General features: G+C 48.8%; 47 protein-coding genes and 1 pseudogene (1 of these 48 running past the window's edge). 26 read left to right on the forward strand and 22 right to left on the reverse strand.

What is annotated here, in order from left to right; translation table 11 throughout:
* Positions 1-231: 231 nt before the first annotated feature.
* The 3 genes from BLP80_RS04175 to BLP80_RS04185 all read right to left on the reverse strand — a co-directional run bounded on the left by BLP80_RS04175 (position 232) and on the right by BLP80_RS04185 (position 4,353).
* On the reverse strand, positions 232-2,502 hold the full coding sequence (locus tag BLP80_RS04175) for a polysaccharide biosynthesis tyrosine autokinase (RefSeq protein ID WP_090540454.1): 2,271 nt from the start codon (positions 2,500-2,502) through the stop codon (positions 232-234).
* Between the two features lie 57 nt (positions 2,503-2,559).
* Positions 2,560-3,774: a polysaccharide export protein gene (locus tag BLP80_RS04180; RefSeq protein ID WP_090540455.1), complete on the reverse strand. Its 1,215-nt coding sequence runs from the start codon at positions 3,772-3,774 to the stop codon at positions 2,560-2,562.
* 138 nt (positions 3,775-3,912) lie between these two features.
* Complete coding sequence (locus BLP80_RS04185; protein ID WP_090540456.1) at positions 3,913-4,353, reverse strand: low molecular weight protein-tyrosine-phosphatase; 441 nt, start codon at positions 4,351-4,353, stop codon at positions 3,913-3,915.
* Positions 4,354-5,348: 995 nt separating this feature from the next.
* Here BLP80_RS04185 and BLP80_RS16115 point away from each other — a divergent pair.
* Positions 5,349-6,248, forward strand: coding sequence for a PEP-CTERM sorting domain-containing protein (locus tag BLP80_RS16115; RefSeq protein WP_090540461.1), 900 nt, complete (start codon positions 5,349-5,351; stop codon positions 6,246-6,248).
* A gap of 503 nt (positions 6,249-6,751) precedes the next feature.
* Here the strand turns inward: BLP80_RS16115 and galE are convergent.
* The 3 genes from galE to BLP80_RS04210 form a co-directional block, all read right to left on the reverse strand.
* A complete protein-coding gene (gene galE / locus BLP80_RS04200) occupies positions 6,752-7,738 on the reverse strand; it encodes a UDP-glucose 4-epimerase GalE (RefSeq protein ID WP_090540612.1) in 987 nt (328 codons plus the stop codon).
* Between the two features lie 330 nt (positions 7,739-8,068).
* Positions 8,069-8,956: a UTP--glucose-1-phosphate uridylyltransferase GalU gene (gene galU / locus BLP80_RS04205; protein WP_090540614.1), complete on the reverse strand. Its 888-nt coding sequence runs from the start codon at positions 8,954-8,956 to the stop codon at positions 8,069-8,071.
* 296 nt (positions 8,957-9,252) lie between these two features.
* Positions 9,253-11,742: an Ig-like domain-containing protein gene (locus BLP80_RS04210; RefSeq protein ID WP_090540463.1), complete on the reverse strand. Its 2,490-nt coding sequence runs from the start codon at positions 11,740-11,742 to the stop codon at positions 9,253-9,255.
* Positions 11,743-12,880: 1,138 nt separating this feature from the next.
* Between BLP80_RS04210 and BLP80_RS04215 the strand changes: the two genes are divergently transcribed.
* A complete protein-coding gene (locus tag BLP80_RS04215) occupies positions 12,881-13,105 on the forward strand; it encodes a hypothetical protein (RefSeq protein ID WP_090540465.1) in 225 nt (74 codons plus the stop codon).
* Positions 13,106-13,358: 253 nt separating this feature from the next.
* Here the strand turns inward: BLP80_RS04215 and BLP80_RS04220 are convergent, their stop codons facing one another.
* Positions 13,359-14,525 carry a glycosyltransferase family 4 protein gene (locus tag BLP80_RS04220; protein WP_090540467.1) on the reverse strand — a complete coding sequence of 389 codons (1,167 nt, stop codon included), beginning with the start codon at positions 14,523-14,525 and terminating at the stop codon, positions 13,359-13,361.
* 507 nt (positions 14,526-15,032) lie between these two features.
* Here BLP80_RS04220 and BLP80_RS15875 point away from each other — a divergent pair.
* From BLP80_RS15875 to BLP80_RS04245, 4 genes are all read left to right on the forward strand, one after another.
* Positions 15,033-15,611 (forward strand): Druantia anti-phage system protein DruA, encoded by a 579-nt coding sequence (locus BLP80_RS15875; protein ID WP_218120377.1) that lies wholly within the window; start codon positions 15,033-15,035, stop codon positions 15,609-15,611.
* 39 nt (positions 15,612-15,650) lie between these two features.
* Positions 15,651-16,067 (forward strand): transposase family protein, encoded by a 417-nt coding sequence (locus tag BLP80_RS15880; RefSeq protein ID WP_256324953.1) that lies wholly within the window; start codon positions 15,651-15,653, stop codon positions 16,065-16,067.
* The gene (locus BLP80_RS15885) at positions 16,031-16,714 is read left to right on the forward strand and encodes an ISAs1 family transposase (RefSeq protein WP_143002224.1); all 684 of its coding nucleotides are present in this window, start codon (positions 16,031-16,033) and stop codon (positions 16,712-16,714) included. Before BLP80_RS15880 ends, BLP80_RS15885 begins: the two co-directional genes overlap by 37 nt.
* A gap of 149 nt (positions 16,715-16,863) precedes the next feature.
* Positions 16,864-17,172: a transposase gene (locus BLP80_RS04245; RefSeq protein ID WP_090540475.1), complete on the forward strand. Its 309-nt coding sequence runs from the start codon at positions 16,864-16,866 to the stop codon at positions 17,170-17,172.
* Positions 17,173-17,814: 642 nt separating this feature from the next.
* Here BLP80_RS04245 and BLP80_RS04250 read toward each other — a convergent pair.
* The 9 genes from BLP80_RS04250 to BLP80_RS04290 form a co-directional block, all read right to left on the reverse strand.
* Positions 17,815-18,537 carry an AAA family ATPase gene (locus BLP80_RS04250; RefSeq protein ID WP_143002225.1) on the reverse strand — a complete coding sequence of 241 codons (723 nt, stop codon included), beginning with the start codon at positions 18,535-18,537 and terminating at the stop codon, positions 17,815-17,817.
* Entirely contained in the window at positions 18,534-19,952 is a 1,419-nt protein-coding gene (locus BLP80_RS04255) for a hypothetical protein (protein WP_090540478.1), read from the reverse strand. Before BLP80_RS04255 ends, BLP80_RS04250 begins: the two co-directional genes overlap by 4 nt.
* A 280-nt stretch (positions 19,953-20,232) precedes the next feature.
* The gene (locus BLP80_RS04260; protein ID WP_090540480.1) at positions 20,233-21,387 is read right to left on the reverse strand and encodes a glycosyltransferase; all 1,155 of its coding nucleotides are present in this window, start codon (positions 21,385-21,387) and stop codon (positions 20,233-20,235) included.
* Positions 21,388-21,503: 116 nt separating this feature from the next.
* Positions 21,504-22,802: an O-antigen ligase family protein gene (locus BLP80_RS04265; protein WP_090540482.1), complete on the reverse strand. Its 1,299-nt coding sequence runs from the start codon at positions 22,800-22,802 to the stop codon at positions 21,504-21,506.
* Entirely contained in the window at positions 22,802-23,389 is a 588-nt protein-coding gene (locus BLP80_RS04270; RefSeq protein ID WP_090540484.1) for a hypothetical protein, read from the reverse strand. Before BLP80_RS04270 ends, BLP80_RS04265 begins: the two co-directional genes overlap by 1 nt.
* Positions 23,376-24,926 carry a nucleoside/nucleotide kinase family protein gene (locus tag BLP80_RS04275; protein ID WP_090540486.1) on the reverse strand — a complete coding sequence of 517 codons (1,551 nt, stop codon included), beginning with the start codon at positions 24,924-24,926 and terminating at the stop codon, positions 23,376-23,378. Before BLP80_RS04275 ends, BLP80_RS04270 begins: the two co-directional genes overlap by 14 nt.
* Positions 24,923-26,413 carry a lipopolysaccharide biosynthesis protein gene (locus tag BLP80_RS04280; RefSeq protein ID WP_090540488.1) on the reverse strand — a complete coding sequence of 497 codons (1,491 nt, stop codon included), beginning with the start codon at positions 26,411-26,413 and terminating at the stop codon, positions 24,923-24,925. The genes BLP80_RS04275 and BLP80_RS04280 overlap by 4 nt, the downstream gene beginning before the upstream one ends.
* A gap of 128 nt (positions 26,414-26,541) precedes the next feature.
* Entirely contained in the window at positions 26,542-27,546 is a 1,005-nt protein-coding gene (locus BLP80_RS04285; protein ID WP_090540490.1) for an NAD-dependent epimerase, read from the reverse strand.
* A gap of 4 nt (positions 27,547-27,550) precedes the next feature.
* On the reverse strand, positions 27,551-28,879 hold the full coding sequence (locus BLP80_RS04290) for a UDP-glucose dehydrogenase family protein (protein ID WP_090540492.1): 1,329 nt from the start codon (positions 28,877-28,879) through the stop codon (positions 27,551-27,553).
* A gap of 719 nt (positions 28,880-29,598) precedes the next feature.
* Between BLP80_RS04290 and BLP80_RS04295 the strand changes: the two genes are divergently transcribed.
* The gene (locus BLP80_RS04295; RefSeq protein WP_218120378.1) at positions 29,599-29,784 is read left to right on the forward strand and encodes a hypothetical protein; all 186 of its coding nucleotides are present in this window, start codon (positions 29,599-29,601) and stop codon (positions 29,782-29,784) included.
* A gap of 269 nt (positions 29,785-30,053) precedes the next feature.
* Here the strand turns inward: BLP80_RS04295 and BLP80_RS16120 are convergent, their stop codons facing one another.
* Positions 30,054-30,305, reverse strand: coding sequence for a hypothetical protein (locus BLP80_RS16120; protein ID WP_256324947.1), 252 nt, complete (start codon positions 30,303-30,305; stop codon positions 30,054-30,056).
* Positions 30,306-30,587: 282 nt separating this feature from the next.
* Between BLP80_RS16120 and BLP80_RS04305 the strand changes: the two genes are divergently transcribed.
* The 17 genes from BLP80_RS04305 (at position 30,588) to BLP80_RS04385 (ending at position 51,275) form a co-directional block, all read left to right on the forward strand.
* Positions 30,588-31,775, forward strand: coding sequence for an efflux RND transporter periplasmic adaptor subunit (locus tag BLP80_RS04305; protein WP_090540494.1), 1,188 nt, complete (start codon positions 30,588-30,590; stop codon positions 31,773-31,775).
* 10 nt (positions 31,776-31,785) lie between these two features.
* Positions 31,786-34,977 (forward strand): efflux RND transporter permease subunit, encoded by a 3,192-nt coding sequence (locus tag BLP80_RS04310; protein WP_090540496.1) that lies wholly within the window; start codon positions 31,786-31,788, stop codon positions 34,975-34,977.
* A gap of 1 nt (position 34,978) precedes the next feature.
* Positions 34,979-36,445 (forward strand): efflux transporter outer membrane subunit, encoded by a 1,467-nt coding sequence (locus tag BLP80_RS04315; RefSeq protein ID WP_090540498.1) that lies wholly within the window; start codon positions 34,979-34,981, stop codon positions 36,443-36,445.
* A gap of 45 nt (positions 36,446-36,490) precedes the next feature.
* The gene (gene pgm / locus BLP80_RS04320) at positions 36,491-38,137 is read left to right on the forward strand and encodes a phosphoglucomutase (alpha-D-glucose-1,6-bisphosphate-dependent) (protein WP_090540502.1); all 1,647 of its coding nucleotides are present in this window, start codon (positions 36,491-36,493) and stop codon (positions 38,135-38,137) included.
* A gap of 52 nt (positions 38,138-38,189) precedes the next feature.
* Positions 38,190-39,842, forward strand: a complete 1,653-nt coding sequence (gene pgi, locus BLP80_RS04325) for a glucose-6-phosphate isomerase (RefSeq protein WP_090540504.1) — start codon at positions 38,190-38,192, stop codon at positions 39,840-39,842.
* A 47-nt stretch (positions 39,843-39,889) separates the two neighbouring features.
* Positions 39,890-40,072, forward strand: coding sequence for a hypothetical protein (locus BLP80_RS15095; protein WP_143002226.1), 183 nt, complete (start codon positions 39,890-39,892; stop codon positions 40,070-40,072).
* 60 nt (positions 40,073-40,132) lie between these two features.
* Complete coding sequence (locus BLP80_RS04330) at positions 40,133-41,737, forward strand: peroxidase family protein (RefSeq protein ID WP_090540506.1); 1,605 nt, start codon at positions 40,133-40,135, stop codon at positions 41,735-41,737.
* Between the two features lie 113 nt (positions 41,738-41,850).
* Entirely contained in the window at positions 41,851-43,515 is a 1,665-nt protein-coding gene (locus BLP80_RS04335; protein WP_090540507.1) for a lipoxygenase family protein, read from the forward strand.
* 373 nt (positions 43,516-43,888) lie between these two features.
* Complete coding sequence (locus tag BLP80_RS04345) at positions 43,889-44,911, forward strand: hypothetical protein (protein ID WP_218120379.1); 1,023 nt, start codon at positions 43,889-43,891, stop codon at positions 44,909-44,911.
* Between the two features lie 108 nt (positions 44,912-45,019).
* The gene (locus BLP80_RS04350; protein WP_090540511.1) at positions 45,020-45,310 is read left to right on the forward strand and encodes a hypothetical protein; all 291 of its coding nucleotides are present in this window, start codon (positions 45,020-45,022) and stop codon (positions 45,308-45,310) included.
* Between the two features lie 87 nt (positions 45,311-45,397).
* Positions 45,398-46,183 (forward strand): hypothetical protein, encoded by a 786-nt coding sequence (locus tag BLP80_RS04355; protein WP_090540513.1) that lies wholly within the window; start codon positions 45,398-45,400, stop codon positions 46,181-46,183.
* A gap of 73 nt (positions 46,184-46,256) precedes the next feature.
* Positions 46,257-47,021 carry a bestrophin-like domain gene (locus BLP80_RS04360; protein ID WP_218120380.1) on the forward strand — a complete coding sequence of 255 codons (765 nt, stop codon included), beginning with the start codon at positions 46,257-46,259 and terminating at the stop codon, positions 47,019-47,021.
* Positions 47,022-47,454: 433 nt separating this feature from the next.
* Entirely contained in the window at positions 47,455-47,760 is a 306-nt protein-coding gene (locus tag BLP80_RS04365; protein WP_176754265.1) for a DUF2934 domain-containing protein, read from the forward strand.
* 31 nt (positions 47,761-47,791) lie between these two features.
* On the forward strand, positions 47,792-48,352 hold the full coding sequence (locus BLP80_RS04370; RefSeq protein WP_090540519.1) for a lipid-binding SYLF domain-containing protein: 561 nt from the start codon (positions 47,792-47,794) through the stop codon (positions 48,350-48,352).
* Positions 48,353-48,386: 34 nt separating this feature from the next.
* Positions 48,387-49,241 (forward strand): DUF2092 domain-containing protein, encoded by an 855-nt coding sequence (locus tag BLP80_RS04375; protein WP_176754266.1) that lies wholly within the window; start codon positions 48,387-48,389, stop codon positions 49,239-49,241.
* Entirely contained in the window at positions 49,238-50,113 is an 876-nt protein-coding gene (locus tag BLP80_RS04380) for a hypothetical protein (protein WP_090540520.1), read from the forward strand. The genes BLP80_RS04375 and BLP80_RS04380 overlap by 4 nt, the downstream gene beginning before the upstream one ends.
* A 229-nt stretch (positions 50,114-50,342) precedes the next feature.
* A complete protein-coding gene (locus tag BLP80_RS04385) occupies positions 50,343-51,275 on the forward strand; it encodes a transporter (protein WP_090540522.1) in 933 nt (310 codons plus the stop codon).
* Between the two features lie 84 nt (positions 51,276-51,359).
* On the opposite strand, the pseudogene BLP80_RS04390 reads toward BLP80_RS04385, so the two are convergent.
* From BLP80_RS04390 to BLP80_RS16125, 5 genes and pseudogenes are all read right to left on the reverse strand, one after another.
* Positions 51,360-51,518: pseudogene (locus BLP80_RS04390) on the reverse strand (DDE-type integrase/transposase/recombinase); the annotation flags it as partial.
* Positions 51,519-51,705: 187 nt separating this feature from the next.
* Complete coding sequence (locus BLP80_RS04395) at positions 51,706-52,470, reverse strand: fatty acid desaturase family protein (protein ID WP_371128807.1); 765 nt, start codon at positions 52,468-52,470, stop codon at positions 51,706-51,708.
* 794 nt (positions 52,471-53,264) lie between these two features.
* A complete protein-coding gene (locus tag BLP80_RS04400) occupies positions 53,265-53,531 on the reverse strand; it encodes a hypothetical protein (RefSeq protein WP_090540621.1) in 267 nt (88 codons plus the stop codon).
* Positions 53,532-53,786: 255 nt separating this feature from the next.
* On the reverse strand, positions 53,787-53,960 hold the full coding sequence (locus tag BLP80_RS15585) for a hypothetical protein (protein WP_176754267.1): 174 nt from the start codon (positions 53,958-53,960) through the stop codon (positions 53,787-53,789).
* Between the two features lie 3 nt (positions 53,961-53,963).
* Positions 53,964-54,098, reverse strand: a complete 135-nt coding sequence (locus BLP80_RS16125; protein ID WP_256203509.1) for a hypothetical protein — start codon at positions 54,096-54,098, stop codon at positions 53,964-53,966.
* Positions 54,099-54,480: 382 nt separating this feature from the next.
* On the opposite strand from BLP80_RS16125, the gene BLP80_RS04405 reads away from it, so the two are divergent.
* The gene (locus BLP80_RS04405) at positions 54,481-55,545 is read left to right on the forward strand and encodes a sulfotransferase family protein (protein ID WP_090540526.1); all 1,065 of its coding nucleotides are present in this window, start codon (positions 54,481-54,483) and stop codon (positions 55,543-55,545) included.
* A 74-nt stretch (positions 55,546-55,619) separates the two neighbouring features.
* Positions 55,620-57,671, forward strand: the 5' portion of a protein-coding gene (locus tag BLP80_RS04410) for an MGH1-like glycoside hydrolase domain-containing protein (protein WP_090540528.1). Its footprint extends 720 nt past the window's final position; the window shows 2,052 of its 2,772 coding nt (coding positions 1-2,052); the start codon lies at positions 55,620-55,622; its stop codon lies beyond the right edge, outside the window.

Raw genomic sequence — 57,671 nt, forward strand, 5'->3', positions numbered from 1 at the left:
CTATCACCAAATGTACTTATGATCTCGTGTGGAGTGGTTCCACTCATGGATTAGCCGGTCATAACGTAAATGGCATGCACGTCATTCTGCCATGAGGGAGGTATTTTCCAGCCGTAATGATCAACAAGCTGGCTGATACCTCAAAGAGTTAGAAAGAGTCAAAAACTCCCGGCTTTGTCTCACTTTGATTCGGTATTCGACTGAATCGAATACCGAATCATCTCCGACATTTCATTTGCCACTTTTGTAGTTATATTGATAAACATATTTACCATAGCCATACCTGGATTGAGAAGACAGTTGCGGTAGATCATTAAACACAATGCCTTTCAAATTGACGCCCGCTTGAACAAGCCTTTTTGCACTTTGTTCCAGTTCCCGCATAGGATGCACACCCGCTTTAACAACCATGAGTGTCGCGCTGGCTAGACGACCAATAATAGCCGCATCGGTCACCGCCAAGATGGGCGGTGAGTCAATAATGACGAGATCGTACTGCTTGCTGATATTCTCCAATAAAATAGCAAAATTTTCATGCAGCAATAATTCTGACGGATTGGGAGGATACGAACCGGTAGAAATAAAATCGAAATTAGCGGACGTTATGCCATGAATGGCATCCTCTATTTTTATTGCATTCAGAATAAGCTCCGAGAGCCCATGCGCCTTCTCAATGCCTAGATATTTATTGATATTACCTCTGCGCATATCACCATCAATAAGTAATATTTTTTTGCCGGCACTGGCCATTACAGCAGCCAGATTAGATGAAACAAACGTTTTTCCAATAGCCGGGCTCGGTCCCGTTACCATAATGACATTATTTCGCGCCTCTAAAAAAGCAAAATGTAAAGTAGTGCGTAGACTGCGCATACTTTCTATGGCGAGATCTTCCTTATCTTCCACCGCCAGCAACATAGCAGGTAGGCTATGACCTGAACGAGCGATCTTTTTAATTTTGTTAACCAGTACTTGTTGTTTTCTGCTATGTGGAATAGTCGCATAAACAGGGATATTCAATTGTTTCTCGATTAAATGAGGGTCTTCGATACCGTGGCTTAATAATCTGCGAATAAATACTGCCACTACACCCAGGATGAGTCCTAAAATGAGTGCAATACTAATAATGAGGATTTTCATGGGTCTAATGGGCTCGTCAGGCAACATAGCATAATCGACGATTCTTACGTTCCCGACTGTCCCTGCCTTTGCTACCCGTAGCGTTTGCGCATTATTGAGCAAGGTCGTATAAAGCTCGGTGCTCACTTGCATATCACTGGACAACCTCAAGATAACTTGCTGGGTTTCCGGTAATACTCCGATTTTCTTATCTTGAGAATTAATCTGTCCCTGCAATCGAGCAATTTGCTTGTCATGAGAGATGATAATAGGATGGGATTCAGTGTATTTTTGTCGCAGCTCGTCGCGTTTTTGCTGTAATAAAGTAAGCTGTGTTTTCAGCTCGACGGCTCCTTTCAATACATTTTGCGTTTCAAGATTTAAATCAACAGAACCCTGCCGGATCCTATAATCATTCAAAGCATCTGTGGCGGCTTCCATTTGTTCTTTGAGGATAGGTAGCTGCTTTTCCAGAAATTCCAGGGTTTTCTGGGATTCAGCAGATTTATGATTAACATTCTGCTGTACATAAATATTGGCGATCTCATTCAATATGCGCACAGCTTTATCCTGGCTGGGTGCTTCGACTGTTAATTCAAGTATCCCCGTACCTTTACCTTTCTCCATAATGGAAATATTACTTTTTAAGCGATTGATCGCTAGGCCCGTGGACTCACGTATCACAGTAAAGTGTGTATCCGGTCGAGCAAACAATAACGGTACAAAGATCTCTATGGATCGCCCATTGTTCCCCAGTTGTTTACTGGCGATTTTGCCCACCTCACCTTCGAGAAGTGTCTCGTCATTATAAATAAGCTTGAACCGACCCAATTCTCCCGCTTGTAATATGAATTCCTTGTCATTCAAATCAGAAGGTACATTAAACGTGTCGACTTGAATCATTTCCCCGCCCCAGGCATAGTGAGACTGTCCCAATAAAGGACTGGACAGCGAATTATCCTGGTTACTTTCCTGAAATCGTCTGGCAATAGCTCCACCAAAGACAGGAAAATATTTGGGCTTGGCAATGATATCCAGATGAAGATTATGAACGGCTTCTCCCAATATCAATCGCGATTTGATCAGTTCAATTTCAGCCAAAACCGATAATTTGGTATCTACTAGACCTGTCAATGCTTCCAGACCGGCCATGGAGCCTGTGTTTTCTTTTACCTGCAATAAGCCATCAGCTTTATAAACTGGCGCATCAAGAAAAGCTTTGGCGATACCTAGCGATAACGTAATGAAAGTGATGGTGATGATTAACCATTTATTGTCCACTAAAATGCTTATTAATTCACTCAAATTGATTTCATTTTCATCCTCTTGATTCAGTGAATAGTCGATTTGAGTTTTAGGGTAGTCAACAGGTAAATTGGACATTGTATTATGCATAAATAGTGATTAATCAAGTTTCCAGATGTTTATATTCGGGTCCATTTATCTAGCTGGCCGTTCGAGTAATGGTTGCACCCTTAACACACCATCCAATGAATTTAGCAGGTTAATGGTCGGTTGGATTTGCGCAATAATTTGATTCCAGCGGATACCCATAGCGCGATCGATATAAATCACGTCACGTGGTTGCAACGGGAAACGCTCCGCCAAGAGTAGCGCATCAGGTGATTTTGCATCCAGATGAAAGATTTCTGATTTGCCTAACCCACTTCTAAACACAAAAATTCTGGCAGGATCGGAGGTATCTTGATCAAAGCCGCCTGTGTCACTGATCGCTTCAACCAATGTCATTCGTGCTTTATTCATAACAAGGCTACGTGCTCGACCGGCAGGGCCACCGGCACCGAATAGTTTTACTTCTCCGAGTATAAATACTTTGTTAAACAAATTATCTGGCACATTCAGTACATCGCCATGTTTCAACAGTACATTTTGGGTGATATCACCTCCTTCATAAAGACTGAGCAAATTAATACTGTAAGTTTTGCTTTCTCTGGTTAAGGTAATATTGCGCAGATCTGCGCCAGGTTTTACACCCTCTGCATTGTTGATGGCTTCTAACACAGTCAGTGGAATATCTCTGACTAACTGAATCCCTGGTTTAGCTACCTCACCCACGACATAAACCCGCTGACTACGATAAGAGGCCACACGAACATCCAGTTGCACGTTTTCAATATACTTCGATAGTTTTTGCGTTATATCGCCCCTGATCTCTTCGACGGTTCTACCTTCCGCCTGAACGACTCCTACATAGGGATAGAAGATTGTTCCATCTTCTCCGACGACATTACCCGCTGTTTCTGCGGAGCGGAATTGACCCGCCGGGATGGTTAATTCTGGATGGTCCCAAACAGTGATATTGAGAATATCCCTCGGCCCGACACGATATTGAGTGTAAAGTTCTTTGGTTGGGACACCTTTTATGGTTGTTGAGCCAATGCGATAATCAAAATAATGATTGGCGACGTTGTCAGGGCCCAGGCTGCGATTATTAAAATCCTTCTCTAACTCAACGATCAACTGAGCATTGATGGTTTGAATGTTGAGTTTTTTTAAAATGGTTTCTTCATTTTCCGTCACTGGCAATTCCACACTTGATTGCTTTCTAAAATGGCTCATATGTTGACCCGGTATGATGCTACAGGCAGCAAGTTGGGATAGCGCAATAAGAATTAAGAAAGTTTTAGCACGCATAGAATTCAAATGTAAATAAAATATAGATTGTAAATATCTTACGATAACTTATTGAAGTGTAATGTTTAAATCAACAAAATTTTTACCGGTTTGATAAATTAATAGAGCACTCATCCATAAATTTTTATGTTGTTCGCCTTATAATTTGCTTATCCACTGGAATACACCACGTTCAATTAATGTAAGTGATTGCTCAAAAACCAATAATTCCTTCTGGTAAGGATCGGCAATATCAAATCTTCCCCATTCTCCGAGACGAAAAACTTTTCCTTTGGAGCTGGGTTCCTTTTCTTCAATAATCTTTTTTTGGAACGATTCCATCACCAGAATGAGATCCGCTTTGCGGATCATCTCATTATTCAATTGACAGGCACGGTGACCTGAAATGTCTATACCTTTTTTTATCATCAGTTGGCAAGCTTTGGGATCTGCGCTATGACCTACCAGTGCATGTAGTCCAGCAGAACATACAAAACAATCAGCTTTGCCTAATTCGGCAATTGCCTGCTTTAATAATCCTTCGGCCATTGGACTTCTGCATATGTTGCCGATGCAAACAATTAATATATTCTTAAACAAGGAGTGATTCTTTTATCTCAAAAAAAGACGTACTTTTATAGTTTTTATCCAGAAAAATTATGACCGTTTGTAGTAACTTGGTGAATACCGTAAGCTATTCCGCGCCGTTACGCCTTACCTTGTACCCCTAAAACCAGCCACTCTATCCGACTGAAAAATCTAGCTTGAGTGCAGGCATTCGCTAAGCTCAGATCAAGCGGTGAAGCGATATATCAATAATTATTTCAATGAAGCTGCTGACTTTACTTTTGATTAGGATTAGGGGTTGCCTCGCAAATAACGCATCATTATATCGCTCTTCTCCGTTGTGCAACGACTTCGATTTTCATTGTACCTTCAAAGTTTAGATAGCTAGCCAACTTGCACATCAAATTCACTATTTTAATTTCTCTCAATCTCAGTACGTGTTTTCTTAACCTATTTATATCTTTTTTTAAGATAGGGATAATCCACGAGAAAGGATAGATATACCCTGCTTTTTTGCTGATCCCTCTCTTAAATTGACGAGGTTGATGATCTTTTAACCCGAATATTTCATAAATTGGCACGTGCCCTCACTTGTCTTTTGATTAATAAGAAAGATTTTGCTCAGTCGGGTGTATGAATCACTACACCCTCTTTCTCAAAACTTCCCTATTAATCAAAATCCTGCGTGATCATCACGCGAATTTATGAAATATTCGGGTTAAAGAAAAGGCTGGCTGCCAGGCGCTCATTTGTCACTAGCGCATCAGGGATGTGTAAGGGTTGTCGGTTTTTTTTACACGCCGATACTTTATTACCCAGTTAAGGCTGGCGATAATTATGCAATTATTTGATTATTATAATTATAATTAAATATGATTTGCATGTTTAGCATAGATTTTGCTTATTAATTAGAGAAGGTGTTTGAACGAACAATTTGTATTACGGGAAAGATGGCTCAAAACCGTAAGTATGACCATACATTCAACACCCATCCATTTCCCATTTAACGATATAGGAGTTACGTTGAAATGAATTTAGAATCAAAGGGTATATTTCAATCAACCGACATGAGGGCATCAAAAATGCTTGCCCATGGAGCACACTTGGCGCCTGTAAAAAAGATGAAACATAAAATCCTGTATGGTCTGGCAAGCATGATGATGATGATAGGAGCAACGATGAGCGCCCAAGCGTTTGTTTTCTCGGCGCAAGGCTATCTCAATGGCGCCCCCTTTGAATCGACCTCTCTGGGAGGCGCGTCAGGATTTAATCAAAAACTTGGCTTGGGTACCGGAGACAGTGTTTCCTTTAGTGGTCCTGCTTCAACCCCAGCCTTGGTGGCAAGCGGTTTCATAGCTTATGATCTCAATGGAGTACCAGGTATTCAGATGGGTGATGTGACGGGATTTCTGAATCAAACCGTATTTACGGGCAGTGCGCTCCGCACCCTCGATAGCGGAAGCATTCCTGCAATGATTACGAACACATCCACTGGTCTTGCGGGTAGTTTTCATGTCGATTATAACGGTGTCTTTGCAAGTGCCCCAGGCCCACTTGGCGTGATTCTCAACCCATTGCTCAATTCAGGCAACCCTGTTTCCGGCCGTCTTGATATCGGTTTCACCGTTAATGGTGGCGTATTGGATGCGACCTGGACAGACTCAAATTTGAGTGGTTGGGGCGGATTCGAAGCCCTTTTTGCGGTATTTGATAACCCATTACTGGGTGGTAACAATGATGGCAACATCAATGGCTTGCTTTATCTGGCCGACAGTGGCACGGTCATTCCAAACGCCGCGCCCCAGCTCGGAAGCGGTAATTTTCAAATTACCGCCACCCCCACCGCTGTTCCCGAGCCCGCATCCTTGGCATTGCTTGGCATTGGTTTGGCAGGTCTGAGCCTGATGCGTCGTCGCAAGTGTGCATAGGCTGAAAGTAGCATAGCCAATACGATAGCTAATACGGCTGGATCATCTTTGTGGGTAACTCAATAAAAATTTTCAGTAAATCTGCAGGTTACCCATCCAATTTTCTTTCCTGGGCTATTTCCAGTAGCTGCACAAAATTAGTAATCAATTTTGTGATATTGAGGTATGCAGTACAATAAGGATGGTCAACTGCAAGGCTGTGAAAAAAGAATATTTTTTAGCGAAACTTCGTTTTCACAGCCTCTGAAGAGCTAACCCGAATATTTCATAAATTGGCACGTGTCCTCACTAGTCTTTTGATTAATAAGAAAGATTTTGCTCAGTCGGGTGTATGAATCACTACACCCCTCCTTCTCGAAACTTCTCTATTAATCAAAATTCTGCGTGATCATCACGCGAATTTATGAAATATTCGGGCTAAGCTGTCAAAGCAGCAAGCACTACTTCTACCCGTCTTGACCCCTTCTTAGACGGGTGGGGTACGCGTAGGCGTAACAAAGCGATCATGAATCATGTTTGCTGCCATGGAGAATCCAGCGCCAGGCATGCTCAATAATTTTCTCTATTTCCGGATACTTTGACTGCCAACCTAGTTGGATTCTGGCAAGACCGCTATCAGCAACCAAGCGCGCCGGATCTCCTTCACGCCGCGCGCCATATTGGACAGGAATCTCCCGTCCCGTCACTTCCCTTGCTGCATCTATCACTTCACGAACTGAGAAACCCTCGCCATTGCCCAAGTTATATACACCGCGTGGCGCGCCATCCCATAATTTTTCTATGGCAAGCAAATGCGCCTGGCAAAGATCCTCGACATGAATATAATCGCGAATACAGGTGCCATCGGGAGTATCGTAATCTTGACCGAAAACGGTGATATAGGGGCGCATCCCTGCAGCGGCTTGCAAAACCAGCGGAATTAAATGCGTTTCCGGGTCATGCCGTTCACCCAGTTGCCCTTCTGCATCTGCGCCCGCCGCGTTAAAATAACGCAGGCAAATGGATTTGAGACCATAAGCGCGATCAAAATCAGCCAGTATTTCTTCTACCATCAATTTGCTTCGACCATAAGGATTGATGGGGTTCTTCGGGTGAATTTCATTAATGGGTGTGTATAGTGGTTCACCAAAAATGGCCGCTGTTGAGGAAAAGAGAAAAGTCAAAACCTTATGATTAACCATCGTCTCCAGCAGATTGAGCGTATTTGTGACATTATTCCGATAATAGCTGCCGGGATTGAGCATTGACTCACCAACCTGGATGAAGGAAGCAAAGTGCATGACGCCATCAAAATGATGCTCGGCAAAGAGCCCGTTTAGTAAGGCCGTATCCGCCAGACTGCCTAAAATAAAATCGCCGCCCAGAACTGCATCGCGGTGTCCGGAAGATAGATCATCCAGTATGACAACATGATGCTGTTTTTGGAGTAACATCTTTACCATATGGGAGCCGATATAGCCGGCGCCACCTACTACGAGTATTTTCTTCATTGGCATGTACCCTCGATTGTATATTCAAACCTAAAACTGCTTTTCGGCTAAAGCTAGCCCGAATATTTCATAAATTGGCACGTGCCCTCACTTGTCTTTTGATTAATAAGAAAGATTTTGCTCAGTCGGGTGTATGAGTCACTACACCCCTCTTTCTCAAAACTTCCCTATTAATCAAAATCCTGCGTGATCATCACGCGAATTTATGAAATATTCGGGCTAGGTTAGCTCTGAGCTCTGAGGGCGAGCGACACAAACCCAAATCCCCCAGCCACTCGAAGATGCCTCAACCTACACGGCTTCAATCCGATCAAATCTGCTGTCTGAGAATCAATGATCAGAAGGCTCATGATAGCCACGCGCATTTAAATAATCGACAAAATCCTTACCGACTTCTGGATGTTTGCATCCCAGTGCAATGGTGGCCATTAGGTAGCCGAGCTTGGTCCCACAATCATAGCGAGTACCAGTAAATTCATAGGCCAGCACCTGCTCTTCCTGCAGGAGCGAAGCAATGGCATCAGTAAGTTGAATTTCTCCACCCGCACCTGATTTTGTCTGTTCTAAATGCTCGAAAATCTTTGAAGTAAGAATATAGCGGCCAACCACGCCCAGTGTTGATGGCGCATTCTCGGGCCGAGGTTTCTCGACTATACGTGTAACCGAGTGTAATTTTTTTTCTTTTGCTTCACATTTCACAATGCCGTAATGAATGGTTTCTTCCGGTTTTATATTTTGCACGCCAAGTATTGAGCAACCCTGCTGTTCATAAAGCCGGGTCATCTGCTGCATCACCGGATTAATGCCTTCGATCAGATCATCTGCTAACAACACAGCAAACGGTTGATCGCCCACAACAGGGCGTGCGCATAATACCGCATGCCCCAACCCTAATGCCTCTGGTTGCCGAATATAAATACAGGAAATATTTTTTGGCACGATACTGCGCAATACTTCAAGCGTCTCGCTCTTGCCGCGCGCCTCCAGCTCTGCTTCCATTTCATAGGCTTTATCGAAATGATCTTCTATAGCACGCTTATTTCGCCCTGTAATAAAAATCATCTCCTGGATACCGGCTGCGATAGCTTCTTCTACTGCATACTGAATTAAAGGCTTATCCACAATAGAGATCATCTCCTTGGGACTAGCTTTTGTGGCGGGTAAGAAACGGGTTCCCAATCCTGCGACAGGGAAAACAGCTTTGGTTATTTTTTGCATATTTTGCATAGATAGATTACCCTGAGATGTAGTCCTAAATGATGTGGGGGTACGTCAACTTATACTTACTTGCGTGGCTGATGGTTAAGAATTCTATCACGCCTCATAGCGTTTCTAAACCACCCGGAAACGGTGAGAATGAGACGGGATAGTGCAGTTTGGTATAGAGATTTTTGTTCGCAAAGAACGCGCGAAAAGACACTCATGTCGCTCGTGCTACCCTGGGACATGGCGGAACGAGCGCGATGAGCTTTAGAAAAACCGAGCTATTGCCCGATGACGATAGCCCTTCTGTATTATGGTGCCAAGTGGATTCCGTTGACCTTTGCATCGGGTGAAAGTCCGTTGCCGATACTATCCCATATGAACTCATAGGTGCAGGAAGTATTGATACCCGTCGAACCTAGCGTGCACTTGAGAATATCGCCGATATCCACAGTGATGCCTGCGACAGAGAATGGATCTTTAGCGGTAAAATAAATGTGACCATTACCGTTAATCCAAACGCCATTGACATCGACGCCGCTTAAGCCGACTCTCGATCCATCAAAATACAACTCCCACGAGCCGCTCGTTTGCTCACCCAAGGAGATGGCGTTGAAAGCGATCAGATCCTGGTCCTTGCCGGAAACACCGGAAACATTGAAGTTGCCGCTCGTACTGATGACCAGCCGTCCATCTGGAAGAACGCCGATAGCATCGATATTCTCATCCTTCGTATCGAGCCCTACAGACGCGCCTTTCAAGTACAACTCAAAGCTGCCTGCCGTATCCTTGCCCAAGGAAGTTGGGATAAATCGTACGATATCCGTATTAGCGACTTCACCTACATCTGGCAAGGAAGCGCTCGCGTACAGACTGAATAAGATGCTCCCATCTGGCATGATGTGGAAGGCGTCGATTTCTTTGTCATTAACCCCCACGTTAGAGCCCTTGAAGTAGATGGACCAGCATTTCGACACGGTGTTATAAGCAAGAATATCTTCGTCCCCGTAGGAAACGTAGAGGTCATTACACTGCGAGCCATTGGTTAGATCACCGCTATTGGAAGTGGTAACAAAAATCGTGCCAGAAGATGGTAGGGGCGGCTGCTGAATTTGGTCATCTACGACGACCAAAACCAGACTTGATTCCTTCTCATTCCCTGCTTTATCCCGAGCCACAGCCGAAAGGGAATAAGTTCCTGGTGTCGCTGAGCTGGCCTCCCAAGGCACTGAGAATGGCGCTGTAACATCCTCTGCTCCGAGGACATTTCCATCTAGCTTGAACTGAACCCCTGCGATACCACTTTCCATATCTGTTGCAGTCGCTGAGACCGTCACCCTGCTAGAAACCGTGGATCCGTCTTTCGGGTTGCTCACTGAAACGGTCGGCGGCGTTGTATCCTTATCCGGGGAGGTCTCTGGGGTTGGTGGCGCGAGTGGTGTGGTTGAATTACTCGGCGCAAGCGAATTCAAATACTCTTCGATGTTGGTGTAGCCATCACCGTTTCTGTCTTGATTTGCGTCTGCCGGATTATTCGGATTCAAGCCTTGCTGCTTCTCCCACTCATCCGGCATCCCATCGCCATCCGTATCGACCGGCGGGGTTCCGGAGGCTATCACCAACAAGCCACCCACATCCGACGGATCGTTAATAATCCGCCCGGTTCCATTGCGTACGTCATTAATGATGCGTTGATCATGGGCATCCCGCATTGGCAAAGTGGCTCCCACATTGCCTAACACCAAGCTTAACGCTTCGGATGCGGAAACCGTGGTGATCGGCGGTGCCGTAAACCGGCTATCCACGAGCATAAAACGGCTGCTTTCTTCCACGATCAATTCTTCTGGCAGGTCGTTGGTTGACCGATGAAAGCCGATGTTGCCCCGTACAAAGATCTTCGGTTTGAGATGCAGGCTGCTAGAGCTTTCATAGAAAACTATTTCATAGCCTTTTTTTCCATCTGCGCTCCAACTGCTCGGTCCACGCTTATAGTAGTTGTTGATTGCATTGACGTGCGGCTCGCCAAATACATCCTTGACCATGGTCCAGAATTTACCGCCGTTATAAAAGACATTGTTGACCATGTCGAATATCCCCGTCGTATTGATGTTGGGGCTGCGGTCCATATGATGCGCCAGTAGGTTGTGGTGCATCGAGATATTGCCCGAATTTTCGCCGCGGAAATGCAGGCCCTTACTATGCTCACCTTCCGGATGCGTGGAGTTGCTAAGCCCCTCAGCGATGATGCTCCACTGGATCGTGAAATCACGTACGCCATCCGTCTGGAACACCTCATCCGTTCCCCAAGAAAAAGAGCAGTGGTCGATGACGGTGTTATAAGATCCTGGATACATGGTCACCGCATCCACCCCTCCGCTGCCCCCCGAGGGTGGTAAATTGCGAAGTCTGAGATAACGCATCACCACATTATGAGTCCGGATCGCCATTAATCCCTTTTCTTCCATCGTCGGGTGTCTGGTAATGGTGATTCCGCCCCCCGGCGCTGTCTGCCCGGCCACTGTCAAATAGGGTTCGGTCAACTCTAAGCGCGACTTTAGCTCAATAGTCCCGGCCACCCGAAACACCACGATGCGGGGCCCTGAAGCAGCCAGCGCCGAACGCAAGCTTCCAGACCCGCTATCGTTCAGATTCGTTACGGCGATGACTCTACCATCTCGTCCTCCCGGTGTTGCCGAGCCGAATCCTTCTGCTCCTGGGAATGCCGGTAAGCCAAATGCTTGTTGCGCAAATATGGTTAAAATTAAAATCGAATAAGTTAAATATTTCAAAAAACTAAACATAAATATACATACCTCTCTGTATATGAAAATAAACAACCCAAAGACCATCATCCGCTATCGATAAGCAAGGGTTTGTCAGACCAAAGGCAACCATTTGCTTCCCTGGCTCCAGGAGGTTATCCAAGAAAAGAATTTTTAAATTTCAAAGCACAATATGTTGTATTCAGAAATCATGAACTAACAATATATTGCGATGAATTCTAAGCTTGCATTTTTAGATAATCTCTGTGACGCTAAAATCAGCTTAGCATCCAAGCAGATTCTGTGATTTGTAAAACAGCAGCATAAGTGCCATTCAAATCAAGCGAATAAATGGGTTATGAAGGTCATATTGACAGGTGTTGATACATGATATGACATGACGAGCTGTAGAATGCAATACGCCCTTATCAACGACCTTCATTCTAATTTTGTGTATTTGAAATTCAGCACTAAAGCAATATGCTGCGCACCTTATAGATCAAGTCCGCAAATAAATAGAACCCACCAGTGTTTTGTAGATTGGGTGTACATAGAAAAGATGATGGAAAAAGGCCCGGTAGAGCAGAATGCATCAATGTCCATTTCTAGGACGCCTCGTCAAATAGGCCGCTTGGAACTATTTGGAAACCTGATCTAATAAGCTGCGCTTGTGAGCTAGCACAGAACCATCAAGGTCGCAATTATTCTCAAGCGAGATATCTTGTTAAAGGAAAGATATTTAAGTACATTCTTTTTTTTGCTCCTTACAAAATTCAGCGGAATTGCTGTATAAATAGATAAGCAATAATCATGCCAATAATATTTATGTTTATAAACAAATTGTTATCTGCTTTATGTTCTATAAAGCAGATATTCATGAAATATTTTGTTGCAATTGAGCAACAAAAATGTTTCTTAAGAAAGTGCAACTGGCTGATGTATAAAAATAATTAAACGTTTCCAATTAACGACAATTAACCCGAATATTGCATAAATTCGCGTTAAAGGTTTATACAAGTGGGGCTATCGAAGAATGGAGAGATGAGCCGTTTGATGGGCGGGTGATAGTGTGCCACGAGCGCGAGCATAAGGTGTTTGTGTAAACAACGCTTGTGGTGCGTGCTGCGCAAAGGATGAGGGTAGACCCCTCGGAGCCGTTTTACAGGAGGACTGATGGATGGAAAGACAATTTCCGGAGCAACCATTCTGCCGCTACGAAGCAACCATCAAGGGTGCATATATCGAGGCAAATTGGGTATATGCGGATAGACGCTCGGCAAGTAACACCAATTGGCAGTTTCTGAAAAAGCACAAAATCAAGCGTGCGATCATGCACCGGACGTATAAGAACAAACCGCTCTCGGCACGGCAGAATTCAGAATGGGGTGCGCCAGCTACTTGAGGAGGGTAAAAGCCAATGCTCAAGTCATGATGGAAGGCCTCTGTATCAGTCTGAAGAGAGCTGCCAACAAAATTTTCGTAGATGCGTCATCAAGGGAAGCGGTCCGTATGAATAAGGCATAAGGTGGGAAAATCCCCTAAAAAGGAGTAAATCTTCATTTTTCTGCCAGAAAAAACGGTAAAACTGTCATCTGGAAATTCCCTCCCTACCACAGCAAAATTTTCAAGGTTGTGCAGAGGTTTTATATGCTGACTTACCTTGCCCTAATATTTGTAAGTTGATAAACCGGGTCGCTATACAACAACTCATCATAAACTGCCAAAGTCCGCTCAATCACAATGCGCTCATCGAACTCCCGCAGAGCCTTGGTTTTTGCCGCTTGCCCCATTTTTACTGCTAATTCAGGGTCATCATGGAAGCGGGCGATGGCTGCCGCGAGTGCTTCAGCATTGCGTAGCGGCACCAGAAGACCATCCACCTCATTCGCAACCACCTCCCGGCAACCCGGTGCATCCGTGGTCACCAGTGCCAAACCACAGGCTGCCGCTTCGATCAAAGACCTAGGTACCCCTTCACCATAAGCGGTCGGCAAGGCCATGGCATGAATCGAGGCAAGCAAGGTAGGCATATCATCCACATGGCCCAGCCATTCGATAAGCCCTTCTTCCGCCCATGCCCTGACCGTAGCTTCTGGAACGGAATTCGGATTGCCTGGATCAGGACTTCCGGCAAGCAAAAAGCGAACAGATCGGCCACTCGCCTTCAATATCCGCGATGCCGCTACATATTCCGCCAGGCCTTTGTCCCACAGCAAGCGTGCCGCCAACAACACCCGCAACGGCTCGCCTGGCGCACGCACAGCGCATTGCGAAAATCGCGAGCAATCAACGCCAGAACCCCGGACCAAGCTTATATGTGACGGATGGACAATCCCTGCTTCTTTGAACATGGCAACGTCGTCCGGATTCTGTAAGATTAAACGCGCGCTCTTGCCTCCCATGGCAAAACGCATCGCTGATCGTACTAAAGGGCGAAGCAGCTTGGCACGACGATCACGGCTCGTAAACACATATCCCAAGCCGGCGACAGCACTCACCACAGCGCGATCGCCAGAAAACCGCGCGGCTAATGCACCATAAACCGCACTCTTGATGGTAAAGCCATGCACCAGATCAACATCTTCAGTGCGGATCAACTTGCGTAGCCAGTTGATAACCGCAACCTCGCACAGCAGATTCAGGCTGCGTCGTTCCATGGGTGCGGCAATCCAGCGAAAGCCCAGGGTTTCCAGCTTTGCCCCGTAAGGGCCATGAGGAGAAACCAATATGACTTCATGGCCGGCATTGCGTACTGCCGACGCCAATGCTCGCCGAAAGTTATAGAGATACCAGTCGGTGTTAGCAAAAAACATAATTTTCATAGGTTGCCTCCTGTATGAGGTGGATGAGATAACGGCCATTGGTTAAGAATCGCGCTGACCGTAAATACTGTTTGATTTAAAAATCCCGGCAAATCATCCATCTGAATACCTGGCATTCCATAGAAGTCATACGCGAGGAAACCACCTCTCACTAAAGTGAATGCAGAAGCATCACTCCTAAAGGAAATACTATCTCCGGTATCCAGACAGAATTTTTGATTCAATCCTAAAGTGCCACCCAGATTGGTAAGCTTGCACAATTGCGGTCATGCATCGAAACATTTGTGTCATGGTTTGTAATAAAAACGTCATTTATTAATAAACAAGCAAGAAGTGTGCCTTTTTAATTAAATATTGAAAATCAATTAGTTATTCTTAATAGAGAAAATAAAAATGAACATGTGTAAATTTTTTCGACAAATATATTAACGTGAGCTCGGCGTCAGGATAAATTTGTTCATTAATTAATCACAATCAAATTCAGGAAGTTATTTAAGTGTTCGTCCAGTGAACAAATTAGAGGAGCCTCGCTACCGGGAGTTGATGCAGCAATATCACTATCTTGGCAATCTAGCCAAGATCGGTCACATACTCTGGTATGTTGCCAATCATGGCGAGGAATGGGTGGCATTAGTGGGTTTTTCTGCCTCTGCCTGGAAGTGTGGGGTGCGTGACCGCTGGATCGGATGGGACTTTCGTCACCAATATGATTGTTTGAACTTAATCGCCAACAACAGCCGTTTTCTGATCTTGCCTGAGTGGTGCTACCCCAATCTGGGTTCCAAAGTGTTGTCCTTGTGCCGTCAACGAATAGCTGGTGATTGGCAAGCGTATTTTGGTCAACCGCTGCGCTTGCTGGAAACTTTCGTTGATCCGTCACGTTTTCACGGCATGGTCTATCGCGCAGCAAATTGGACTTACCTTGGACTGAGCCGGGGATATCGTCGTACTCGTGATGGCTACAGCAGTGAGGCCACTTCACCCAAGCGGGTCTTTATCTTACTGTGCAGCGTAACGCACGAGCACAACTTTCCCGTTCTACCCTCAGCCCTATCTATCGTACTGGAGCTCCCAAGATCATGCTAACTGCTCAACAAATGCGCACACTCCCTGATTTTTTATGACATCCCCGACCCGCGTCGAGCCGAGGGCAAACGCCATCAGCTATCCGTGGTGCTGGGTATTGCTACGGGAGCAACCTTGTGCGACATGCGTGGCTACAAAGCCATCGCGGCGTGGGCAAAAGACTTGAAATCCAGAGCCCGCGAATGCTTCGGATGTCGACGCGAGAATAAAAAATATGTTGTTCCCAGTGAGTCCATCATCCGGGATGTGTTGGTTCGGGTTGATCCGGTTAAGCTCAATCTCGCCCTGCAGCAGTGGAACGCGACCTTTGCTACAGAAGACCAAAGCCTTGCAATTGATGGGAAGACGATGCGCAACGCCGTAGACGAAGCGGGGCGGCAAACGCACATCATGAGCGTCGTAGGCCACGAGACGACTTTGTGTATCACCCGAAAAAAGTCGGCACGCTACCCGTAGAGGGCGGCGATGAGACCAAGCAAACCAATGAGATCGGCACGTTCATTCCGTTGCTGGAAAATGTTGACATCCAAGGCAAGGACATTACCGTCGATGCGCTTCTCACGCAGCGTAAACTCGCATCCTTTGTGGTAGATCGAAAGGCGCATTACCACTTCACGGTCAAAGATAATCAAGCCACGCTCAAGAACGACATCACGTTACTTTTCGAGAATCGGAAGAAACCAGATTTCGTCGAGATCACACCGCCTGACCACGGCAGGATTGAAACCCGCGGCATCTGGTGCAGCACAGCGCTGAATGAATACCTCGATTTCCCGCATGTCGGGCAAGTGTTCTTCATCGAGCGGGAAACCCTTTACAAAAAAACTGGAAAAGTTACTCACGAAGTCGTTTTGGGAGTAACCAGCCGTACGCCAGAACAAGCAAGCCCGGAGCGTATTCTCAAAGTGAATCGCGGGCACTGGACAATCGAAAATCGCTGTCACTATGTGATCGATTGGAATTTTGATGAGGATCGCTGTCGCATCCGAACAGGTCACGGCCCCGAGAATGTCACTCGCCTGCGACGTTTCGCGTGCGGTGCCATTCAGTTCATCTCCAAGGGAATCCAGCATCTCTCAGAAAATGCAGCAGTTGAACCGTAATACCCGTTTGGTCTTCGACTATCTTCGTATGACTTCTAACTCAACTCGCACTCGGTCGCTTTGATTTCAAGGCGAGAACAAATTTACCATGACCGAAAGGCCGTGCATATTGATTTTACAGACTCATATTCCAGAGGCGACGCTGATGTTTGATTATCATCAAGTTGTTCAATGAGAAACTGACAAAATTACGTCGCGAACTGCATCGGAAGGCAAAAGATGAGCTGGGTAAACCCGTTTTGAAAGGTATTCGTTGGTTATTGCTCAAGAATCCTGAAAATATGGATGACACGCGCAATGAACGTCAACGTTTGGATGAAGCATTAAAACTCAATGAACCCTTGGCGGTGGTCTATTACACGAAAGAAGAATTACGCGCTATTTGGCATCAACCGAATAAAAACTCAGCTCAAAAAGCGCTTGACGAGTGGGTAAAAAAACGGCCGCATCCGATGTGAACATGCTCAAACAATTCTCTAGAACCATTGCTGCTCATCGCTCTGGTATCCTTGCTTATTTCGACTTTGATGGCTAATCAACTGGATCGTTGGAAGACATCATTAACAAGATTAGAACGTTACACAAAATGGCTTATGGCTTTAGCCCGAATATTTCATAAATTGGCACGTGCCCTCACTTGCCTTTTGATTAATAAGAAAGATTTTGCTCAGTCGGGTGTATGAATCACTATACTCCTCTTTCTAAAAACTTCCCTATTAATCAAAATCCTGCGTGATCATCACGCGAATTTATGAGATATTCGGGTTAGTGATGTCGAGTTCTTTAAGCTAAAAATTATGGCGCTGCATGAAACCCATTATGCTCTGGTCGGTTAATTCCAAAGTACGCATTTTCCAGATGAGCCGATGCTGCTACAATCGACATGAAAACCAGCCGCAAGCCTTTACAATAATTTCTACTCTCAATTTATGGATGTTATTGCTCTAGAGCGGATTGCACAATTTTGCGGACACATGACTGTGTTGTAACTCATTGTAATAGAATGATTACTCCGCTTCGTTGTGCCTTGCCCTGCACCCACAAAACCGTACGCTCCGCCCCCGCCCAACTGAGGAATACGGGTTAAAGGAATACATTCACTATTGAGGGAGAGCCAATTTCAAGTCGTCGATTGAATTGCTGTCGCTATTATCAAAATGGGTGATAATTAGGGTAGATTCTTGTTCAGCCAGTAATGCAAAAATGGCAAAGGATTGTTCGGTTGCAGCTTTGGCACGCATAAATTCATTCATATCACGATCCAGTGGGCTGCTGCCGTTCTCTCTCGAGCCTATCCTTTTTTTGATTAAAGAATCATCTGCACTGACATAGATAATGGATAAAGGAGCGATATAAAGATCTTTGAGTAGACGCAGCATTAACCTTGCAACAACATGATTATTTGGCTTGTTTCGTCCATAATATTTAGTAGACCATAGCGCCTGTGAGAGTCCTTGATCCAGCAGCACCATATCGGAATCGCGTGATTCAATACGAATCAGTGCATTGACAAATAGCCAGTTGATCAGAAGCTTGCTATAAAGCTTGATATTGGGCGGTCGATGTAACCGTGTCAATTTCCATATTGTTGCGATTGTGCGGCGATTTTCCCATAGCGTTGCGACGATTAGCCAAATTTTAGTTGTAATGCGTTTAGCGGAAGGCATTTTGCTAATTGCTATAATGCCGTCCCCAACTTGCAGCCCATCAGCTTCGAGCATCTTGCCAAGCTTGGTGGATAGGTATGACTTTCCAACCCCAGGCATACCAAAACACTCAATCACTATACGGGAAATAGCGTTTAGTTGTTCTTTCTCACTCAATGGCTTACTACCTCTTTCCACATCAATGCTAACAATTCTTTAAGCTTAACAGAGAATTCACCGCCATTATCAAAAGTCACAATTTTGCATGCAAGCGGTGAATGTTGTTCATTTTGATTGAAACGAGCCATGATCTCTTCATTCGTTTCTTTTCCTTCTTTTATTCTCAATCGATTACGTTCCAGTGCGATCTCAAGTGGAAGCCGCAAGAAAAAGCAGACATCCGCCATGGGCATGCGAGAATAGGCCCAGTGCTCAATAGAAGCGAAGAATCGTTGCAGTTTTCCACTGTTTGGGCCGGTCACAATTCTAGGGCCATCCATTTTATTTAGCTCGTTTGTTGGCCAACGATCGACAAGAACCAAATAGCCACGCCTCGCATCGCTGATAGCCTTGCGAGCCATACGAAGGCGCAACAGAGCTAATACTGTCACCGAGATAGCTTTTCTCAGTGAAGTAATGGTATGCTTTTGTGGTCTAGAATTATGCGCGCTTATCTGTTGATTGCGATTAAAGCCTTTACGCGCCGCTTCCAGCATTCTGCCTTGTGGCCGGCCAAGGGAATATCGCTTTACAGTTAAAAAACCCGAAAAAAATTTGTGCGCTTCCTTGAGCATGGTTGATTTTCCAGCACCGTCCACACCTGAAATCGCAATGACCAAACCGCCGGTAGGCATTATTTTCTTTCTCCGGAACAAGTACCGGTTAAATATTCGCTGAAGTAGGCTACCCAGACGTTTTGCAGGGAGGCCCCATGCTGACATCCTCAGGAGCGGCATGACCGAAAGACGGAACCGTAACGCCGTGAAAAAGTCTGGTATAGCGATTCCTGTAGAAGTTAATCCAGATCCCCCTATATAAGCATTGAGCCTGATGGGTCCATAATCATGAATTGAATTGAGGTGAATATTGCAGCTTAGCCATTCGTCGCGGTAGGACATAATCTCTTTGCGATACAGCAATCTGCTCGTGATAGACCCTCCTTTGAGCAAGTGGCGAAGAGCAAACAAGTAAGCCTGTGTTTGCGAGTTTAATACCCAGACACCGTTCCTCTCTGAGCGCGTACGATTATCAATCAATAGCCGCTCAAGCGGAAGCTGATACTCTTTCAGCCAACTTTCCCCGGTTATCACCTTGAAATACACATGGATATGAAACCATTTCAGGGTGTCATCGTAGCTATATAAGTGAGTTATCCAGGGATATCTTGCAACTGGATTTTCAACGCAAAGCCAATCTTCTTGAATAGCCAGATTCAGGAATGTTGATCGGTACTCATGGGGGATGTATAGATCGATATCACTTTCGCCACTTATAGAATACTGAAGCTCATGATTATTTTTCCAGCTAACATAAGGAATGCGCTCTACATCTAGAGTGTTAAGAAATTCAATCAGTTTTCCTTGCTTAAGCACGTTAAACCTCGGTTTGATTAGCGAAAATAGACTTCTCGATATTTTCGAGAGATTATGAGTAAATACTAGGAACGGCAATCATGCTATCCCCACTTCCACTAGCGTATCGGTCCAAAAACATGAAGGAGGGTGAGTGTAATAAGTGAGGGCACGTGTCAATTTATGAAATGTTCGGGTTAATTCTTTGCTGCGTCATAATTTAGGTAATTAGATGGATATACCTGTTAAGTTAACTGCCCTGCGTTTCTCCAGTGGAAATATGCTGTTAGTATCTCAAGGCTCAAGCCATTGGATCCTGGTACGTATTTCGATAAGTTTGTACATATTTCTCAACTGTGGCGTTTAGATCGAATTCTTTGCGTGCTAATTTCTTAATTCGGTCACGCATTTCGCGCTGTACGCTATCCGAATGGTTCAGGAAACTCTCAATACCTCGAACCCAAGCAGCTAGATCAGTCAAGGGAAAAAGAGGAATATGAAGCACATCAGCAATTTCTTGGCGCTGAATGATATCTGACATAATGGGCCAGCATCCTAATGCAACCGCCTCAAGATCTGCAACACTTAACCCCTCCCATTTAGATGCAGCAATGTAAAAGGTATTTTCAGCTAGTGACTTGAATACCTCATCTCGCGGCCTTCTTCCGCGAAGTTCTATACGGTCAGCTATTCTTAATCGATCAATTTCCCTTTCGATCTCTTCCCGTTCCGGGCCATCACCAAACCAAATCAGGCGATCAATGACTTGTGTTTCTTTCAACAAACGAAGGATGAAAAAGCAATTTTTTTGAGGTACCATGCGAGCAACGACGACCGCGGTCACGGTTGTAGCGTGTTTGCAACCATTAATATTTTCAGATAGGGGAATTGGGTCCAGATCGTATAGCGACAACTTATATGGCCTTATTCCATTAGGGATAGATCCCATTCGACCATTTCTTACTAGATATTGATGCACACCTGCCGGAATAGTCTGCGCAATGGAACGACCACAAGCGATATAGTACGCCGATAATCGCGCAAGAATCCTTAAGCCAATCTTTTGATGGAACCGGAAATAGCGCCAGTCATTATGCTGAGTGGTAATCACGCGAAGTTTTGGGCAAAATAACTTAGCAATCAGCGCAATGGGGGCCAGAGTCGGATTGTGCACATGTAAGTTAAGTACCATGTTACGGCGTCTGAGCGAGTAATAGATGCGTAAAACCAACCCTAAACCACTCACAGGATTTGCATTGACAAAGCGCCGCACTGAATCTGCACAGGTCGCTTTTTGAAAATTTGCGAAAGGTTTTTTGAAATTAATTTCAACAACAGGATACATCAACCCCGGCGAGATTTTTCTGCCCGTATCATACAGATCATTCCATGGCATTGAAGTGGGGCCTACCGCTCTGACTAAATGAAGAACGCGTACTCGCGAACAATATTCCATGCTATTAAACCCTTTATGCCTCAACTAACAGTGAGATTCTGCAATAAATTTTACAGCTCCGTCTACTCGGCTGCTAACAACGCCATGTCATAAAAAAACAAAAGACTATCCTTCTATCATTTCTGATTAGCCATGTAAAATCGTTCTAAGTATTGACGATTATTCATTTTTGATATCTGCTGCTTTTGCCATGCTTGCCTCTCATGAAAAATCATCCCGATCAATAGATAAATAGGCAAAGTCAGCCATAACTGGTAGGAATGCGCCCGCATGCTTATCGCCAAGGCGAGAGTACAGGCCGTAACTAATATGAACATCCTCTGTTTTCCACTTACCGACAAACTTGCAAACAAGATCGCGAATAGCCAGCCTAGGAGCCCCACAATTGCGATAATTCCACCTTCTGCCCACAGCAGAACATAGACATTGTGAGGCTGAGAAGAGAGGCCAGTTGACACCTCGGTGGTAAAAACGCCGTCAGCCCCAGCCGCTCCTGCACCTACCCCAATAATTGGATTATTCATTACGTATAGCCATACAACCCGTATTGCTTCACTCCGTTCATGATAGGTGCCCGCTTCTTCCACGCTCCCTGAATTAATCCAATCAAACCTCTTTAAGACAGGAATATCGTATGTTTCGCTAATATGAGTTATATTTAATAAAAATAAATAGCCACAAGCAGCCATCATAACTAATATCAGTTTAAGCTTTAATCCTCTGATAAAAGCTAACAGCCCAAAAACGGCAACAATATATAAAATGACTCCTGAGTTAGAGCCAGTGAGGGTTATTACATAAAATGGAATCACTAGCAGCAGATAATATAAACCACTCAATTGCTTGACGGAGATTCTGTATATGAGCAATATGGACAGCAAGACCATGTGCGGTGCGAGCCCATTCGCCCCACTAAACATTTGTAATCGTCCATTTCTCCATATCAATAAATTTTGAATTCCAAAATCGTAGGCATACAAATAAATAATAATAGATAAAAATGCGAGAACAAAGCCACCAACAATATACGACGTCAATAGCAGATCTAATTCTCTCTTATTTAAAGAAGCTATAAATAGGTAGGCAATATAAAACGAAAAAAAGTATTGTATGGCTATTGGAAAAATCCTTATGGCCCACTCGCTTGAGGAAATGATCGTAGAGATCATCAACCCCATGATCATCAACACAACTGATATAAGCAATATATTTGAAAACAGACGATTCCTAAGTCTTAATGTAATCTTCCTTTGCGATATACAAACGATGACGAAATAAACAGTCATAAAAAATGCCGCCATGCCGACTGCTCCAATCCCCATGTAACTCTGAAATAATCCAGTAGTAAATCCTGTCAGGAATATTAATACCGAGAGAATGGTTGAGCGCTTGTCTTGCGTATTAGCAAAATCCATCAAAGCGTTCCTCTTTCTTGAAAAAGAATTTCAAACGCCAGGTAATTCTTTTCTACATACTTTTCCGGTAAATTACCCGCGCATTGCTGCATGTGTTTTGCCGAGTTTTTTACTCGTTGGATTAGCTCGTCAGAACCAACAGAAAGTGTGACCAGTCTTTCTGGCCGCCACGGCGCGCCTAAGCAGAGCCGTTTCCATTTCAGGGCGCGCTCTTGCGATAGGCACTGATCGGCGAGCGCACTGAGTATATGTTGCTGCAATCCTTGATCGATTACCCATCGCTGTGAGCTTGCTGCCAATGCGCGTGCTTTTATCAATAACGCCAACATGATGCATGACCGCCGTAACTGGCCTGTTTCACGAAAGAAAAGAGCAGCCATTGCCAAATCATGGGGGAGCCCTATAGTCAGCCGTAACCACATGAATAAACCTTCTGTAGGCAAGCCAAACCTATTCAACCGCACAGAAACATTCTTGCCAGTAATGCTGCGGCGACCAGGGGCAAGTGTGTGATCGCTGGCAAGTAACTCAAGCGCAGCAGTCGTCTTGCCACTGCCAGGTGGTCCTACAAATTCAAGGTATGACACGTTTTCCCTCCGCCGTTGCACGGATCACTGACCAGACATGGCGCCGCACTTCAAGCAAAACCTCATTGAGCGGTTTTGCGGCGTCAATCTCGACTATCGGCGCGCCACCAAACTTGATATTTCGTGTTAGCTCAACCTTTGCTGCAATTGCGTCTGGATCATGATCGGGTTTGCGCTCAAGCGCTACTTCCACTGGGGCGATCAGCTTGATCACCAAATCGGGTTGGGTGCTCATTAGTTTTTTGTACACGCTGTGTTCGTAGCTCTGCAATAAGCGACCCAATACCCCCAGATCTTCGATATCGAGCCGCGAGGGTCCATCGTATGTGCCTGTTACTTCTGCTTGCGGGTAACGGTCTGCCAGTACGATGGTACCGTTTTGTGACAGACGTAGTGCCTTACGTTGAAAGTGCAAACGCAAGCGCGCCATGATCGCCCATTTGACCGCCTGAAGCCAGAGAGGAAATGACGATCGTGAACGAGGTGTTGATGATGATCTATTCGGGCGATTCACTGGTTTGTCTGTCTTTCGGTTGGGTTTCAAACGCAAAACTGCATTGCGTAGGTGCCGAAACCACATGTGATTGGTGCCGAAATACACTGTTGTGGCATCGGCTTTCCATGACAGAAATTTCAGGAGATCGGCTGTGACGGTGCTTTTTCCTGCCCCATCGCTGCCCACCAACGCAATAATGGGTGCATGATGGCCAATAACATGCTTTCCTGAAATAGTCGTGCCATCCAGCCACGCTCGCAAGGTATGCAGGTATTTAGTAAGCCGCATCGTGATGAATTTCACACTCTGGCCGAGTCCACTCCCACGCCGGTAGGGAGCCAAAGAAGCTGAAATTTCTGCTGTCAATCGACGAAATGGCCCATCTGACCAGAGAATCTCATCTTTAAAATCTGGTTTCATTATCTTCCAGTGTTCCCTGCCCCAGAGCCTGATACCCCATTGCTCAATTTCTTCCTCACTGCATTGATTGAGTAACCAAGTCATCTCCATGCGCGATTCTTGTGTTACAGGAACACTTCCCTGTAGATTGAGAATCCTGCCGCGAAGATTTTGTGATTTGATCGCTTCGCGCGTTAACAGCAAATGCGCTTCAAATGCTTTGGGCGGAATATTGATTCCTGTCTCAGGATCGGGTGTAATTTCGGCATTCATCAATTCCAGCCAAGGAAGATCTTGCTCCTTGATGGCTTTTGCGCCTGTCAAAAGACGCGTATGCAACTGTAGATAGAGCATTATGCCGGTAACAGGGTCTACGGCTAGCCAATCAGTCACACCTGCATAGCGTTGCCAGGGACGAGAGCGAAATTCAACAAAACCAAGATCCTTCAGCAAGACCCGTAGCCTGGATTCCTGCTCGGGAGGAATGGACATATCAAGGTCAGTCTTTCCCTGAACAGACAGGTCAAGCCGCTGGTTACTTTTCCAATGACATAGAAGCAAGCCGGCGTTCTGGGCCTCCTTGGCCAATCGGCTGGCCAGCCCTTCAATACCCGGAGTTTGGGCTGGCGTTAAAACTGTCAATTTAGATTCCCCTTCTGTTTTGATGAAAATCGTTTTCCAAGGAGTGATCTCAAAAGCTCTCCTTCTTCAGCAAAAATAGCGGGGCGCACTAACCAGATCATTCCATAAAGTAGCAATACACTACCTGATACAACGACCAATCTAACGATTTCATTTAGTGCTGCTGCACGCAGCAATACGAGCCCAATGGCGGCTACACCCACCACAACCAAAGCAATAACCAGATGGCGCAGCAAGACCTCTCCGAGTGCTCTTAATGATAAGCCGCTGAGTGAGGAAACCAGCATGAATACCACCATGAAATTGAGGGTTACCGCAACAGCAACCCCTGCGGCGACACCTTCAAGCCCCAAAAAATGCCCTAAATAGGCACCAAGAGAGACCATTCCCATATACAGCCATTGGGTCCAGGCAAGGCGGTAAACCGCCCCGCGGGCACGCACTAATGCTTCACAAAGCTTATGGCCAACTCGAAAAACGATGCAAGCTGCAAGTATCTGAAACGGTATAATTACGGCAATCCATTGTGAACCAAGTAAAACATGGACAATTTCAGGCGCCAGCAAGGCGAGCAGCATGCTAAACGGCAGACCCAGCATTGCAACCATTCCCATCGAACGTAGAAAAGCCCGTGCCAGACGATCCGCTTCCGATTGCATACGAGACATAATCGGGAACATCACCTTTAACAACCCTACCCCCAACAATTTGGTCGGCATGGTCACAACCTGGAAGGCACGACCATATAGCCCTAATGCTTCGGCACCCAGAAATCGGCCTACGATCAGGTTATCAACCTGATAAGCGCCAGTGCGTCCGATTTCAGCGAGTGCATGCCCGCCGCCAAACCTCAGCAAGTCGCGATAAGCCGTTCGGTTTGCCCTGATGCCAAGGATAGGGGGGCGTATTGCCATCATGATCATGGCTCTTATCACGCCTTGCCCCAGAATACCGCCGACCAAGGCCCATACGCCGTAACCCATCAAGGCGAGCATAATAGCAACACCCCCATAGCCAATTCCGTAGCTAGCCACCTGTTCCATAGCCAGAATGCGAAATTTAAGATCGCGCTGAATGCGGGCCTCCGACACCTGCTGCAATCCTGTGAGCGGCAACAAAAGAGCCATGATGGCTATCGGCTCGGCAAGTTGCTCGATCTGGAAAAGTGTTTCTACCAGGCTAGCTCCCAGATAGACTGCCAACCCGGCAAAAAGACCGAGCCCTAGCGACAGATGAAAACCGGCTACCAGGTGATCCCTCGTTAACTCCGGAATTTGTACTAATGCCTGTGCGACGCCGAGTTTTCCAAATATACCCAAAAAGGTAATGGCTACAACTGCTGCACCAACAACACCGAATTCTGCGGGGGTCAGCAGTCGAGCAAGAATCATCAGCACACCTAGCTTCAGGATGGTTTGCCCACCTGTGCCGGCAAGGGTCCACACGATTCCAGCAGTCGCCCGTTCTGTTAAGGATGATTTCTTCATCTTGGCAGGACGGCTAAAATTTTCTTTTCATTTTATTATTATGCCTCTATTCATTTCTCAGTAATAACATTAAATAAGGCACAATCTATCGAAAGAGGTAACTACGCGATCGCAAAGTTACTACGCCATCATGACATGTATTTCTTGTACCATTCAATCCAGCGTTCGATTCCATATTCCAGTGATGTTTTGGGTTCATAGCCCACATCGCGCTTCAAATCCTCTACATCGGCACAGGTTGCCACGACGTCACCCTTTTGCATGGGCAGGTAATTCTTCCGCGCTTCTTGGCCAAGGGCCTTTTCTATGGTCTGGATGAAAGTCATCAGCTCCACTGGCTGGTGGTTGCCAATGTTATAAATGCGGTAGGGAGCGTAGCTGGTACCAGGGTCGGGGGCGCCGGTAAAGAAGTCCGGGTTGGAAGTGGCGGTACGATCAAGCACGCGTACCGTGCCTTGGGCAATGTCATCAATGTAGGTGAAGTCACGCTGCATCCTGCCGTGGTTGAATACGTCAATGGAGCGGCCTTCGAGGATTGCGCTGGTGAACAGCCAGGGAGACATATCCGGTCGGCCCCACGGACCATAGACGGTAAAATAACGCAGACCGGTAGTCGGCAGACCGTAGAGATGACTGTAGGTATGTGCCATCAGTTCATTGGCTTTCTTGCTGGCAGCGTAGAGGCTGACAGGGTGGTCGACGTTGTCATGCACCGAAAACGGCCTGTGAGTATTGGCGCCATAGACGCTGGAACTGCTGGCGTAGACGAGATGCTCGACGTCATTGTGACGACAGCCTTCCAGCAGATTGCCAAAGCCGACCAGATTAGTCTGAATATAGGCGTGTGGGTTCTTTAAGGAGTAGCGCACACCAGCTTGAGCAGCAAGATTAATAACGCGGGAGGGCTTTTCTTTGGCGAACAGATCTTCAATGGTTTGCCTGTCGGCTATATCGCCTTGGATGAATTTAAAGTTAGGGTAGGGTGTTAGCTGGGCTAGTCGTGCGTGCTTGAGGCATGGGTCGTAGTAGTCGTTAAGGTTGTCGATGCCGACAACTTTTTCACCCCGTTTAAGGAGGATCTGAGCAATATGCATACCAATGAAACCAGCAGCGCCAGTTACCAATACTTTCATGGCTTTAGTTCCTGCCAATGGAGTAGTAGGTAAAGCCCTTGCCCCCCATGCGTTCAGGACTGAACAGGTTGCGACCATCAAAGATGACAGGTTTTTTTAATTCAGCCTTGATCAGATCGAAATCCGGCGCACGAAACTGCTGCCACTCGGTGACAATCATTAGCGCATCAGCATTGTGCAATGCAGCCTCTTTGGTGCCCATCAAAGTCAGATCATCGCGTTGCCCATAGATGCGCTGGCACTCGTCCATCGCTACAGGGTCAAACGCCTGTATCTTTGCGCCGGACTGCCATAGCGCTTCCATGAGAGTGCGACTAGGAGCTTCTCGCATATCGTCAGTGTTAGGCTTAAAGCTCAGACCCCAGAGAGCGATGATCTTGCCAGAGAGGTTATTTGCTCCCCCGAAATGTTTAACGAGCTTTTCAAAAAGCTTGATCTTCTGGCGATTGTTGACCGCTTCCACCGCTTTGATCAGTTCAGCCGTGTAACCGGCTTGTGCGGCAGTGCGTTCCAGTGCTTGCACGTCTTTGGGGAAACAACTGCCACCATAGCCACAGCCAGGGTAGATGAAGTGATAGCCGATACGTGGATCGGCACCTATGCCTTTGCGTACTTCTTCAATGTCGGCTCCGAAGATTTCAGCCATATTGGCTAACTCATTCATGAAGCTAATCTTGGTCGCCAACATCGCATTGGCGGCATATTTGGTGAGCTCGGCGCTTTTCACATCCATGAAAATAGTGCGCTCATGGTTGCGGTTAAAGGGCTCGTAAAGCTCATTCATACGCTTGCGGGCTTCAGCCGATTGCGTGCCAATGATGATGCGATCAGGTTTTAGGAAGTCGCTGACAGCCGCGCCTTCCTTTAAGAATTCAGGATTGGAGACCACATCGAAGGGGATTTTCTCGTCACGTTCCGTAAGTATCTGAGCCACTCGAGCTTGCACCTTGTTCGCTGTGCCGACTGGAACGGTTGATTTATTGATGATGACTTTGTAATTCTGCATATTGCGGGCAATGCTTTCGGCTACAGCCAATACATATTGCAAATCAGCCGAGCCATTCTCATCCGGTGGCGTGCCAACAGCAATAAACTGGATTTCGGCATGGTCAACCCCGGTGGCGACGTTGGTGGTGAACTGCAGGCGACCTTCGCCTATATTTCGTGCAACGATCGCATCGAGACCGGGCTCCCAGATGGGCAGTATGCCATTATTCAGATTATCGATCTTGGTTTGATCGACATCAATACAGACCACATTGTGCCCAGCTTCCGCCAGACAGGCCCCCGTGACCAAGCCAACATATCCAGTGCCGAAAATGCTGAGTTTCATTAATGCTCTAATCCCCTTGTATGATAATACGATTAATAAAGCTAAAAAAATCCCAATTCCGTCAACAACGGGTGTGGGAGCGTCGCGCTGCTTATGATCACCAGGATAATCAGAGATGTCGTGAGCTAGTGCGGCTGAGATAGCTAGACGAATAATCCCCCGCTGCTAATAGCGCATTGAGCATAAAAATTAGCACTTACTTCATGATTTTAATCTCTTTAGTTAATTCTGCTTTTTCCTCTTAGGGAAAAAAGGTTGCTCCGAAGTTAATCGGTGCTAATTAATGAGAAAACTACCTCAACCGCTTAACCGCTTGGCTTGTGAACAATGGTTTATTGACAAACTTGTCCAATTACGATCATACATTGAAACATTCATGTTATGCGTTTTAGTATAACTATCATTTATTGTAATATAAATGTCATTTGCTTCTACAAATAGAAAACAAGCAAAAAGTGTGCCGTGTTGAATTAAATATTGAAAATCAATTGGTTGTATTTAATAAAAATGAGTATGTGTAAACATTTCCGACAAAAATATTAGCTGTTAACCATATATTTTAGAGTCTAATTCATTATGTTAAATGCGAATTAAGAGCTGAAATAGAAACCAGTTCATTGATAACGTTAAACTATTGAGGAAGACATCATCCAACCTCAATAAGTCAAGGTAACGAATGAATTGATTGGCAAGACCGATTAACAACGGCGGATTCTAGTTTGCGTGATTGGTTTCCGCGACTTCCGAGTTATGTGGCTTATGTTCAGCGCCTGAATCGGGTAGCCGATGTGTTTGCGCCTTTATTAGCACTGATTCAGCAAGGACAGGAAGACAAAAATCCATGGCAAGCTTGGCTGATCGATTCATTCTCAGTAGCCAAGGCCCAAGCAAGGCTATCGGTTTAACCTGAATATTTCATAAATTGGCACGTGCCCTCACTTGTCTTTTGATTAATAAGAAAGATTTTGCTCAGTCGGGTGTATGAATCACTACACCCCTCTTTCTCAAAACTTCCCTATTAATCAAAATCTTGCGTGATCATCACGCGAATTTATGAAATATTCGGGTTAACGCGCGTGTAGCGAAAGAATTGGCGGATTCAGGCTACTGATCAACAAAGAAGTTGTACTACCATGGCGTCCGGGTCCCTATCATGGGACGCCGCCAACCAGGCTCATTGCCGATCCCTGAGTACATCGGTGTGACCGGCGTCAGTGACCATGATGGCAAGATATTTGATCAGATTCGACCGCAATTGCACAGCAATGAACTGTATGGCGATAAAGCTTATCAACGGCCCGACGTCATTGACACTATCTGGAGCCACAGGATCAATGGCTGCTAACCGCCACCGACACGGATTTCGCGCCCTGGCATATCGTGCATTCGGACGACAAGAAGCGCGCGCCTGAATCTGATTGCGCATCTGCTGAAGCAGATTCCCTACGAGCGCATACCACACAAGAAGATCAAACTGCCCAAGCGCATCACGGAGCGCGCCTATGATGATCAGACGACCATGGTCGGCCGGCGCTGGATTCCAGAGATTTATTAAACCCTGCGTCTACGTATTTGCACGTATTTCTTTAACCAGCGTATTTTAATAAGCTATTAGAGAAACAGAGTGTAATCAAAGAGGGCGTTGATTTTTCCTGGACACCATTTTGAATGCCGGTGCGCCATACGGCGACCGCAAGGGAGTTTTTCTATGTGCACACGAGTCCTCGCTATTATCCTTGCCCTTGTTGCTTTCGCCGCGCTCGCGCTCGCTGGCTGCTCAAAGGAAACGTCTGCACCACAGCCACGCCCGGCGCCCGAGGTGACCGTGCTGACCGTAACGCCACGGGATATTTCCTATACGCCCAGTTTCGTTGCGCAGACCGAAAGTTCGCGCCAAGTCGATATTGTCGCTCGCGTTTCGGGTTTCCTCGACCGCATTGCGTACCAGGAAGGTGATCTGGTGAAGGAAGGGCAATTGCTGTTTCAGCTCGACCCCAAGCCGTTCAAGGCTCAACTGGAGGCTGCCCGCGGTGAGCTGCAGGCGCAGCAGGCAAGGTTTAAAACAGCGAGTGCCAATCTCAAGCGCGTCAAGCCGCTCACCGAGCAGGACGCACTTTCCCAGGCAGATCTGGATCGGGCGCAGGGCGAATTCGACGCATCGAAAGCGGCCGTGTTTGCGGCCAGCGCGAAAGTGAAAGAAGCTGAGCTGAATCTCAGTTATACGACCATCCATTCTCCGGTAACAGGTCTGGCGAGCCGCTCACTCCAGCGCGAGGGGGCGTATGTGAACGCGATGACGGAGACTGCGAACCTTACCTACGTTGCCGCGATCGATCCGATCTGGGTTACATTCAGCGTTTCGCAGAATCTGATGGCACGCTGGCGCGAGGAAAGCCAAAAAGAGCTGATTGTTATGCCAAAGAGCCTAGATTATGAGGTAGAGCTGGTTCTCCCTGACGGCACGCCATTTGCAGAGAGAGGCAAGATCAATTTTGCCGATCCCTCGTTCAGCCAGGATACCGGCTCGTTCATGGTGCGCGCGGTGCTGCCAAATCCAGAGAGGGAGCTCCGTCCCGGCATGTTCGTGACGGCATACCTGAAAGGTGCGCTGCGGCCCAACGCGGTCGTGGTGCCGCAGCTCTCGGTGCAGCAGGGCTCGAATGGTCACATTGTATATGTGATCAAGCCGGACGACACTGCGGAGGTGCGGCCAGTGGTGGTCGGTGACTACGAGGGCGAGAAAGACATCGTGATCGTGACTGGACTCCAGGCCGGAGACCGGATCGTGGTGGACGGCGTGCTCAAGGTGGTTCCCGGTCAGCCGGTCAAGATCATGGAGCCGGCTGCGGACAAGGATGAAGCAGTGGTGAATCCCGTCGCGGCTGGGCAGAAGTAGGGGCGGCGCCATGTTCACTCACTTTTTTATCGACCGTCCGATTCTCTCCGCTGTCATCTCGATCTTGATCGTACTCGCGGGCGCGGTGTCGATGTCTGTCTCGCCAATCGAGCAGTATCCCGATATGGCGCCACCGCAGGTTACGATTGATGCGCGCTATCCCGGCGCCACCGCTGAGGTGATCGCAAACAATGTGGCGGCGCCCATCGAGGCGCAACTGAACGGGCTGGACAATCTGCTCTATTTCTATTCAACCAGCTCCTCGAGCGGCAACGTGCAGATCGTCGTCGTGTTCAAGCAAGGCAGCAACCCGGATATTAATCAGGTCAACGTGCAGAACCGCTTAAGCCAGGCGATGCCTCAGTTGCCGGAGGTGGTGACCCAGCAGGGGATTACGGTAGATAAGAAATCGCCCAGCATCATGATGGTGGTGTCGGTCTACTCGCCCGACGAACGCTACGACTCAGCCTATATCGCCAACTATACCAATCTCTACGTGCTCGATGAGTTGAAGCGTGTGCCAGGGGCGAACCGCTCCTCGGTGTTCGGGCTCCCCGATATTGCGATGCGTGTATGGTTACGTCCTGACCGCATGGCCCAGCTTGGCATCACAGTGAGCGAAGTGAGTAGCGCGATCCAGAGTCAGAATCAAACTTTCGGCATTGGCCAGCTTGGCGCGCCACCGGTGCCGCCCTCTGTGGAGCAGCAGTTCGTAGTGACGGCGCAAGGCCTGCTCACCAAGCCGGAGGAGTTTGAGAACATCATCGTCCGCACTGCCAAGGAGGGTGCTGCCATCGTCCGCATCAAGGATATCGGGCGGGTCGAGCTTTCCCGGCGGGATTACTCCATGCCGAGCCGCATGAACGGCAAGACTGCGACCACGATCGGCGTCTATCAGCAGCCGGGCGCGAATGCAGTGGAAACTGCCAAGGGCGTACGCAAGAAAATGGAGGAGCTGAAGGCGAAATTTCCTACCGGCCTGGATTACAAGATCGTGCTCGATACTAGCCAGTTTACCCTCTACTCGATCGATAAGGTGGTGCATACCTTCTTTGAGGCGGTGGTGCTGGTGGTGCTGGTCGTGTTTGTCTTCCTGCAGTCACTGCGGGCGACCGTCATTCCGATCCTGGCGGTGCCGGTGTCGATCATTGGCACGTTCGTCGGCATGTATATGCTCGGGTTCTCGGTCAACATGCTGACCATGTTCGGTATGATTCTCGCGATCGGACTGGTGGTGGACGATGCCATCGTGGTGGTCGAGAACGTCGAAACAAACATCACCAAGAAAGGGTTAAGCCCACTGGCCGCCGCCAAAGAGGCAATGACAGAGATTGCGGGTGCGCTGATTTCGATTGTGCTGGTGCTGCTGGCAGTGTTCCTGCCAGTTGCATTTCTTGGCGGGGTGACTGGAACGCTGTACAAACAGTTCGCGGTTACCATCGCCATTTCGATGGTGATCTCGGGAATCATTGCGTTGACTCTGTCACCGGCGCTGGCCGCAATCATCATCAAGGCTCATCACGGCAAGAAGAACCGGTTTTTCCAGGCATTCGAAAACACGTTCGAGTCTCTCCAGCGCGGATTCCTGAGTAACGTTGCTCGCGTCATGCAACTGTGGCCGGTTTCTCTCATTGTGTTCGGCGGGGTGGTGGTCGGCATCCTGCTGATGTTCCGTATTCTGCCGGCAAGCTTTGTGCCGGAAGAGGACCAGGGCTATTTCTTCGTGCTTGCCCAGGTTACCGACACGGCCAGTCTCAACGTCACGAGCCGTTTCAGCCAAGAACTGGAGCAGATCGTGCTCAAGGATCCCGCCGTACAGGATGTCGGTACGGTCAACGGTTACAGTTTTGTCGATGGTCAGCAGAACAACAGCGCTGCGCTCATGTTCGGTTTGCTGAAACCTTTTGAGGAACGCAAGGATGCGAGTCTGCTGTCATTCGATACACTGAAGCGGCTTAACGCGCAGTTCGCAACACACAAGGATGGCAAGGCTTTCGCGGTCAATCCGCCCTCGATCCCCGGCTTAGGCACCACGGGTGGTTTCGAGTTCTACATCCAGAACCGCGGTTCGGGTGATCCGCGCGCTACTGATGCTGCGCTCAAGGCGTTCCTTGCCAAGGCGCGCGAGCGCAAGGAATTGCAGGCAGTGAACACGACATTCAGTGCGAACAGCCAACAGCTGTTCGTCGATCTTGATCGTAACAAGGCCGAAGTGCTAGGCGTGCACGTGGCCGATGTCTTCAACACGATGCAGGCCTACTTCGGTTCCCAGGTGGCTGGCCAGTTCTCGCAGTTTAGTCGCGTATGGTTCGTCATTATCCAGGCTGATGCGACCTACCGTGTGAACCCGGAGGATTTCAGCAAGGTCTATGTTCGCTCGTCAAATGGCGCTAATGTGTCACTTTCATCGTTGATCACGACTCGCTATATTGCCTCACCGAAGCTGATGACGCGCTTTAATGGCTTTCCGGCGGTGAAGATTACTGGCAGCCAGGCTCCCGGTTACAGCTCGGGAGACGCAATCCGGGCGATGGAGGAATTGGCGCGCGATACACTGCCTGGCGACTTTGCCTACGCTTGGGCGGGACAGGCGCTGCAGGAAAAGGGTGCCGGCGGGACTTCTTCATCAGCTTTTATTTTCGGCCTGATCGTGGTGTTTCTGCTGCTCGCTGCGCAGTTCGAGAAGTGGACGCTTCCCATTGCAGTGGTGCTCACCGTTCCCTTCGCCGTCCTGGGTGCGCTGCTGCTGACCTGGCTGCTCGGGCTCGAGAACGATGTTTATTTCCAGGTCGGCTTGGTGACACTGGTCGGGCTGTCTGCAAAAAACGCGATTCTGATTTGCGAGTTTGCGATTGAGCGCGTCCGTCACGGCATGCCGCCGCGGGAGGCGGCTATTGAGGCGGCGGGACTGCGGCTGCGCGCCATCATGATGACCTCATTCGCCTTCATCCTTGGTTGCGTGCCGCTCGCGATCGCGACCGGGCCCGGCGCGAACAGTCTGCGCGCGATTGGCACCGGCGTGATTGGCGGGATGCTCGCGTCCACGCTGATCGCAATCTTTTTTGTGCCGCTGTTTTTCTGGTTGTTGGAATCGATGAGCGCGAAGTTCGCTGGCAAGAAAGCGCCTGAGGGGGGTCAGGATGAGGGTGCACCCGCATCCGCGCCCACAGAAGTATCGCCTGCAAAAGTGGAGGGCGATTGACATGCGCCGTATCGTTCTTCCCATGCTCGCAGCTGGTTTACTCACCGCATGTGCGGTGGGTCCCGATTATCTGCGTCCGGTGATCGAGACGCCCGAGAAATGGCGGGTCGACTATCCGCAGGCGGCAGCGGTCGCGAACGTCGGCTGGTGGGCTGAGTTCGGCGATCCGGCGCTCAACGCGCTCATTGAGACGGCGTTGCATGAAAATCGGGATATCCAGGCCGCTGCCGCCCGGGTGGATCAGTTCATCGGCGCGTTGCAAACCACTCGCGCGCAGTTCTACCCGCAGATCGGCTACAACGCGGACGCAAGCCGTAACCGCGCCACGGAACGTGGGCTGACCCCTCTTCCGCCGGGCACTGACCCCTATTACGCGCTCTATCGCGGCGCACTCAACGCGTCTTGGCAAATCGACCTGTTCGGGCGCATCCGCCGCCAGAGCGAAGCTGCCCAGGCGCTGGTATTTGCCAGCGAGCAGGGCCGCAGGGGGGTCATCCTCTCGGTTGTGACGAGTGTTGCGGCAAGTTACATTGGATTGCGCGCGCTCGACCGCCAGCTCGAGATCGTGCGTGCCAGTGCGGCGAACTACGCGGATACGCTGCGGATTTTCGAGCTGCGCTACCAAGGCGGCGTGGTATCGCAGGTGGAACTCTCCCAGGCACTGTCGCAATACCAGCTGGCACTCGCCGCGATTCCATCCATCGAGCAGCAGATCGTCGCGCAGGAGAATCTCATTTCGATCCTGCTCGGACGTAATCCCACCTCGATCCCGCGCGGCAGCACCATCGACGAACTCATCGCTCCAGCGGTTCCCCCGGACTTGCCTTCGGCGCTGCTGGAGCGCCGGCCCGACATCGTGCAGGCCGAGCAGAACCTCGTGGCCGCCAATGCCAATGTTGGCGTGGCAAAGTCATTTTATTACCCGACCATCACGCTCACCGGTCTGCTCGGCTCGGCGAGCACCGCATTCGGCAACTTCCTGACAGGGCCGGCCAGCACATGGTCGGTGGCTGCCGGACTTGCGGGGCCGATCTTTACTTTCGGCGCGATCGAAGGACAGGTGAAAACCGCGGAAGCAGCCCAGCAGGAAGCGCTTGCCTTCTACCAGGCGATAATCCTCAACGCTTTTCGCGAAACGAACGATGCACTCATTGGCGCAGTGAAGCGGCGCGAAGAAGCCGAGGCTCAGGCAAAGCGCGCCATGGCGCTTAAGGAGTACGCGCGTCTTTCCCGGCTCAAGTTCGACAACGGCTATGCGGACTATATCGAGGTGCTCTACTCGGAGAACGAGCTCTTTAACGCAGAGCTTACCGCAGTGCGCTCGAAGGCCGCGCGTTATACTGAACTGGTGAACGTCTATAAGGCAACGGGCGGCGGTTGGGTTGACGAAGCCGAGAAGCTCGCGCCGAAGCCACGGTTCATGACGGTGAAACCGGTGAGAGAGGATAGCTTGCCGGAAGATAAATGATTGTTTTAATTATGTTATGCTACTTATCATCAAAGGATACGAATTATGGCGATTTCCCCTGATGCAGGCAAACCGGCTCCCAAAGAGATACTCGTTGATTTGGCAAGACTTGAACGGGAGTATTACGCGCGCCGTCCCGACTTGACAGATACTGCCCAGTTAGTGAGTTTCGGCACCAGTGGGCATCGAGGTTCGCCGCTGCACGGATCATTCACCGAGGCGCACATTCTGGCGATCACCCAGGCCATTTGTGACTACCGGCAGGGCCGGGGTATTGACGGGCCGCTCTACCTGGGCAAAGACACGCACGCTTTGTCGGGGCCAGCTCAGCGGACTGCGCTGGAGGTGCTGGCAGCCAATGGTGTCACAACGATCATCCAGAAGAATGACGGCGTCACGCCGACGCCGGCCATCTCGCGGGCGATCCTCGTTTACAACCGGGATCGTAACGAACATCTCGCTGACGGTATCGTCATCACGCCCTCGCACAACCCGCCGGAGGATGGCGGTTTCAAGTACAACCCACCCCACGGCGGGCCCGCTGATGTCGATGTCACCAAGTGGGTCGAGCAGCGGGCCAACGAGCTATTGCGCCAAGAGAACCTCAGCGTCAAGCGGATACCCTTTGCATCTGCTCTCCAGGCAGACACGACGCATCAGGATGACTTTGTGATGCCTTATGTCGAAGATCTGCGTAACGTGGTCGATATGGACGTCATCCGGGCAGCCGGTTTGAAGCTGGCCGCCGACCCGCTCGGCGGCGCGGCAGCACCTTACTGGGAGCCTATCAACGCCGTCTATCACCTGGATATTGCGGTCGTGAACCCGACGATCGATCCCACCTTCTCATTCATGACGGTCGACCATGACGGCAAAATCCGCATGGATCCTTCCAGTTCCTACGCCATGGCCCGGCTCCTGGGTCTCAAGGATCAATACCGTGTCGCTTTTGCAAACGATGCGGATGCTGATCGGCATGGCGTGGTTGTGCCGTCCGTAGGGTTGATGAATGCCAACCACTACCTGGCGGTCGCTATTCACTACTTGCTAACTCACCGGAAATGGCCTGCCCACGTGGCTGTCGGCAAGACGCTGGTCAGCAGCAGCATGATCGACCGCGTGGTCAACAAGCTGGGCCATCCGTTGCGTGAGATGCCGGTGGGCTTCAAGTGGTTCGTGCCGGGATTGCTTGACGGCTCGCTTTGTTTCGGTGGTGAAGAAAGCGCCGGAGCCAGCTTCCTGCGGCATGACAGCACCGTGTGGACCACGGACAAGGACGGTCTGATCATGGACTTGCTGGCGGCCGAGATCACGGCTAACACAGGAAAGGACCCCGGCGAGCATTACCAGGAACTGGAGGCCGAGTTTGGTACACTGTATTACACGCGGATCGATGCCCCTGCGACCCCTGCGCAGAAGGCGAAACTGGCAAAATTGTCAGCGGAAGCGGTTGCAGCGCCCAAACTCGCGGGCGAGCCCATCCGCATGAAGCTGACCAGTGCCCTGGGTAATAACGCGCCGATTGGCGGCCTCAAGGTGGTGACTGACAGCGGTTGGTTTGCAGCCCGTCCCTCCGGCACCGAGAACATTTACAAAATCTATGCGGAGAGTTTTAAGGATCAGACTCACCTGGAGGCGATCGTGAGCGAAGCGCAGGAAATCGTGAGCGCTGCAGTGAGCGGCGCATGGTAATGCTTCAAAGTGGCGCGGCCATGCAGACGGCAAATTAGAGGAGACTTTCATCATGACAACTGTAGTAGAACAAACCCTGCCTCTCGCCGAGCGTAATGCATGGAAAGCTTTGGCAGCGCATTACGAACATGTTCGCCACTTCCATCTCCGGGCGCTCTTTGCCGATGATCCCCGGCGCGGCGAGCATATGACGGCCGAGGCGGCGGGTCTCTACCTTGATTACTCGAAAAACCTCATTACCGACGAAACGCTCAAGCTGTTAATGCAGCTCGCCGAAGAATGCGGACTTCGCCAGCGGATCGACGCCATGTTCTGCGGTGAGAAAATCAATATCACGGAGAACCGCGCTGTGCTGCACGTGGCGCTGCGCGCACCGAAAGGGGCTTCCATCATCGTGGACGGCGAAAATGTCGTTCCCCAGGTGCATGCCGTCCTCGACAAGATGGCTGATTTTTCCGACCGTGCTCGGAACGGCACGTGGCAGGGGTATACCGGCAAACGCATTCGCAACGTCGTCAACATCGGCATCGGCGGCTCCGATCTCGGTCCGGTGATGGCCTTTGAGGCACTGAAACATTACAGCGAGCGGACCATGACATTCCGCTTCGTATCGAATGTCGACGGCAGCGACTTCGCGGAAGTAGTCCACGATCTGGATCCGGCAGAGACCCTTTTTATCGTTTCTTCCAAGACTTTTACCACGCTCGAGACGATGACGAACGCCTACACGGCCCGCGATTGGTCGCTCGCTGCTTTCGGGGGAGACCGCAAGGCGATCGCCAGGCACTTCGTAGCGGTATCGACGAATGCGGCGGAAGTGGCGAAGTTCGGTATCGATCCTGCTCAGATGTTCGGATTTTGGGACTGGGTGGGCGGGCGTTACTCCATGGCCTCGGCCATCGGTCTTTCGACCATGCTGGCGATCGGGCCAGTCCATTTCCGTGCCATGCTCAATGGTTTTCACCAGATGGACGAACACTTCCGGACGGCTTCATTCGAGAACAATCTGCCGGTGCTGATGGGCTTGCTCACGTTGTGGTACACCGACTTCTTCGGCACTCAGGCCGTGGCCGTGTTGCCCTATGAGCAGTACCTGAAACGATTCCCTGCCTATTTGCAGCAACTGACGATGGAGAGCAACGGCAAACAAGTTACGCTTGATGGATCCAGGGTCAGCTATAACACCAGCCCAATCTATTGGGGCGAACCGGGGACCAACGGCCAGCATTCCTTTTACCAGTTGATTCATCAAGGCACCCGGTTGATTCCTTGCGACTTTATCGCCTTCATCGAGACACTTAACCCGCTCGGGCGGCACCACGATATTCTGATGTCGAACGTCTTTGCCCAATCTGAAGCCCTGGCCTTTGGCAAAACCAGCGAACAAGTCAAGGCCGAGGGTACGCCAGATTGGCTGGTACCGCATCGCGTCTTTGAGGGTAACCGCCCGTCCAACACCCTCCTCGCCGAGCAGCTTACGCCCGAGACGCTCGGTAAGCTGGTCGCCCTCTATGAACACTCGGTCTTTACTCAGGGCGCGATTTGGGGAATCAATCCTTTCGACCAGTGGGGCGTGGAACTGGGCAAGGTGCTGGCTCAGCGTATCATCCCGGAGCTGGAAAGCCAGGCAGAGCCCGTACTCGAACATGACAGTTCCACCAATCAGCTGATCCGTCGCTATCGACGCTTCAAGGGGATTTCCTGATGAACCCGGCTGCCGTGGACTTGAGTACCGGGAGAAAGGAGTAGGCTATGCGACGCCTCCCTGCAACGGCACGGCATCTCCTGCCGCCTACCGGAGATCGAAAGCGGCCCGCTTGCGGAGAAAAGATTCAAGAAATAGCCTGCCGGCTGCTTCCCTATCGATATCGCCGAAGTGTAGATGGAAGCAGGCAAACGCTATCTGTTCGTGACCATCGAACGCATATGTTTTAAGGACTAAGAAGAATGTAAGCCATCAATGATTTGCCACATAAATAAAAAAGGGGTGAGACTATGGACGAGTTTCTTTTTCAGATTGCTTTTCGGCTGGTAAATAGGTTTCCATGGATTGGCAGGATGGCCTCGCGCATAACCTGGCTGCGGCGGTTTATCAGTGACAATTTTATCAATTGGCAGGCCTATGCCACGAACCCTCGTCCTAGACCGTTTTCCATGGCTGCACCCTATACCACATGGCAATCATTGACGGATAGAACATTCACTGGGCGGCATTTGCCAGAAGCGGAAGGAGAACAGAATCTTCCGAGTATGGGGAGAGTCGCTAATCTATGGAGAAGAAAAGAAAATAAAGAAATCCCGTCGGTCGATACCAGCATATTGTTTTCTTTCTTCGCCCAATGGTTTACTGACAGTTTTCTGAGGACGGATTTTCTCGATCGCCGGAAAAATACCTCAAATCACGAAATCGATCTTTGCCAGATCTATGGTTTGCGTGAAGAAATTACCCATTATTTGCGGCTAAAAAAAGATGGAAAGCTGAAGCATCAAATGATCGATGGAGAAATTTTTCCTCCTTACCTTTTTAACGTTGAAGAAACGACCACGGGTAATTGGGTGTTCGCTAATAAAGAATTTGAGAAATTGCACCCTCGCTATGCTTTGGATTTTGTTTTTCACAATGTTCCTGAGGAGCGGTTAAAACGCATGTTTGCCGTTGGATTGGAGCACGGCAATTCGTCGATTGGCTATACCCTAATGAATACCATCATGCTGCGAGAACACAATCGGATTTGTGACTTGCTAAAAGAAACCTATCCAGAGTGGGATGATGAGCGCTTATTTCAGACAGCTAGAAACATCATGATTGTCCTGCTGATTAAAGTCGTCTTGCGGGATTACGTTTCGCACTTTACACGGTTTGATTTTACCCTTGATCCCACACCGGGTATGGCGGAAAGGCAGCGCTGGTACCGCACCAACTGGATCTCCTTGGAATTTAATCTCCTCTATCGATGGCACTCAATGGTGCCGGAATACTACATGGTCGGTAATAAGCGATTCAAGCTAGATGAATTTCGTAACAATACGCCTTTAGTAACGCAATATGGTGTTGGGCCATTGATAACGGCTGCTTCGATGCAAAGAGCCGGCCGTGTCGGGCTATACAACACCCCGGGTTTCTTTTTTGATCCGCTACCCATTGGTGATGATAATCGAAGTGTCATGGAGCGCACCATTGAGATGGGACGGCAGGCCAAGTTGCGTTCATTCAATGATTATCGCGAGGCATTCGGCATGCCTCGCTTGAGGAGTTTTGAGGAACTCACGGACGATCCCGAACTACAGCGGGAACTGAAGGAACTCTATCATGACCGGATCGAGGATCTGGAATGGCAAGTCGGTATATTTGCCGAAGATCATGATGAAGGTTTTAGTCTTGGTCGCCTTATGGTACGTATGGTGGGGTACGATGCATTTACCCATGCGCTGACCAACCCCCTTGTATCGACCTATGTACATAACGAAAGGACATTTTCGAAAGTTGGACAATTCGTTATCGAAGAAACAAACTCGCTTGCGGATATTGTTAAACGTAATGTAAAGGACAGCGACATCGTGGCAAGCTTCAGAACATCTACGCTGTCATCAGACAGCTAACCCGAATATTTCATAAATTCGCGTTAAGAGGTTGTTTAGCTTAAATGTGGAAGTGATAGCGAAATAATCCTAGAAACCGGACGAATTCCTCTTTTGTAAAGGAGCATCGCACGATGAATAAGCTACCACAAAATGAAGAAAATATACGCAAGATAGAAAATCGGAAAAATTATCTTCTTGATATGCAGGCTAAATATCAATACGCATATGAGTATGCCAATACTATCGCTGTCGTACGTAAGTTACCGTGCCGGGAGATACCCGGCATTGGGTATTGGCTGCGTGGAGGGTTAAATCTGTTACAGTTGATTCCAAGCTTGTCTAGCCTATTGGCTACTTATTTGCGCTATTTGCTCGGCAAGCCAATGGAAAGTTATCAAGACTATGTTTTTTATCCGTTTAGTCCGCCAAACCCAGATCTGGTCGATAGCTTCCAGCAAGATCTGATATTTGGTTTGCAACGTGTTATTGGGGTAAATCCAGTCGTATTGCGCGCCGTAACCCATCAGCATCCTCTACCAGAAAAATTGTCAGAATTTCAAATGCGACGCATTTTTGAGGATCAAATTGATGAGATTGATTATGCGGCGGCCATTGGACAAAAACGCGTGTATGTTCTGGACTATGCGGCCCTGGATATATTGCAGCTAAACCCCGGGCATATCGATGGTGGCCGCAAGCAATATGTCACAACGCCGATTGTAGTGCTATTTCTGCAATCAGATGGCATGTTGCGACCGATCGCAATACAGCTATATCAAGATCCCGGGCCCGACAATCCAATCTATACTTCAAAAGACGGCAATCTTTGGTTGGCGGCAAAAATATTCGCTCAAATCGCTGACGGCAACCACCACATACTTTATACCCATGCGACCCGTATTCATTATGTCATGGAAGCCATCATTATGGCCTCACGTAGGCAGCTTTATAAATCTCATCCACTCTATGTTTTATTAAATCCACATCTTCAATATACACTCAATGTTAATCACCAGCACACTTTCCTGAAAGATCGAAAAGGGCGTCCTGGCCGGTTTGGGGAGTTATTTGCTGGAGATTATGACGCGACGATTCAGTGCATGGCCAATGGCATGACGAGCTTTAACTTTAGAGCATCCGCTTTTCCTAATGATATTGCGAACCGGGAAGTCGATAATCCTGATCTTTTTTATCCTTATCGCGATGATGGAATTTTGTTATGGAACGCAATTCAAAGCTTTGTCAAAGAATATGTCGATTTATATTACAAATCTGAAGCAGATATTGCCGAGGACTATGAAATTCAGGCATGGGCAAATGATATCAGAGCACAAGATCGCGGTAGAATCCCTGGGTTTCCTGCCAAATTCGAGTCTAAGCAAGAACTCACCGAGACGCTTGGTCATATCATTTTTCTATGTACTGCTTTTCATTCGTGCATTCATTTCAACCAATACAAATATCCGGGGTTTGTTCCCAATATGCCGTATTCGGCTTATGCGCCCCCTCCGATGGGAAAAAACACTGGAATCGATGCGGCTGAACTATTGAAGTTCCAACCAGCATTCCGGGCTGCTTATTCGCAAACGTGGACCTATTTCCTGACAAATTTCCGTGTCAACCGGATTGGGCAGTACCCACTGCAGCAATTCGATCCTGAAGCACGCGATGCGATAACGCGGTTCAGAAACCAGTTAGAGGAAATAGAGGAACAAATTGATCGAAGAAATAACAACCGTTCTGTCACTTATGATCGCATGAATCCAAGGTTAATCCCAAACGGTGTAACTGTTTAATGAAGTGGATTCAAGATTGCATTGCAGAACTTATGATGGCTTGACCGTCACTGAGCGATACGCCGAAGCGTGCCTCAATGTGAGCTAGTACATTCCTATAACAGTCATTGACTACATTCTTATCTGGATTATAAAAGTCCGATCCAATTTGAAGCTGAAATGGCAGCAACTTAAAAAAGTTATTTAACTGGATGATTACAAAATACTTGACCAGGTCAATTTCTTGATCATTTGTCAATAAAGCTTGTCCCTACGTGTTTATACGTATTCTTTTAATCAGCCTATTCTAATAATCTATTGAAGTATCAGGGGTTAATAACAAAGACTGCTTATTTTCCTATAAACGATCCTCAACCTTATAACGAGGTAGCGTATGTTGCGTTTTCTGAGTTCGCTGTTCACAACGCCAGCGGAGCGGACGGAAGGTCTGGATGCGGCCTTGATCGAGACAGCCATCGAGCGAGCAGTGGACGGCACAGATCGGCGTATCCGTGCCATTGGGCAGTATCGAAAACGGCTTCATCAGCCTGCGGAACGCGCCGTCACTCACGTGATCTCCCTTGTCGACGCCTTGCCTGCGCCGATAGAAATAAGTCCGCGGGCATTTGGCGCGAATCCATTTTTACGTACATTCTTTGTTTCGACCGACCACTTGCGCGAAGTTTTCGGGGGCTTCAAAACCCTACGCGATTACCTGACGAACTTGACCGGGCCGGTTCCCGAGCAGATTTTCGGTCTGCTGAGTATGGACATGGAGGAGCGCAAGGTGTTCGGAGTAGAACTCGTTGGTGACACTCTGCGCCGCGATGTCATGCAAGTCACTGTGAATTTTTTCAATTATCGTTACCTTGGGCCCACCAGCAATGAGCGGGATACTCGCCGCGAACTGAAGAAACGCGCCTTTGATTTTTTGATCGAAAAGGCGCTGGAGCGCATTGCAGGCGAGCAGGGCAAACGCAGGGAGCTGGATCGCCAACGGCATCTCCTGAAACAAAAGCTCGCAGCCATGAAGACAGGAAGTTGGGGGCTTGATGCAATGCTGATCGATCTCGAACGGCAGCGCCCTGACCTTGCCGCTCTGGAAGCGGAGATCGAAGCCATTGATGGGGAACTTGGACAATTTCATACCGATAATCTTGATCTGGAAGAGAGTCTTGCCTGTGTTGTTGATACCTTGAGCCATCCTGCAGCCTGGCTTGCCTCTCGTGAGATTCGCCTGCGCCTTGATTCCATGGGAATCAAGATTGAAGATTCATCAGCAGCATCAAAAGAAATTGTGTTGACCGAGATTTCTTCAGGTACGGGGGAGCGAAGAATCATACTGTTGGGGCATATTGCACGAGCTGACATACCGGAGCCGCGGGATCTCTGGCGGGAGGCGCAACGTTACCTGTAAGCGCAGTGCTGGCGGGAGCAAAGCGTTGCATGATTTTTGTTACTACGACGGCTGTTGCAGCGAGGGCTGCCAGCGTGATCTTTTTAAATCCATTATGAGGAGGAAAACATGATCAACAATGAGAAAGATCTTGGGGTGGGGATAGCGCTTTTGGAGCGACTTACCACGCAGACGCTGCCAAGAGCCTTTGAAATCAAAAAAAAGGTTGACCGTGGCGAGCAATTGATCGAGTGGGATATCGATTTTCTCCAGAAGCTGCTCGAGCGAGCCGAAGAGATTAAGCCCCTCGTTGACCGGAATCCGGAATACCAGGGGGTGTATGCACAGGCGGTGCATCTTTATAAAGAGATTACTGAGCGGGCGCTCCTCAACGAGAAAGAATCCGCGCCGCCCGGATAAATTCGATCGACTCGAGATCGGCGCGTAACAGTGGAGTATCCGCTAAGCTACCAGCAATTTTTGATGAACAAACCAGGAGTTAACTCAATGAAAACCAATATAGGGTCTTCTCTGTTTGTATTTATGATCCTTGCGTTGCAGGGTGGTCTTGCTCAATCCGCAGGAGATGGTTCAGTAATTCCTTTGCCGGAAAAGGATCGCCTGGCGATCGAGAAGTATTTGGGAAAGGGGGTTGTTGGGGAAGCTATTCCTGCGCCAGCGCTTGCCGATACTACCCGGTATCTTGCTATTAATGTTAGCGCTAGAAACTATCGTCTCGTGAGCGGGCCGGATAAAGGCAAAGTCGAGCATCATCAAACTACTCTGCTGAAACAAGACGGCGGCGGAACGACCTGGCGATATGACACCGGAGCCAGGTTCATTTTTTTCATCAACGCGAAGGCTAATGGCGATTATATCGTGACGGGTGCTACCGATAACGAGGAAGGCGTCATGACTCAGTATTTGCCTGGCGAGCCTTTGATGCTGCAAGGATTGGCGCCTGGTAAGGAACGTAACATAACGGTCGGTATGAAAGTCTTCGATTTGAGCAACCCGGACGAACAAACTCACACGGGCTCGTTGAACATCGATTACCGTTACATGGGCGCCTATAAAGTCACGGTACCGGCAGGCAGCTTCGATGCGGTTCTGGTCAAATGGACCTTCAAGGGAAAGATAGGTCCTGCCTCGCTCAATGATACCCAGTACCGGTTTTTTGTAGCTGATGTCGGCATGGTTGCGGCTGTCGAGCAAATGGATGTTTCAGCCATGCTCATCTATAACAAACAGAGGAAAATTGCGAGGGTGCTGGTCGACAAGCCGAAATCCTGACAAAGTATAAAACCAGATAGGCAGGGTAAATTAACAGATGCATTACACTGAATACACTCAAATTGTAAGTATTTTGGGCTTCTCTTCACTAGGATTATTCATCGGCCTGCTGCTTGCCTTTGGGATTGGCCGGCATATAGGCATTCGATGGCTGCCAGAATCGGAAAGCGAGCACACTTCCTCGGGGCTGCTCGACGGTGCCATCTTCGGGCTGTTGGGGTTGCTGATTGCCTTCACTTTCTCCGGAGCCGTTTCACGATTTGATGATCGGAAAGATTTGGTGATCAAAGAGGCGAATGCCATCGGAACGGCTTACCTCCGGCTGGATTTGCTGTCGGCCGGAGCGCAGCCGGCACTGCGCGCTTTGTTTCGGCAATACCTGGATGCGCGTCTGGAGGTTTATCAGAAGCTACCTGATCTGGCGGCTTCGGAAGCTGCCTTGGTTCGCGCGAATGCGCTGCAAGGTGAAATTTGGTCAGCATCGGTAAAAGCCTGTCAGGCGACGGGATCAGTGCCGACTACTACCTTGCTGTTGGCGGCATTAAATGAAATGTTCGACATCGCTACGCAGCGCACTATTGTTGCGCTGGAGATGCATCCACCGACCATCATCTTCGTGATGCTGTTCGGCCTGGCGTTGATAAGTTCGGTATTGGCCGGCTATACGACGGCAGGCGCCCGGGGATATAGTTTGACTCATGCGGTGATCTTCGCCGCTATCATTGCGGGCACGGTCTATGTGATACTCGATATCGAATACCCTCGTTTAGGTCTGATTCAGCTCGATTCCGTGGATCGAGTGTTGGTAGCCCTCAGAAAAAGTATGGAATCACCTTGAAAGTCAAAAACTAGCAAAAGGAGCGAGGAGGCGTGGAGAATTTGAGGTGACAGGTGCTGCCAATACCTATTGGGTATGGGTTACCACTTCTAGTGATTGGGCAGATCCGCCTGAAAGGCAGGAAGGCATCAAGCTTTTGACGTATTGCATAGCTTGAGTCCAAAAAAGATTTTTGATCGCTGGTTGTCAATGAAAACTGCTTCTACGTGTTTGCACGTATTTTTTTAGTGAGCATATTTCGATAATCTAGTAAAGCATCAAAGCTTAATAAAAAAAGACGTTTATTTTTTCTATATACCAAAGGCCCTGGTCGGTGTGGTTAGGGCTGTCAAGCTAACTTGACAGCCCCGAAGGGTGCTAAGGGGTGCTTAGCAGGCGGGCGTAGCCTGTCCGCGCTTCGTGCCCCTCATCTTCAACGATGGAGGACACAAATATGACTAAACAGACACGCATCGCGATTAACCAGCAAAGCAATCCCAAGATGATGTGGCGAGAGACTGTAAACGTTGAGCAGCACGAAGCGATGATTCGCGCAGCCGCCTACTATCACTACGCAAAGCGCGGCTACACTCCCGACCATGATCCCGACGACTGGCTTGCGGCTAAAGCCGAGCTTAAGCGTTGGATGCCCAAGTCCCAGGAATTGCCGCTTGCGTTATTTCTTCGTGCCGCCATTGAGATATTTCCCCACGCTTCACTGTTCGGCGACATAACCAGATCAAAAGAGGAATCAGTATGAAAACCAGTTTAACATCAAAAGGAGAAGCAGTATGAAAACCAACTTAATGATTTGCTCAATTTTGATTATTGCTTCGATGCTAGTTGGCTGCGCCACCGGCAGCGGGCAAGGAGATCTAAAGGCTGCCGCTGAGATTGACCGTGAAGTCGATATTGCTTTAGCACAGCTTTATCAGAATCAGCCCGAGGCAAGGGACTTGGCGGCGCGCGCGAAAGGGATCCTGGTGTTTCCGCATATTCTCAAGGCAGGATTTATCGCGGGGGCTCAGTACGGGAAAGGCGCGATGCGTCAAGGGAGCAGAACAACCGGTTACTATAACATTGTTGCGGGCTCATACGGTTTGCAAGCCGGCGTACAGTCGTTTAGTTATGCGATGTTCTTCATGAACGACGAAGTGCTTGCTGCTCTCGATAGCAGTAAGGGATTTGAAGTCGGCGTTGGTCCGAGTGTCGTGATTGTGGATGCTGGCGTGGCCAAGACGTTAACCACTACGACAGTCAAGGACGATGTCTATGCCTACATTTTTGGGCAGCAAGGTTTAATGGCTGGCCTGGGTTTGCAGGGGTCGAAGATCTCCCGGATTACACCCTGACCGGATCGATACTATCAGTTAAAGGAGATGACCCATGAAGACCCAAAGACAAACGTGCATACGTACTTTACTGTACGTATCGGTCCTGATGGCCACCCTAGGTTGTGCCCAGCAACATGCGCTGACACGACCCGAGCCTTTGGTAGCCCCGCAAGCGGGTACGGAAGTGGTCACAGAGCTGACAGCGAAGGATATCCTCATGGGCATGGCCGAATTCCTGGCCAAGACGCCACGGTTCAGTGTTAACCTCGAATCGAGCTATGAAGTGCTGCAGGAATCCGGTCAGAAGATTGAATTCGGCGAGAGCCGGAAAGTCATCGTGAGCCGGCCTAACGGACTGCGCGTCGAAGTAGAGCATAGTGATGGCGAGCAACATCTGGTTCAGTACGATGGCAAGGAAATCACCGTATTCAGTCCGTCAAAGAATGTTTATGCGCAGACACCGAAACCTGGAGGAATCGATGAGGCGGTCAGGTATTTTCTCAGGGATCTCGGTATGAGGTTGCCGCTCGCTATGCTCCTGACAAGCCAGTTCCCAACAGAACTCGATCGCCGTACCCAGGAGCTTGATTATGTGGAGAGTACCGTTATTGATGGGGTACTCACCCATCATTTGGCAGGACGCACTGAAACGGTCGATTATCAGGTCTGGATTGCTGATGACGTTCAACCATTGCCGCTTCGGATCGTGTTGACTTATAAAAATGCAGAAGGTCAGCCGGCTTACCGGGCACAGTTTTCCAACTGGAACCTGACGCCTGAGGTTAAGGATTCCCTGTTTGCATTTACCCCGCCTAAGGGGGTGCAGAGGATTTCCTTTGCCGCAGAGTTGCCCAAAATTGCAGCGGAGAGATTAACCAATCCAGCGAAAACCGGGGGGCGGAAATGAAGACCAAATCTTACTTGATCATGACCGTGATCGCGATCACACTCATTTTTTTGATAGGTACCGTGGCTGAGGCCGAGGCCCGTACGCGTGGCGGCGGTGGAGGGGGGGGAAGGGCATCCGCTGGCGGGGCGAAGAAGGCTAGTGGCAGTTTTTCTCGTAGTGGCGCTGCCGCGAGCGGCAGCTTCTCGTCCGGTTCTAGGCAAGCACAAGCCGGCGCAAGGAGCACCGGAGCTCCAGCCGCCTCCGCATCGCGAACGGCCAGCCGATCGCAGGCTGCGCAGACCGCATCGAGAACTACCAGCCGATCTCAGACCGCGCAGACGGCCAGCCGCTCTCAGGCCGCGCAAACCGCGTCCACAAGCCGAGGGGAGACTCGGCAAGGCCGGCAGCAGGCTTCGACTGAGAAGGCTGGCGTACACGAGGAGGGACGTACAGAACGCACCCAGTCCCGGCAGGAGGGCAGTACTGAGCGCACTCAAGCCCGGCAGGAAGGCAGTACGGAACGCGCTCAAGCCCGGGCGGATACCCGGCAGACCTATGGGGAGCACCACGGCGATTATTACGGCGATCATGGGCACTACGATGATGGCGATGACTGGGATGACGGTGAAGTGGCAGCGCTCGCGATTGGTGCTGCAGTGGTAGGTGGGGTAGTCGGGTATGCAGCGGGTCAGTCATCTGCCGAGCAGACTGCGGCACCTTCTTCAACAGTCGTTTATACCGCGCCTCCTTCCGGTTCCGCAGGCTTGCCCTGCACCCCCAACACGACCGTTGTCAGCGGAGTGACCTACTATCAATGTGGGACTGCCTGGTATACTCAGGCTTACGGGAGCAGTGGCGTCATGTATATGCCTGTACCCGCACCCTTTTAGGCAATGAGTCGAGGGGCCGCTTACTTCGACTAGGCATATTGAAAGATCAAATCTTTTGGGCCGGGGGTAATACCCCGGCCCTTTTTGCAATCAACTAAAAAGGTTTGCCATCGATAGGTTATCCTGAAGCCTTTTAGCCCGAATATTTCATAAGTTCGCACGTGCCAATTTATGAAATATTCGGGCTAGAGCAGTACCACCGCATCTTATTTATTGACTACGGGGTCGAATGAGTAGGCTTTATCGGCATGAAGGCTTAAGGTTAATTCGGTTTGCTGCAGCGATGCTTGCTCTGGCTGCGTTGGCTGCCAAAGGGCAGGAAATCGAACCGCGCGCCTATACCAATGCCCCGGTAGGGCTTAATTTTCTGATTGCAGGCTACAACTATACAACCGGCGGCGTGGCTACCGATCCTGCTCTGCCGATTGAGAATACCCAGGTTGAGGTTCATACCACGCTTTTTGCTTACGCGCGTTCGCTGGATTTCTTTGGTAAGTCCGCCAAGTTTGATGTGGTGCAGCCCTATGCCTGGGCCTCGGGCAGTGCCACAGTTAAGGACCAATTTGGCGAGCGTGAAGTATCCGGACCTGCTGATACAAGATTTCGCTTTGCAGTCAATCTTTATGGCGCGCCCGCACTTTCCATGAAAGATTTTGCAAACTACAGACAGGATACGATAGTCGGCGCGAGTGTAGAGGTGACCGCACCCAGCGGCCAGTATGACGAAGACCATCTGCTCAATATCGGCACCAACCGCTGGTCGATCAAGCCGGAGATCGGGGTTTCCAAGAGCCTGGGGCGCTTGACATTAGAGTTAGCCGGAGGCATCCGGTTTTACACAGAAAACGACGATTTTTTTGGTGGCAGAGCCCGCGAACAGGATCCGCTCTATTCTCTGCAGGGGCACCTCACTTACAGCTTCGGCTACGGTATCTGGGCAGCGGTGGATGGCACCTTTTATACGGGCGGACGAACCACGCTCGATGGTGTGGAAAATAACGACAAGCTGGAAAATTCACGCATAGGTGCTACGCTTGCGCTGCCTGTGAACCGCTATAACTCGGTCAAGATTTTCTTCCATACCGGTGTCTCAGTTCGTACTGGTAGTGATTTCAGCGCAATGGGAATTAACTGGCAATACCGCTTCGGTGGAGAACATTAATTCATGTTGCCGGTTCAGCAAAGATCAAAGCCCATTGTTGGATCGAATGCGAGAGATCATTGACATTAATTCCGCTATTTACAAGTCGATCGTGTTGCCGCACTTATCAATGGCTTTGTATAGATGCGTCCACTTTCCTTTGACCTTCACATAAGTCTCATCCACCCGCCAGCTATAGCCCATGGTCGGTTTCCACAGCCACCGCAGGCGTTTTTCCATCGCTGGAGCATAATACTGAACCCAATGATTCTACTCTTCTTATTTTCTGCAACAGAGCCCAAAATAGGCAAAAGGAAGATCCTTACGCAAGCGTAGCTGATGGCGCAGGAAGAATTCGTGGTAGCAACCGCAGTTATGATGTCATCGTAAAGCCACGGTCTGCCCTTGTTTGGCGCTGTAGGAATCACCTTTCTTCAGGCAGGCGAGGACGTCAAAATGAGTTTACAACTACACGAGCAGCGTTGAGCTTTTTATTTTGTTCTAGACTTTCCGGTCCTCTTATCATGGCATTCAAAAAGACAGAAAAATAACTTTTATCAATAATTGCGTTTTGACGTTCGATTTCAGGCAACATCAAAGCATGTAATTTCTGGAGGTTATACCAAGGTACAGCAGGATATACATGATGCCCAATATGGTAATTAATATTATTCCAAAACCAAGAATTTATCGGATTACTGATAATGGTTCGAGTGCCGGCAAGTTGTCCAGAGCTCCAGGGTGTTCCGTAATGCTCTGCTACAAAGCGAATGCTATTAAAAAATCCAAAAAATATGAGTGGCCAAAACCAAATTGCAAAAACTTCAGATGCGATGCTTTGATTAGATGCCCAGTAAAAAACGGCGACCATTAAAGTTATATGCAGTGCAATTTCAGTCCAATGAATCAGAGCCTTGACACCTCTAAATTTTTGTACTGGAAAAATAAACGTAAACTGAATCGCAGTAAGAAATACTCCCACCAAGGCGTACGCATAGAAAAGGATATAATCACCAATCTCACGTTTGCCCATTGTAAATGCATCTGGGTCTTTTTGAGTGCGGTTATGGCGATGATGAATGAGATGATCTTCTTTGAATGAAGTGAATGAAATAAACATGGGTATGATGGCGAAAGTACCAAATGCCCAATTCTTCCACTTTGCTTTGAATAGAACATTATGAGTGCATTCATGCATAAAAGTCATGATACCCATTTGCATGTACCCCATTGCAAGATAACACAGCCACGTAATAATCCAGTGGGGAGAATTCCAACAAACTACTCCCAATCCGATCCAGATTAAGTAAAATAAAGGTATCTTTAGGTTGGGTTGCCAGCGTTGTTGATAAAGTTTTCTCAGTTCAACATTATTAATTTTCAATCTGCCTTAAAGTAAGAAATACTCCAAAAACCATTATCATGGTAGGTAATTTTATTGTAATTACCTTAATAAGTATGAAGCTGACTCAGTTTTAGATCGAAAGAATCCGTTCTTTCTGTTTGCTCCCTTAACTAGATTGTAAATTACACAACCGGTTTACTATACGCCTACTAAGAACTGCTTAATATCATTGTCGCATGATTTATTTTGACTCCCAGACCAGAACTCGAACCTGGGACTTGGGAATTCAGTTTGAAGCGTCAAATATCTTACTCAAATCGTCAAGCAAGATCATTCTGCAATAAAGTTCAGGTAATCTGGATAATCAAGGCAGTATCCCGAAGGGCAAGCAGGGCAAAATTGAAGAGACCCAACATGCTCCACTTAACCCGAATATTTCATAAATTCGCGTGATGATCACGCAGGATTTTGATTAATAGGGAAGTTTTGAGAAAGAGGGGTGTAGTGACTCATACACCCGACTGAGCAAAATCTTTCTTATTAATCAAAAGGCAAGTGAGGGCACGTGCCAATTTATGAAATATTCGGGTTAACTATTCTATGCGCGGCTTCTCACGAATATAGTTAAATAGGGCTTCCTCGGTCAGATCAGGTATTTTCCACTGCTAATATTTGATGTCCTGTCCTTCCTTGCGGGCATCCTGCTTGGCCTCTCGCTTGTCCTGCCGGCATTCCGCCCGAGATTTTTCATCCCCCGCTTTGCATTCAGCCTTGGTCTCTCTTGCCTTCTGGCGGGCATCCTGCTTTATGTCTCGGGCTTCGCGGCGTTGCTCACCTTGTTCGGTTGCGTAGCTCGTCAACGGTGGTATCAACAATGCAGTTGCAATGGCTAAGTTCGATGCGACAGCTTGAAAACCTGCTTTTCTATTCATTCTATTGCTCCTTGATATGAGATCAATTTCACATTTACTGTCCAGACAAGCCAGCAACAACAATGCCAACTCCGCTCTAAAATCTTCAGTAAAACAACGTATAGGAAAAATAAATACCGCTTTCTTTGACATATCGTATCACTTCAATAAATTATCAAAATACGCTGACTAAATAAATACGTGTGAACACGTAGGTATAATCCTTATTAACAAGTGATAAAAATCTATTCTTTTTGACTAGGGTCTATTGACATTTCACATAGGTAGCCACTTGAACAGCAGTTCACGGTTGTTCGTCTTCCTTGATCCATACCTGATGCCTTCTGGCACCTTTTCCATAACGCTCACGACCCAGGCTTTTGACCAGGGCCGCTTATGGTGGTTTGCAACCTGCTCCTGCAAGCCGATTGCGAGGGGCCATGCCCTCATCTCTTACGCCGCTTGCTGTGGCACACTGATATCTCCACCCTGGAAATTCACTTCAACAGTGCGCTTCTTTACATCTGGAAAATTAAATGATTCCTGGATACACTTTGTTACTGGCAATTCCTTTTCTTTATTCGGCATAGGTAACTGAATTATAAAGAATTATAAGAGAGCTGACATTTCCCTTCGTGCAATATTGAGGTTAGCTGCGTCAGCTATTAGGAATTCCCTAAACCATAAAATTTTTTGATGGCTTGTCTATAAAAATTATCCCTACGTATTCGCACGTATATCTTTAATCAGTATATTTTAATAATCTGTTAAAGCACGAACGCTTAACCCGAATAGTTCATAAATTCGCGTGATGATCACGCAGGATTTTGATTAATAGGGGAAGTTTTGAGAAGGAGGGGTGTAGTGATTCATACACCCGACTGAGCAAAATCTTTCTTATTAATCAAAAGACAAGTGAGGGCACGTGTCAATTTGTGAACTATTCGGGTTAATAAAAAGGGCATATATTATGCAAGCTAATCAGCAGATGATTCAATTTCCTGGTTTTCCTGATTTCTTCGTGGTGGGTGCGCCGCGCTGCGGCACCACATCGTTTTGCCGTTACCTTGCGCGCAACCCGCAGATAGGCTTCTCGCAGCCGAAAGAAACACACTACTTCGCTCGGCTCGATAATGAGCCTTCCGAGACTGAGCTGCGGCGGGACTATCTTGATCGCTATTTCGGTCATTGCGCTGCTGATTGCCGCGTCGTGGGCGAAGGGTCGGTAACATACCTCTACCTGCCCGAAGCGATTGAACAAATTCTGCGCTTTAATCCTAGCGCACGGTTCATCGTCCTGGTTCGCGATCCGCTGACGATGCTACCTTCCTATCACCAGCGGCTGCGGTACCTGCTGCAAGAGGACGAACCAGATTTCTGGAAAGCATGGGCGCTCCAGCAGGCGCGCGCCCGAGGGGAGAACATCCCGAAGCAATGTCTCGATGCCCGGCTGCTGATATATAGTGAGATCGCAAAGTTTGGTGCGCAAGTACAGCGACTCTATTCCATCGCCGGGCGTGAACGAACGCACGTCATCGTTTTCGATGATCTCGTAACCGACCCGCTCGACGTCTACCGGCGTGCCCTCGAGTTCCTTCAAGTCGACTATGACGGCCAGACGCGTTTCGAGCGGAAATGCCCGAGTCGTATGTATCGGTATCGCTGGCTGCAGCAGCTGCTTTACCTGCCAGTGATGCGCCGTGGAAAAGTAATCGATACGTTGCGGCGCCACAAAGCCAATTACCATCAGGATGGTTCAAAGCGCCGGAGTCTGATCAGCCGGGTGGCTGGTTGGAATACGATCGCCGAATCGCCTGCGCCGTTGACCCCTCAGGTGGCCGGCGTCGTGCGCGAGACGCTGCGACCCGACGTCCAGCTTCTGTCCCGATTGCTAGACCGCGATTTGAGTTCCTGGCTCGCCGGAAAAATAGATCGTGTTACGTATCGCTTACTGCCATATTGGGGCAGTACAGCATCTGATCCAGGAGGGGGCAGGCCACCCGCATTGCAAAAGTTTTTACCGAAGTCGATGTAACGGCAACCGGCAGCACCCATTGCTCGAGTAACTAAGCTAATTTATCTGAATGTATTAATAAAACGGAGGATCAAATGTCAATTCCGGAAAGTAATATAGAAAAGAAGCGACTCGATGAATGTAGCAGGTATAGCCGAACAGGTGGGGCTGAAGGCATGCCATGGAAGAAATGGGGGCCCTATCTCTCGGAGCGCCAATGGGGTACTGTACGCGAGGATTACAGCGAAGGAGGGGATGCTTGGAATTTCTTCACTCACGATCAAGCCCGTTCACGCGCCTACCGCTGGGGAGAGGACGGCATCGCCGGCATTTCTGATGACGAGCAGCAACTCTGCTTCAGCCTGGCCCTGTGGAACGGCAAGGATCCTATTCTCAAGGAGAGGCTGTTCGGATTGACCAACAGCGAAGGCAACCACGGCGAAGATGTGAAAGAATACTACTTCTATCTCGACAGCACGCCGACGCACTCTTACATGAAGTATCTCTACAAGTATCCCCAAACGGCCTATCCTTACGTCGATCTGGTGGAGACGAATCGACGGCGTTCGCGGAATGAGTTCGAGTACGAATTGCTCGACACGGGTGTTTTCAATGACAATCGTTACTTCGACGTCTTCGTGGAGTATGCCAAAGCCGGTCCGGAAGACATGCTGGTGAAGATCACGGCAACCAACCGGGGACCGGAAGCGGCTGAGTTGCACCTCCTGCCGACACTGTGGTTTCGCAACGATTGGTCGTCGTGGATTGCCGAATCCAACAGATCACCCGAGAAACCCAATCTCAAGCAGATCAAGGAAGCGAAAGACACGAGCGCGGTTACAGCAACGCATCCGTTGCTGGGTGAATTCATCCTTTCCTGCGAAGGCGAGGTGCCGCTGCTCTTCACCGATAACGTAACGAACAACGATCGGCTCTTTCCTGGGTATCCGAACGAGGGTCCGTACGTCAAGGACGGCATCAATGATTATGTGGTGCAGGGTCGACAAGAAGCGGTCAATCCTGGCAAGCAGGGTACCAAGGTTGCGGCGCATTACCAGGTCAATATTGGCGCCGGTCAGACCACAATGATTCGCCTGCGGCTCTCCAGGAACTCTCCTGAGCAGAAGAACAAATCCTTTGGCAAGGATTTTGACAGAGTCTTTGACGATAGGCTCCAGGAAGCCGATGAGTTTTACCAGTCCGTGACGCCGCCATCAGTGAGTAAAGATACGGCCAACGTGATGCGCCAAGCCATCGCCGGCATGCTCTGGAGCAAGCAGTTCTTCTTCTTCGACGGTTACAACTGGCTGAGCGAGCACAACTCTAATCCTCTGCATACCGGATATCGAAATGCCCGGAACACGGAGTGGTTCCACATGTTGAACAAGGACGTCATCTCCATGCCTGACAAGTGGGAGTATCCGTGGTATGCAGCCTGGGACCTGGCCTTCCACACGCTCCCGATCTCGATCGTCGATCCCGACTTCGCCAAGGATCAGCTGAAACTGATGCTCAAGGGCGTCTACCTGCATCCTAGCGGCCAGATGCCTGCCTATGAATGGAACTTTAGCGATGTGAACCCACCGGTGCACGCCTTTGCCACCCTGTTCCTGCATCGCACTGAGTTGGCTCTGGACGGGGAGACCGACATGGAGTTCCTAAAAATGGCGTTCAACAAGCTGCTGCTGAACTTCACCTGGTGGGTGAACCGCAAGGATCGTTTTGGTAAGAACGTGTTCGAGGGAGGCTTCCTCGGCCTCGATAACATTGGCGTGTTCGATCGTAGCGCTCCACTGCCCACCGGCGGCCACCTGGAGCAGGCAGACGGTACCGCCTGGATGGCTTTTTTCAGCCAGAACATGGTAGAACTCGCGATTGAACTTGCTGCTCACGACTCCAATTATGAGGACATGGTACTCAAATTTACCGAACACTTCTTCTATATTGCTGCAGCCATGAACCGGCCCGGTCAGGAGGGGATGTGGGACGAGGAGGATGGCTTTTACTACGATCTGCTGCGGCTCCCCGACGGCAGCGCCACGCGGCTCAAGGTGCGCTCGATGGTAGGGCTGCTGCCACTGTGCGCCACAACTGTCATCGAAGAGTGGCAGCGAAAGCGCATCCCGCAGATGATGGCCCTCATAGGG

The sequence above is a fragment of the Nitrosomonas sp. Nm132 genome (assembly GCF_900100485.1).
Classification (GTDB): domain Bacteria; phylum Pseudomonadota; class Gammaproteobacteria; order Burkholderiales; family Nitrosomonadaceae; genus Nitrosomonas.

Coding starts and splice junctions, on each gene's coding strand:
- BLP80_RS04175 (WP_090540454.1), bottom strand. CDS start 2,502: ATGTCCAATTTACCTGTTGACTACCCTAAAACTCAAATCGACTATTCA.
- BLP80_RS04180 (WP_090540455.1), bottom strand. CDS start 3,774: ATGCGTGCTAAAACTTTCTTAATTCTTATTGCGCTATCCCAACTTGCT.
- BLP80_RS16115 (WP_090540461.1), top strand. CDS start 5,349: ATGAATTTAGAATCAAAGGGTATATTTCAATCAACCGACATGAGGGCA.
- galE (WP_090540612.1), bottom strand. CDS start 7,738: ATGAAGAAAATACTCGTAGTAGGTGGCGCCGGCTATATCGGCTCCCAT.
- galU (WP_090540614.1), bottom strand. CDS start 8,956: ATGCAAAAAATAACCAAAGCTGTTTTCCCTGTCGCAGGATTGGGAACC.
- BLP80_RS04210 (WP_090540463.1), bottom strand. CDS start 11,742: ATGTTTAGTTTTTTGAAATATTTAACTTATTCGATTTTAATTTTAACC.
- BLP80_RS04215 (WP_090540465.1), top strand. CDS start 12,881: ATGGAAAGACAATTTCCGGAGCAACCATTCTGCCGCTACGAAGCAACC.
- BLP80_RS04220 (WP_090540467.1), bottom strand. CDS start 14,525: ATGAAAATTATGTTTTTTGCTAACACCGACTGGTATCTCTATAACTTT.
- BLP80_RS04260 (WP_090540480.1), bottom strand. CDS start 21,387: ATGGAATATTGTTCGCGAGTACGCGTTCTTCATTTAGTCAGAGCGGTA.
- BLP80_RS04265 (WP_090540482.1), bottom strand. CDS start 22,802: ATGGATTTTGCTAATACGCAAGACAAGCGCTCAACCATTCTCTCGGTA.
- BLP80_RS04280 (WP_090540488.1), bottom strand. CDS start 26,413: ATGAAGAAATCATCCTTAACAGAACGGGCGACTGCTGGAATCGTGTGG.
- BLP80_RS04285 (WP_090540490.1), bottom strand. CDS start 27,546: ATGAAAGTATTGGTAACTGGCGCTGCTGGTTTCATTGGTATGCATATT.
- BLP80_RS04290 (WP_090540492.1), bottom strand. CDS start 28,879: ATGAAACTCAGCATTTTCGGCACTGGATATGTTGGCTTGGTCACGGGG.
- BLP80_RS16120 (WP_256324947.1), bottom strand. CDS start 30,305: ATGCGCAATCAGATTCAGGCGCGCGCTTCTTGTCGTCCGAATGCACGA.
- BLP80_RS04305 (WP_090540494.1), top strand. CDS start 30,588: ATGTGCACACGAGTCCTCGCTATTATCCTTGCCCTTGTTGCTTTCGCC.
- BLP80_RS04310 (WP_090540496.1), top strand. CDS start 31,786: ATGTTCACTCACTTTTTTATCGACCGTCCGATTCTCTCCGCTGTCATC.
- BLP80_RS04315 (WP_090540498.1), top strand. CDS start 34,979: ATGCGCCGTATCGTTCTTCCCATGCTCGCAGCTGGTTTACTCACCGCA.
- pgm (WP_090540502.1), top strand. CDS start 36,491: ATGGCGATTTCCCCTGATGCAGGCAAACCGGCTCCCAAAGAGATACTC.
- pgi (WP_090540504.1), top strand. CDS start 38,190: ATGACAACTGTAGTAGAACAAACCCTGCCTCTCGCCGAGCGTAATGCA.
- BLP80_RS15095 (WP_143002226.1), top strand. CDS start 39,890: ATGCGACGCCTCCCTGCAACGGCACGGCATCTCCTGCCGCCTACCGGA.
- BLP80_RS04330 (WP_090540506.1), top strand. CDS start 40,133: ATGGACGAGTTTCTTTTTCAGATTGCTTTTCGGCTGGTAAATAGGTTT.
- BLP80_RS04335 (WP_090540507.1), top strand. CDS start 41,851: ATGAATAAGCTACCACAAAATGAAGAAAATATACGCAAGATAGAAAAT.
- BLP80_RS04345 (WP_218120379.1), top strand. CDS start 43,889: ATGTTGCGTTTTCTGAGTTCGCTGTTCACAACGCCAGCGGAGCGGACG.
- BLP80_RS04350 (WP_090540511.1), top strand. CDS start 45,020: ATGATCAACAATGAGAAAGATCTTGGGGTGGGGATAGCGCTTTTGGAG.
- BLP80_RS04355 (WP_090540513.1), top strand. CDS start 45,398: ATGAAAACCAATATAGGGTCTTCTCTGTTTGTATTTATGATCCTTGCG.
- BLP80_RS04365 (WP_176754265.1), top strand. CDS start 47,455: ATGACTAAACAGACACGCATCGCGATTAACCAGCAAAGCAATCCCAAG.
- BLP80_RS04370 (WP_090540519.1), top strand. CDS start 47,792: ATGAAAACCAACTTAATGATTTGCTCAATTTTGATTATTGCTTCGATG.
- BLP80_RS04375 (WP_176754266.1), top strand. CDS start 48,387: ATGAAGACCCAAAGACAAACGTGCATACGTACTTTACTGTACGTATCG.
- BLP80_RS04380 (WP_090540520.1), top strand. CDS start 49,238: ATGAAGACCAAATCTTACTTGATCATGACCGTGATCGCGATCACACTC.
- BLP80_RS04385 (WP_090540522.1), top strand. CDS start 50,343: ATGAGTAGGCTTTATCGGCATGAAGGCTTAAGGTTAATTCGGTTTGCT.
- BLP80_RS04395 (WP_371128807.1), bottom strand. CDS start 52,470: ATGGGTATCATGACTTTTATGCATGAATGCACTCATAATGTTCTATTC.
- BLP80_RS04400 (WP_090540621.1), bottom strand. CDS start 53,531: ATGAATAGAAAAGCAGGTTTTCAAGCTGTCGCATCGAACTTAGCCATT.
- BLP80_RS15585 (WP_176754267.1), bottom strand. CDS start 53,960: ATGAGGGCATGGCCCCTCGCAATCGGCTTGCAGGAGCAGGTTGCAAAC.
- BLP80_RS16125 (WP_256203509.1), bottom strand. CDS start 54,098: ATGCCGAATAAAGAAAAGGAATTGCCAGTAACAAAGTGTATCCAGGAA.
- BLP80_RS04405 (WP_090540526.1), top strand. CDS start 54,481: ATGCAAGCTAATCAGCAGATGATTCAATTTCCTGGTTTTCCTGATTTC.